53 protein-coding genes and 4 pseudogenes (1 of these 57 running past the window's edge) are annotated in these 56,093 nt (G+C 65.1%); 17 read left to right on the top strand and 40 right to left on the bottom strand.

Going from position 1 to position 56,093, the window contains the following annotated elements:
* The 4 genes in view from ADT71_RS32180 to ADT71_RS32165 are tightly spaced (each overlapping or abutting the next) and all read right to left on the bottom strand, a layout consistent with a single transcriptional unit that may run on beyond the window.
* Positions 1–184: the start of an MBL fold metallo-hydrolase gene (locus tag ADT71_RS32180; protein ID WP_197283034.1), read on the bottom strand. 491 nt of this gene lie to the left of the window's left edge; only the first 184 of its 675 coding nucleotides appear in the window; it begins with the start codon at positions 182–184; its stop codon lies beyond the left edge, outside the window.
* Positions 181–411 carry a hypothetical protein gene (locus ADT71_RS32175; RefSeq protein WP_197283033.1) on the bottom strand — a complete coding sequence of 77 codons (231 nt, stop codon included), beginning with the start codon at positions 409–411 and terminating at the stop codon, positions 181–183. Before ADT71_RS32175 ends, ADT71_RS32180 begins: the two co-directional genes overlap by 4 nt.
* Entirely contained in the window at positions 408–1,031 is a 624-nt protein-coding gene (locus ADT71_RS35770; protein WP_197283032.1) for a sulfotransferase, read from the bottom strand. The genes ADT71_RS32175 and ADT71_RS35770 overlap by 4 nt, the downstream gene beginning before the upstream one ends.
* A complete protein-coding gene (locus tag ADT71_RS32165) occupies positions 950–2,404 on the bottom strand; it encodes an SDR family oxidoreductase (protein ID WP_369818273.1) in 1,455 nt (484 codons plus the stop codon). Before ADT71_RS32165 ends, ADT71_RS35770 begins: the two co-directional genes overlap by 82 nt.
* A 287-nt stretch (positions 2,405–2,691) precedes the next feature.
* Between ADT71_RS32165 and ADT71_RS15050 the strand changes: the two genes are divergently transcribed.
* Positions 2,692–3,426 (top strand): FadR/GntR family transcriptional regulator, encoded by a 735-nt coding sequence (locus ADT71_RS15050; protein ID WP_165913316.1) that lies wholly within the window; start codon positions 2,692–2,694, stop codon positions 3,424–3,426.
* A gap of 23 nt (positions 3,427–3,449) precedes the next feature.
* Here the strand turns inward: ADT71_RS15050 and ADT71_RS15045 are convergent, their stop codons facing one another.
* The 4 genes from ADT71_RS15045 to ADT71_RS15035 form a co-directional block, all read right to left on the bottom strand.
* Positions 3,450–4,709, bottom strand: coding sequence for an MFS transporter (locus ADT71_RS15045; RefSeq protein WP_231635903.1), 1,260 nt, complete (start codon positions 4,707–4,709; stop codon positions 3,450–3,452).
* A 402-nt stretch (positions 4,710–5,111) separates the two neighbouring features.
* Positions 5,112–5,357 (bottom strand): uracil-DNA glycosylase family protein, encoded by a 246-nt coding sequence (locus tag ADT71_RS35765; RefSeq protein WP_369818272.1) that lies wholly within the window; start codon positions 5,355–5,357, stop codon positions 5,112–5,114.
* Positions 5,336–6,541, bottom strand: coding sequence for a TIGR03915 family putative DNA repair protein (locus tag ADT71_RS15040; RefSeq protein WP_369818267.1), 1,206 nt, complete (start codon positions 6,539–6,541; stop codon positions 5,336–5,338). Before ADT71_RS15040 ends, ADT71_RS35765 begins: the two co-directional genes overlap by 22 nt.
* Before the next feature lie 2 nt (positions 6,542–6,543).
* Positions 6,544–7,794 (bottom strand): putative DNA modification/repair radical SAM protein, encoded by a 1,251-nt coding sequence (locus ADT71_RS15035; RefSeq protein ID WP_054438057.1) that lies wholly within the window; start codon positions 7,792–7,794, stop codon positions 6,544–6,546.
* Positions 7,795–8,092: 298 nt separating this feature from the next.
* Here ADT71_RS15035 and ADT71_RS15030 point away from each other — a divergent pair, with 298 nt between their 5' ends.
* The 3 genes from ADT71_RS15030 (at position 8,093) to ADT71_RS15020 (ending at position 13,000) form a co-directional block, all read left to right on the top strand.
* Complete coding sequence (locus ADT71_RS15030) at positions 8,093–10,507, top strand: hypothetical protein (RefSeq protein ID WP_082370365.1); 2,415 nt, start codon at positions 8,093–8,095, stop codon at positions 10,505–10,507.
* 162 nt (positions 10,508–10,669) lie between these two features.
* Complete coding sequence (locus tag ADT71_RS15025) at positions 10,670–11,815, top strand: sulfotransferase (RefSeq protein WP_054438052.1); 1,146 nt, start codon at positions 10,670–10,672, stop codon at positions 11,813–11,815.
* A 132-nt stretch (positions 11,816–11,947) separates the two neighbouring features.
* On the top strand, positions 11,948–13,000 hold the full coding sequence (locus ADT71_RS15020) for an AraC family transcriptional regulator ligand-binding domain-containing protein (protein ID WP_054438050.1): 1,053 nt from the start codon (positions 11,948–11,950) through the stop codon (positions 12,998–13,000).
* Positions 13,001–13,026: 26 nt separating this feature from the next.
* Here ADT71_RS15020 and ybaL read toward each other — a convergent pair whose 3' ends face one another.
* Both ybaL and ADT71_RS15010 read right to left on the bottom strand, forming a co-directional pair.
* Positions 13,027–14,682 (bottom strand): YbaL family putative K(+) efflux transporter, encoded by a 1,656-nt coding sequence (ybaL, locus tag ADT71_RS15015; RefSeq protein WP_054438048.1) that lies wholly within the window; start codon positions 14,680–14,682, stop codon positions 13,027–13,029.
* Positions 14,683–15,072: 390 nt separating this feature from the next.
* Positions 15,073–16,212 (bottom strand): FAD-dependent monooxygenase, encoded by a 1,140-nt coding sequence (locus tag ADT71_RS15010; RefSeq protein ID WP_054438046.1) that lies wholly within the window; start codon positions 16,210–16,212, stop codon positions 15,073–15,075.
* A 136-nt stretch (positions 16,213–16,348) separates the two neighbouring features.
* Here ADT71_RS15010 and ADT71_RS15005 point away from each other — a divergent pair, with 136 nt between their 5' ends.
* From ADT71_RS15005 to ADT71_RS14995, 3 genes are read left to right on the top strand one after another with little or no spacing between them, the layout of a single operon-like run.
* Complete coding sequence (locus tag ADT71_RS15005) at positions 16,349–18,805, top strand: TonB-dependent receptor (protein WP_054438044.1); 2,457 nt, start codon at positions 16,349–16,351, stop codon at positions 18,803–18,805.
* Between the two features lie 51 nt (positions 18,806–18,856).
* Positions 18,857–19,777, top strand: a complete 921-nt coding sequence (locus ADT71_RS15000; protein WP_054438042.1) for an NAD-dependent epimerase/dehydratase family protein — start codon at positions 18,857–18,859, stop codon at positions 19,775–19,777.
* Positions 19,778–19,807: 30 nt separating this feature from the next.
* Positions 19,808–20,812: a LysR family transcriptional regulator gene (locus ADT71_RS14995; protein ID WP_054438143.1), complete on the top strand. Its 1,005-nt coding sequence runs from the start codon at positions 19,808–19,810 to the stop codon at positions 20,810–20,812.
* 38 nt (positions 20,813–20,850) lie between these two features.
* Here ADT71_RS14995 and ADT71_RS14990 read toward each other — a convergent pair.
* From ADT71_RS14990 to ADT71_RS33720, 8 genes and pseudogenes are all read right to left on the bottom strand, one after another.
* Positions 20,851–21,744: pseudogene (locus ADT71_RS14990) on the bottom strand (class III extradiol dioxygenase subunit beta).
* A complete protein-coding gene (ligA, locus tag ADT71_RS14985) occupies positions 21,744–22,154 on the bottom strand; it encodes a protocatechuate 4,5-dioxygenase subunit alpha (RefSeq protein ID WP_054438141.1) in 411 nt (136 codons plus the stop codon). Before ligA ends, ADT71_RS14990 begins: the two are co-directional and overlap by 1 nt.
* 17 nt (positions 22,155–22,171) lie before the next feature.
* Entirely contained in the window at positions 22,172–22,576 is a 405-nt protein-coding gene (locus ADT71_RS14980; protein ID WP_082370364.1) for a dihydroneopterin aldolase, read from the bottom strand.
* Positions 22,569–23,427 (bottom strand): annotated as a pseudogene (locus tag ADT71_RS14975) (bifunctional 5,10-methylenetetrahydrofolate dehydrogenase/5,10-methenyltetrahydrofolate cyclohydrolase). The gene ADT71_RS14980 and the pseudogene ADT71_RS14975 overlap by 8 nt, the downstream one beginning before the upstream one ends.
* Before the next feature lie 4 nt (positions 23,428–23,431).
* On the bottom strand, positions 23,432–24,316 hold the full coding sequence (purU, locus tag ADT71_RS14970; protein ID WP_054438138.1) for a formyltetrahydrofolate deformylase: 885 nt from the start codon (positions 24,314–24,316) through the stop codon (positions 23,432–23,434).
* A 74-nt stretch (positions 24,317–24,390) separates the two neighbouring features.
* Positions 24,391–24,615, bottom strand: coding sequence for a hypothetical protein (locus ADT71_RS33730; protein ID WP_231635902.1), 225 nt, complete (start codon positions 24,613–24,615; stop codon positions 24,391–24,393).
* Positions 24,615–25,118, bottom strand: coding sequence for a methylenetetrahydrofolate reductase (locus ADT71_RS33725; protein WP_231635901.1), 504 nt, complete (start codon positions 25,116–25,118; stop codon positions 24,615–24,617). Before ADT71_RS33725 ends, ADT71_RS33730 begins: the two co-directional genes overlap by 1 nt.
* Positions 25,115–25,258, bottom strand: coding sequence for a hypothetical protein (locus ADT71_RS33720; protein WP_231635900.1), 144 nt, complete (start codon positions 25,256–25,258; stop codon positions 25,115–25,117). Before ADT71_RS33720 ends, ADT71_RS33725 begins: the two co-directional genes overlap by 4 nt.
* A gap of 72 nt (positions 25,259–25,330) precedes the next feature.
* On the opposite strand from ADT71_RS33720, the gene ADT71_RS14960 reads away from it, so the two are divergent.
* Both ADT71_RS14960 and ADT71_RS14955 read left to right on the top strand, forming a co-directional pair.
* Positions 25,331–26,080 (top strand): alpha/beta fold hydrolase, encoded by a 750-nt coding sequence (locus ADT71_RS14960; RefSeq protein WP_054438040.1) that lies wholly within the window; start codon positions 25,331–25,333, stop codon positions 26,078–26,080.
* Between the two features lie 22 nt (positions 26,081–26,102).
* Complete coding sequence (locus ADT71_RS14955; protein WP_054438039.1) at positions 26,103–27,509, top strand: aminomethyltransferase family protein; 1,407 nt, start codon at positions 26,103–26,105, stop codon at positions 27,507–27,509.
* 56 nt (positions 27,510–27,565) lie between these two features.
* Here the strand turns inward: ADT71_RS14955 and ADT71_RS14950 are convergent, their stop codons facing one another.
* The 3 genes from ADT71_RS14950 to ADT71_RS14940 form a co-directional block, all read right to left on the bottom strand.
* Positions 27,566–28,273, bottom strand: a complete 708-nt coding sequence (locus tag ADT71_RS14950; RefSeq protein ID WP_082370371.1) for an IclR family transcriptional regulator — start codon at positions 28,271–28,273, stop codon at positions 27,566–27,568.
* A 64-nt stretch (positions 28,274–28,337) separates the two neighbouring features.
* A complete protein-coding gene (locus ADT71_RS14945) occupies positions 28,338–28,739 on the bottom strand; it encodes a nuclear transport factor 2 family protein (RefSeq protein ID WP_132469758.1) in 402 nt (133 codons plus the stop codon).
* Positions 28,736–29,863 carry a cobalamin-independent methionine synthase II family protein gene (locus tag ADT71_RS14940; protein ID WP_054438035.1) on the bottom strand — a complete coding sequence of 376 codons (1,128 nt, stop codon included), beginning with the start codon at positions 29,861–29,863 and terminating at the stop codon, positions 28,736–28,738. Before ADT71_RS14940 ends, ADT71_RS14945 begins: the two co-directional genes overlap by 4 nt.
* A 127-nt stretch (positions 29,864–29,990) precedes the next feature.
* On the opposite strand from ADT71_RS14940, the gene ADT71_RS14935 reads away from it, so the two are divergent.
* A complete protein-coding gene (locus tag ADT71_RS14935; protein ID WP_054438033.1) occupies positions 29,991–31,109 on the top strand; it encodes an NAD(P)-dependent alcohol dehydrogenase in 1,119 nt (372 codons plus the stop codon).
* A gap of 46 nt (positions 31,110–31,155) precedes the next feature.
* Here ADT71_RS14935 and ADT71_RS14930 read toward each other — a convergent pair whose 3' ends face one another.
* The gene (locus tag ADT71_RS14930) at positions 31,156–32,580 is read right to left on the bottom strand and encodes an aldehyde dehydrogenase family protein (protein WP_054438135.1); all 1,425 of its coding nucleotides are present in this window, start codon (positions 32,578–32,580) and stop codon (positions 31,156–31,158) included.
* A 147-nt stretch (positions 32,581–32,727) separates the two neighbouring features.
* On the opposite strand from ADT71_RS14930, the gene ADT71_RS14925 reads away from it, so the two are divergent.
* Together ADT71_RS14925 and ADT71_RS14920 are read left to right on the top strand one after the other, a co-directional pair.
* Positions 32,728–33,162 carry a MarR family winged helix-turn-helix transcriptional regulator gene (locus ADT71_RS14925; protein ID WP_054438031.1) on the top strand — a complete coding sequence of 145 codons (435 nt, stop codon included), beginning with the start codon at positions 32,728–32,730 and terminating at the stop codon, positions 33,160–33,162.
* Positions 33,163–33,258: 96 nt separating this feature from the next.
* Entirely contained in the window at positions 33,259–35,388 is a 2,130-nt protein-coding gene (locus ADT71_RS14920) for an acetate--CoA ligase family protein (RefSeq protein ID WP_054438029.1), read from the top strand.
* A gap of 64 nt (positions 35,389–35,452) precedes the next feature.
* Here the strand turns inward: ADT71_RS14920 and ADT71_RS30405 are convergent.
* From ADT71_RS30405 to ADT71_RS14900, 4 genes and pseudogenes are all read right to left on the bottom strand, one after another.
* Positions 35,453–35,914: pseudogene (locus ADT71_RS30405) on the bottom strand (enoyl-CoA hydratase-related protein); the annotation flags it as partial.
* A 60-nt stretch (positions 35,915–35,974) separates the two neighbouring features.
* The gene (locus tag ADT71_RS14910) at positions 35,975–37,207 is read right to left on the bottom strand and encodes a multidrug effflux MFS transporter (protein ID WP_054438025.1); all 1,233 of its coding nucleotides are present in this window, start codon (positions 37,205–37,207) and stop codon (positions 35,975–35,977) included.
* 93 nt (positions 37,208–37,300) lie between these two features.
* Positions 37,301–37,849 (bottom strand): MarR family winged helix-turn-helix transcriptional regulator, encoded by a 549-nt coding sequence (locus ADT71_RS14905; RefSeq protein WP_054438023.1) that lies wholly within the window; start codon positions 37,847–37,849, stop codon positions 37,301–37,303.
* A gap of 163 nt (positions 37,850–38,012) precedes the next feature.
* Positions 38,013–38,408, bottom strand: a complete 396-nt coding sequence (locus ADT71_RS14900) for a nuclear transport factor 2 family protein (protein WP_054438022.1) — start codon at positions 38,406–38,408, stop codon at positions 38,013–38,015.
* A 129-nt stretch (positions 38,409–38,537) separates the two neighbouring features.
* Here ADT71_RS14900 and ADT71_RS14895 point away from each other — a divergent pair, with 129 nt between their 5' ends.
* The 3 genes from ADT71_RS14895 to ADT71_RS14885 are packed head-to-tail and all read left to right on the top strand — an operon-like array spanning position 38,538 to position 40,216.
* Entirely contained in the window at positions 38,538–38,930 is a 393-nt protein-coding gene (locus ADT71_RS14895; protein ID WP_054438019.1) for a nuclear transport factor 2 family protein, read from the top strand.
* A 14-nt stretch (positions 38,931–38,944) separates the two neighbouring features.
* Complete coding sequence (locus ADT71_RS14890) at positions 38,945–39,694, top strand: SDR family NAD(P)-dependent oxidoreductase (protein WP_054438133.1); 750 nt, start codon at positions 38,945–38,947, stop codon at positions 39,692–39,694.
* A 15-nt stretch (positions 39,695–39,709) separates the two neighbouring features.
* On the top strand, positions 39,710–40,216 hold the full coding sequence (locus ADT71_RS14885) for a DUF3237 domain-containing protein (RefSeq protein WP_054438018.1): 507 nt from the start codon (positions 39,710–39,712) through the stop codon (positions 40,214–40,216).
* 98 nt (positions 40,217–40,314) lie between these two features.
* Here ADT71_RS14885 and ADT71_RS14880 read toward each other — a convergent pair.
* The 10 genes and pseudogenes from ADT71_RS14880 to ADT71_RS14850 form a co-directional block, all read right to left on the bottom strand.
* Positions 40,315–41,783: pseudogene (locus tag ADT71_RS14880) on the bottom strand (aldehyde dehydrogenase).
* Positions 41,784–41,838: 55 nt separating this feature from the next.
* Positions 41,839–42,291: a hypothetical protein gene (locus ADT71_RS14875; protein ID WP_197283030.1), complete on the bottom strand. Its 453-nt coding sequence runs from the start codon at positions 42,289–42,291 to the stop codon at positions 41,839–41,841.
* A gap of 15 nt (positions 42,292–42,306) precedes the next feature.
* A complete protein-coding gene (locus tag ADT71_RS14870) occupies positions 42,307–44,709 on the bottom strand; it encodes a TonB-dependent receptor (RefSeq protein ID WP_054438017.1) in 2,403 nt (800 codons plus the stop codon).
* 195 nt (positions 44,710–44,904) lie between these two features.
* The gene (locus ADT71_RS35030; RefSeq protein ID WP_255351649.1) at positions 44,905–45,204 is read right to left on the bottom strand and encodes a carotenoid oxygenase family protein; all 300 of its coding nucleotides are present in this window, start codon (positions 45,202–45,204) and stop codon (positions 44,905–44,907) included.
* A complete protein-coding gene (locus ADT71_RS14865; protein ID WP_255351648.1) occupies positions 45,201–46,181 on the bottom strand; it encodes a carotenoid oxygenase family protein in 981 nt (326 codons plus the stop codon). The genes ADT71_RS35030 and ADT71_RS14865 overlap by 4 nt, the downstream gene beginning before the upstream one ends.
* Positions 46,178–46,369 carry a carotenoid oxygenase family protein gene (locus tag ADT71_RS33715; RefSeq protein WP_231635899.1) on the bottom strand — a complete coding sequence of 64 codons (192 nt, stop codon included), beginning with the start codon at positions 46,367–46,369 and terminating at the stop codon, positions 46,178–46,180. Before ADT71_RS33715 ends, ADT71_RS14865 begins: the two co-directional genes overlap by 4 nt.
* Before the next feature lie 32 nt (positions 46,370–46,401).
* Entirely contained in the window at positions 46,402–48,012 is a 1,611-nt protein-coding gene (locus ADT71_RS14860; protein ID WP_054438016.1) for a GMC family oxidoreductase, read from the bottom strand.
* An 11-nt stretch (positions 48,013–48,023) separates the two neighbouring features.
* Complete coding sequence (locus ADT71_RS14855; RefSeq protein ID WP_231635898.1) at positions 48,024–49,694, bottom strand: PQQ-binding-like beta-propeller repeat protein; 1,671 nt, start codon at positions 49,692–49,694, stop codon at positions 48,024–48,026.
* Entirely contained in the window at positions 49,621–50,208 is a 588-nt protein-coding gene (locus ADT71_RS33710; protein WP_231635897.1) for a PQQ-binding-like beta-propeller repeat protein, read from the bottom strand. Before ADT71_RS33710 ends, ADT71_RS14855 begins: the two co-directional genes overlap by 74 nt.
* The gene (locus tag ADT71_RS14850) at positions 50,205–51,119 is read right to left on the bottom strand and encodes an NAD(P)H-binding protein (protein WP_054438014.1); all 915 of its coding nucleotides are present in this window, start codon (positions 51,117–51,119) and stop codon (positions 50,205–50,207) included. Before ADT71_RS14850 ends, ADT71_RS33710 begins: the two co-directional genes overlap by 4 nt.
* A 97-nt stretch (positions 51,120–51,216) precedes the next feature.
* On the opposite strand from ADT71_RS14850, the gene ADT71_RS14845 reads away from it, so the two are divergent.
* A complete protein-coding gene (locus ADT71_RS14845; RefSeq protein ID WP_054438012.1) occupies positions 51,217–51,738 on the top strand; it encodes a nuclear transport factor 2 family protein in 522 nt (173 codons plus the stop codon).
* On the opposite strand, the gene ADT71_RS14840 is transcribed toward ADT71_RS14845, so the two are convergent.
* From ADT71_RS14840 to ADT71_RS14830, 3 genes are all read right to left on the bottom strand, one after another.
* Positions 51,710–52,240, bottom strand: a complete 531-nt coding sequence (locus ADT71_RS14840; RefSeq protein ID WP_054438010.1) for a hypothetical protein — start codon at positions 52,238–52,240, stop codon at positions 51,710–51,712. The two genes, ADT71_RS14845 and ADT71_RS14840, sit on opposite strands and share 29 nt — an antisense overlap.
* A 67-nt stretch (positions 52,241–52,307) precedes the next feature.
* The gene (locus ADT71_RS14835) at positions 52,308–52,643 is read right to left on the bottom strand and encodes a cytochrome c (protein WP_231635896.1); all 336 of its coding nucleotides are present in this window, start codon (positions 52,641–52,643) and stop codon (positions 52,308–52,310) included.
* A complete protein-coding gene (locus tag ADT71_RS14830) occupies positions 52,640–54,193 on the bottom strand; it encodes an FAD-binding oxidoreductase (protein ID WP_054438008.1) in 1,554 nt (517 codons plus the stop codon). The genes ADT71_RS14835 and ADT71_RS14830 overlap by 4 nt, the downstream gene beginning before the upstream one ends.
* A gap of 199 nt (positions 54,194–54,392) precedes the next feature.
* On the opposite strand from ADT71_RS14830, the gene ADT71_RS14825 reads away from it, so the two are divergent.
* On the top strand, positions 54,393–55,013 hold the full coding sequence (locus ADT71_RS14825; RefSeq protein WP_231635895.1) for a HEAT repeat domain-containing protein: 621 nt from the start codon (positions 54,393–54,395) through the stop codon (positions 55,011–55,013).
* 696 nt (positions 55,014–55,709) lie between these two features.
* On the opposite strand, the gene ADT71_RS14820 is transcribed toward ADT71_RS14825, so the two are convergent.
* Positions 55,710–55,916: a hypothetical protein gene (locus tag ADT71_RS14820; protein ID WP_054438007.1), complete on the bottom strand. Its 207-nt coding sequence runs from the start codon at positions 55,914–55,916 to the stop codon at positions 55,710–55,712.
* Positions 55,917–56,093: the final 177 nt, after the last annotated feature.

Below are 56,093 nucleotides of genomic sequence, written 5' to 3'. Positions count from 1 at the left end.
GTCCGATCGTCTCGATTCCGGGGGCGTTGAAGGTGGGCCATCCGCCAATGTGATCTTCATGGCTCTGGGTGAACACGATCTTGCGGATCGGCTGGTCGCTGGCCGCATCGAAGCGGCGCTTGTTCTCGGCGGCGCTGTAGACGATGCCGGTGTTGACAAGGACACTGCCCTCGGCGGTCGTCACCAGGTAGAGGTTCGAGAGTCCCTCGACATGAAGATGCCGTTGCCGAGATCGACGGCATCCTGTCTGCCCGCGCCGTCATTGATGATCTGGGCATTGAGCGGCTGGTTCGCATCGCGGATGATGGGTTTCATGGCTTGGTTTCCTGCCTGAGTGGGCATCGTCAGCAGCGCGATGTACGCGAGCTCGCTGTGCGAATTCGCATCCCACCGGCTGAGCTTGCGGGTCATTTCACTTCCTGTTTTACCGGGAAGCGGTCCGTGTAGAACGCGAAGCGCTGGCGCAGGCTCGGGATATCGAGGTTGAAGTCTCCCGCCAGGTCGTAGACCACCCGGCCGTCCTTTCCGCGCGGGTGGCTGTCCATGTAGCCGCGCATGTCCCCGACGCTTTCGGCGCTGGAAGGCAGCCCGGCGAATTCCAGCACCTTTTGCGCGGTGCCGATATCGTCCGCGATCACGTCTGCGAACAGGATGTCGAGCCGCCGGCCTTCGGGGACCCGGTCCATGTCGCGCAGGTAGGCGCGCAGCATCTGTTCTATGCGGTCCACCCAGTAGGCGACGTGAGCCTGGATTTGCGGGTGCTTCTGGTGGACGAGCACGGACAGCCCCCGCATCGTCAGCACCGATTGCAGCAAGGCCAGCGGATCGCGGTGGATCTGGACGACATAGGCATCCGGATAATTCGCGACGAGTGCGGGGAGTTGCTCGCTATGCTGGTTACCCTTGAGGATCCAGCGCCGGTCGGACGGGAACTGATGCGCGATCGCCTTCAGCATCCGCTTGCCATAGGCATAGTGCTGCGTCTGGTCGTGGCGCAGCAGGTAGTCGCGCCAGGCGGGGACTTCGGCCATCCATTCCCACTGGTATGTGGTGAAGTCGGCATCTGCAGCTCGTTCTCGCCGCAGGCATGGTCGGGTGAGTGTTCATGCATGGCGGCCATGATGGCGTTCTGCTTCATCCGGTCCCAGTGCGCGGCCGAACGGGTCCAGCGCGGGTCCAGCCCATCGGGGCCGGCCGTCTCGCCGGGTGCCAGGACCGCTTCGGAGCCGAGATAGACCGGAAGGTGCCGCAGCCGGCGGTCGGCCGCGATCAGGTTCTCGAGGTGAGTCGTTCCCGAACGCGGCAGGCCGACGATGATGATCGGACGATCGATCACCTCGTCCTCGACGCCCGGATGGCTGTCGAGGAAGGCCTTGTTCTTGAGGCGGTTTGCGGCCTGCTTCACGCAGGCGGCGCGGAACTGCGCCTTGGCGAAGCGCCACAGGTTCCCGTTTGCGGAGACTTCGCCAAGAAGCGCGCCGAGGCGCTCGGTGAAGTCCATCGGGCCGAAGTCGGAAAGGCCGGTCTGCGCGGCGGCTTCTGCCAGTACGCCTTCTACCGTCATGTCGAGAGGTTCGGCTTCGGCCGCTTCGAGTTCTGCGCGGCGTTCGGGCGAAATCTGCGGATCGCGGAACTGCTCTACGCGGAAGACACTGGTCCGCACCGTTTCAGTATCCTTTTTGACGTCGGTGCTCATGCCCTGCGCTCCGCCGAAGTGTTGAGCTTGCCGGCATTGGCCATCCACCGCCCCGTCGACGCGGACAAGGTCGCCGGTGTGATAGCGCGATGCGTCGCTCATGAAGTAGACGCCGATGCCTTCGAAATCGGACGGGTTGCCGAAGCGCGGGATCGGGCAGCGTTCGCGCACCTGGCTGCCCAGCGGTGAGTCCGGCCCCTGATCCTTCACTGTCTCGCTTTCGGTATAGCCGGGGCAGACGGTGTTGGCGCGAATGCCGTACTTGCCCATATCGACCGCGATTCCGCGTGCGAGCGCGGCCATGGCACCCTTCGAGGCGTTGTAGTGCTGCATTCCGATCGAGCCGGTCACGGCGGAAAGGCTGGCGCAGAACAGGATCGAACCGCCCGGGTCGCCGGCTTCGGCGCGGGTGCGCATGTGGCGGGCGGCTTCGCGGGCGAGATAGAACGCGCCGTGCTGGTTGACCGAAAGCAGGTCATGCCAGGCCTCGCCTGTCATGTTGGTGAAGCAGCCCTGGTTCTTCATCAGGCCCGCATTGGCGATGGCGCCGTCCACCCGGCCCATTTGCGCAGTGGCTTCGGCAAAGGCCTCCACCACGCGGGCTTCGTCGGCAACGTCGACTTCCTGGGTGAAGATGCGCCCCCCGAACTCGGCGAGTTCGCGTGCCGCCTCTTCATTCCTGTCCTGGCGGCGGCCCCAGATGACCAGATCGCCGCCCGCTCGCGCGATGCCGCGTGCGAAGCCCAGACCGATGCCGGCGTGCGCCCGATATGACGACGACGCGGCCGCTCATGTCCCAAGGAAGACGTGACATGCCTCTCTCCAAAATGAGTCCTGAATGATTGCCAGATGCCTTTTTGCACCCCGACTCTTATTGCGATAAGTCTTAAATAGGATACTCAAAGGCCGTCAAGCCGCCTATGCTTCCTTGCCATCGCCGCCACGACAGGCTGGACGCGCTCATGGCTTTCGTGTTGTGAGATGGTGGAATGAACATGCGCAAAAGCAGAACGGCACTCGACGCTGCCGCCGACAAGCTCAGGGAGATCGTCCTCGCCCGTGAGCCGGGAGCCTATATCGGGCGCGAAGAGGCGCTGATTTCCGAGCTGGGCTTCGCCCGCGCCACCGTGCGGCAGGCCGCACGGCTGGTGGAGCGCGAAGGGTTTCTGGCCGTGCGCCGGGGCAACAACGGCGGCTATTTCGCGTCCCGGCCCGACGCGACGACGATCGAATCCATCGTTTCGATGTACCTGTCGATGATGGATGTGCCGCCGGAGGATGTCACGGCAATCGCCACTGCGTTATGGGTGGAAGCCATGCGCAAGGCGGCCCGCGCTCCTCACGACAGGATCGCCGCCGGTATCGCGTCGCTGGTCGAACGGGCGCACGCGCTTCGCGACGATGCAAGTTTCGACGACGTGCGCGAACTGGAACGCGAAACCCAGGATGTCGTCTTCGAGCTTGCCGACAGCGCTTATATAAAGCTCGTCTTCGACATCAACGTGGCTTTCTCGCGCAGGACTTATCAAGGCCCGGCAGTCGACGATGTTTCGCCCGAGCATCGCCGTTTCGTGCAAAGCTGGCGAAATGCCCGGCTGATGGAGTTCGGGGCCCTGATGCAGGGTGACGCGGAACTCGCGGGCATCGCCAGCCAGTACAGCCGCAAGGTCTGGGCCCGCCGCATTCGCGCGCGCTTTCAGATGAAGGCGGAAGAAGCGGCTGGCGACTGATCGGGCCGCCGTAAGGTCAGGCTTCAGGCGGGCGCTGCCGTCGCCGCGCGCCATTCGGGATAGGGCCGCAGGCTGAAGACCAGCCCCCCGGAGATGAGCGAGATCGCGACACCGGCGAGCAGCAACGGGGTGTAGCTGCCGTAACGATCGTAGGAGAGGCCCGCAGCGAGCGGCCCGATGGCGGAGGCGAGCGCGATCACGCTGGTCATGAAGCCGAAGATCGTTCCATAGTGCCGCATCCCGGCGTACCGGGCGGTCAGGTAACTGCAGAGCTGGATCTTGGTGCCTGCCGCATAGCCGCTGATCATGATGCCGATGACGATGGTGACAGGCGTTGCGATGCCCTGCATGAGCAAAGGCCATCCCACGGCGGTCGATGCCAGGGTGATGCCGCCCACGGTGCGCGCATGGAACCGGTCGATGAGCGTGCCGGAGACCAGCTTGCCCATCACGCCCGCAACCCCGGAAAGGCTGACGAGCCAGGCTGCCTGCGAGCGGCTCATGCCCGCCTCGACCAGAATGGGGAACTGGTGGACGACGACGGCAATGGTCACGGTCAGGACGAGGAACGTCGCTACGGCGACTTTCCAGAGCGATATGTCGCGCCATGCCTCCCCGATGCCGAGGCCGGGCAGGTCCGGAGCGGCCTCGGGCGGCCCTTTGGCCTGCGACTGCCTGCGCCGCGCCTGATCGCGCACGTCGAAAAGGAACAGGGCGGAGAGAACCAGCGCCAGTCCGCCCCAGCCCAGGCCGAGGGCGATATAGGCGGTGCGCCAGCCGAATGCCTCGATCAGCGCGTTGGAAAGCGGCGGGGCGACGACTTGCGCCAGCGCCGTGCCCGACATCGTTACGCCAAGCGCCAGCCCGCGCCCCACCCTGAACACGCTGGCGATTGCGGCGGACCAGAGGGTGGATTGCACCAGAAGCGCGACAACGCCCCATATCACCCACAGTGCAAGCCATTGGGGGATGGAGCCGTTGACCTGCGAAAACGCCGCGATTGCCAGGCTCGTCAACACAAGGCCGGGCAGCGCAAGGCGGCGCGAGCCGTGCCGGTCTATCAGAATGCCGATGAAGGGAGAGCAGAGGATGGACAGCAGCGAGGCGATCGCCATGCCGGCGGAGAGTTCGGTTCGCCCCCAGTGAAATTCCGCCGCGAGCGGGTCCATGAACACGCCGGCAGCGGCCGTCATGAACGACATGAACGAAAAGCCGATGCAGGCCGCAAGGACCATCGGCCAATGGCGGCGCCACTCCGCGCCTGCCGTTTCAAGCTGTTCCAATCCAGCTCTCCCATTTCATAAGCGCCGCTTGCTGCGACATCTTGTGCAAGGCGTTGTGCGTGATTGCCGCGAATGAGTCTAACGGAAAAAGGGCACTGTTTAATCGCCCTGCCGTTCTCTGCCTAGGGCTAGTGGGTCCCATGATTCTAGCGAGATTTATGGCGGCGTTCGCCGGAATTGCGCGATAATGCTTAGAAATTCAGCGCGGGCTCGATGAGTCTGGAGGAGTTGGTGTGGGGCGCTGCGGCCGTCTGCATCCGAACGCTGTCTCTGAAGAGTGCCCTTATATGCGAAGGCACAAGGCTTATGATACCTCCTGGTCCGTGCGCGCGCGGGTCTGGCCTGGCGGCCGGGCCGTTTCCCCCAGGGTGGCAGCGGACCACGTTTCGATGCCGCGCGGCGTCAGGCTGCCTGGACGAGGCTGCTGGCGGCTTTGCGCAAATCGGCGACGTAGCGGGAGAATTCGGCATCGGCGTCGGCCTCGGGAGGAAGGCGCAGCAGATAGCTGGGGTGGACGGTGATCCAGCAAGGCGTACCGTCCGCCAGCAGCACAGCCCGGCCGCGCTCCTGCCCGATCGTCATCGCCTTGCCGGTGAGCGACCGGGCCGCCGTGGCCCCCATCGCGATCACCAGTCTGGGGCGCACGATGGCGCGTTCCTGATCGATCCACCAGCGGCAGGCGTCGACTTCGCCCGCATGGGGGGCGGGCGTGAAGGCGGCTGTGCGCGCGGCTCGAACTTGAAGTGCTTTACCGCATTGGTGACGTAGGCGCGGGCACGGTCGATCCCCGCCGCCGCCATGGCCCGGTCGAAGACTTCGCCGGCCGGGCCCATGAACGGGCGGCCCACGATATCTTCCCGGTCGCCGGGCTGTTCGCCCACGATCATGATCTCGGCATCGTGCGGTCCTTCGCCGAATACGGTCTGGGTCGCCGGTTGCCAGAGCGGGCAGCGGCGACAGGCGGTCGCCTCCTGCCGCAGCAGCTCGAGCGCATCATCTCCGCCTGCCCCCCTTGATCGTATGGTCGGAGTATCGAGCTGGCGCGGCGGCCCGGCCCGATCCTGCTCGATCATCGCCAGTTCGCGCTTGCGGGCACCGGCGATCAGTTGCGGGACCAGCGCGGTCTCGGGCATGTTTCGCCAGTACTTGCGCGGCATTTCCTTGAGCATGGCGCGCGGCATGACCCGCGCCGGATTGAAGATGGCGCTGTAATAGGCCTTCCAGACCCCTTCCACCGGATCGTCGCCAGGTGCGTCGCCGCGCTGTGCAGGAGGCCCCTCGGTCAGCAGGGCGCCATCCCAGTGGAGCGCACCCCGCGGGGTCAGGATCGACCAGCGCATGTTGGTGAAGCGCTCCACGAAAAAGGCGGCATTGCGACGCAATATGTGGTGCTCGGGCTCGTACCAGGCGACGAACCGCGTGCCGTCTCCATCCGGCAGTTCGCGGAAGCGGAGGAAGGCATGCATCTTGTGGATGTCGCGCCGCACGTTCTGCGCGAGACCTTCCAGGCGGCGCAGGGGCCGGTCGGCCCGGTCCTGCAGCAGGTGCGGCTGGTCCAGCAGGCGCAACAGCAAGGCATAGAGCAGTGCGAAACGCTCGGGCTCGCTGTGAAGCGCCGCATCACGCGCAAGATCGAGGAACGCCCTGGAAACCCGCATCGGCGGCGCCTGCGCGGCGTCCACGGCAATCGGCTCTCCCCCGAACAGGTCCACCGGCCGGTCGCCGATCTGCCAGAGTACCTCGTTCGCGGCTATGCGCTCTGCCGCGAGCATGCGGGCGGCGGCGCGCCAGCCATCGAAGTCATCTTCGGCATCAAGGCGTACCATCCGCATGGTCAGGCCGCGAACAGTTCCAGCTGCGTGGCGGGCGGAGCGACGAGCGCGCGAAGGTCGGCCCTGTCGATCAGCCCGGTGGGCCGCCAGTCTGCCGTGACGATGAACGGCCGCAGCTTCTTCACCGAAACGGTCATGCGCGCCACGTCGTCCAGCCGCAGGGTCCGCCAGCGGCGCGCCGAGACGATGGCATCCACCGCCTTCACCCCGAGGCCGGGGATGCGCAGCAGCAGTTCGCGCGGGGCGCGGTTGACGTCCACCGGAAAACGATCGCGAAAGCGCAGCGCCCAGGCCAGCTTGGGATCGATGTCCAGCGGGAGCATCCCCGTGGCCGGATCGACCGCAGCGCCGACTTCCTGCGGCGTGTACTGGTAGAACCGCATGAGCCAGTCCGACTGGTAGAGCCGGTGTTCGCGCATCAGCGGCGGGCGCTGGAGCGGCAGGACGACGCTGGCGTCCGGGATCGGGCTGAAGGCGGAGTAATAGACGCGCCTGAGATCGAAGCGGTCGTAGAGCGCGGCGGCGCGGGACACGATGTCGCGGTCGGTCGCGGCGTCGGCACCGACGATCATCTGGGTCGATTGTCCGGCGGGCGCAAAGGTGGGGGCGGAGCGGAACCGCCGACTGGCGTCGGCTCCCTCCTCGATCGCCGAGCGCATGGTCCCCATCGCACCTTCGATCCGCGCCTGCGACTTTTCGGGCGCGAGGCGCTGGAGGCCGCCGGCGGTCGGCAGTTCCACGTTGATCGATACCCGATCGGCATGGAGCCCGGCCCGCGCCACGAGTTCGGGATCGGCGTCGGGAATGGTCTTGAGGTGGATGTAGCCGCGAAAATCGTGGTCTTCCCGCAGGGAGCGGGCCACTTCGACGATCTGCTCCATCGTATAGTCGGGCGTGTGGATGATGCCCGAGGACAGGAACAGCCCCTCGATGTAATTGCGGCGGTAGAAGTCGAGCGTGAGGTCCACCACTTCCTTCGCGGTGAAGCGGGCGCGGCGCACGTTGGAGGACTTGCGGTTGATGCAGTAGTGGCAATCGAAGATGCAGCTGTTGGTCAGCAGTATCTTGAGCAGGCTGATGCAGCGCCCGTCCGGCGCATAGGCATGGCAGATGCCGCCGCCTTCCAGCGTGGAGCCGATCCCCTTGCCGCCACGCGAATCCCGCTTCCTGACGCCCGAAGAGGAGCACGACGCATCGTATTTCGCCGCATCCGCGAGGATCGTCAGCTTTTCGGCGATATCGAGCGGGGGCATTGAACCAGACCTTTTCCTCATGCGTTCAGCTAAGCGTAAGTGCAGCTCTTGCAGCCGGAGCCTGTCCCATGCCGAAGGGCTTTTCAAACGAAATGTTCCCTTTATGTTCGTTTTTGCGACGAGGCGATGGGCCTTCGCGTGCTTGGCGGGAGGGCGCTGTTGTGGGAAAGGCGGGGAAGGGCGACGTAATTTGATGCCGGATAACAGGAAAATGCCATTGCCCATTGCCGGGAAGAACCGCGCACGCCCTTCGCGTCTCACTTCATGGGCTCTCAATGCGGGGGCTCTGGCCCTGCCGATGGCCGCGATGCTGGCCTCGTCCACGGCGGTCGCCGCCGATCCCGCGCCGTTCGAACTGAACGGCCCCGGCCTGCGTATCCAGGTGACGCGCGGCAAGGAAACGCTGCCCATTGCGCAAGTGCCCAGCCTTGCCGAGGGGGACATGCTGTCGATCCATGCGGACCTGCCGGAGGATCAGGGCGCGAAATTCCTGATGGTGTCCGCTTTCCTGCGCGGCGCGACCAATCCGCCGCCCAAGGACTGGATCAAGATCGCCGAGACCTGGAGGGACAAGGAAAAGAACAAGGCGCTGGCGCTGACGGTGCCGAAGAATGCGCGCCAGATGGTCATGTTCCTGGTCCCCGATACAGGCGGCGCGGAAGGGACGCTGGTGGATGCCGTGCGCGGCAAGCCGGGCGAATTCGTCCGCGCCACGCAGGACCTCAACCAGGCCTCGCTCGACCATTCCCGCCTCGATGCCTTCATGGCGGCGATCCGGGCGCAGGACAATTATCACCCCGAGTTCCTGCGCAGCGTGGCACCGACGCTGGCGCGCAGCCTGTCGATGAAGCTGAACGAGGAATGCCTCTCGAAAGTGATCGAGCTTCAGGCGTCATGCCTGCTCGAAAACCGGGAAACGCTGGTGTTGGCGGACGTCCACACCAGTTCGGTGGCGGAAACGCTGACCGGCGCACCGACGGACCTTGCCCTGCAGTTGAGCGCCACGCGCGAAGCGGGCTATGGCTATTACAGCGCCTATATCGGGGTGGCGCGGGATATCGCGAAGATATTCGGCGCCTTTTCCAATCCGCAGTTCAGCTACCTGCCGACGCTGAGCGTGCGCAAGGGCGACCGTACAGGCCTGCTGCTGAACACCGCGCCTTCGTTTGAAAAGCCCAAATCGGTCATGGTGATCGCCATGCCGGCCATCGAATCCGGTAGCCCGCCCCGCCTGCGCACGAGCGCCAACGATCCGGTCTGCGCGGTTCAGGCCGGCGGCGCGCAGGGCACGCTGCTGCCGGTGGAAGGGGCGCCGCTGATCTATTCGACCGCTTATGCGCGGGAGATGAAAGTTACCCTCACCGCGCCTTCGGGGCAGACGGTGGACGTCCCCCTCGAAGCACGGGCGGACCGAGGCGGCTATGTCCTTGCGGGCGGGGAACTGCCTGCCGCCTTTACCGGAACCTTGCGCGCCCACGTCTACGGCTACTGGGGCTTCGATCGCTTCGAAGGGCCGGACTTCCTCCTCCAGAAGCCCGATGGCGGCGGCTGGCAGGTGGCGGGCGGCGACAAGAACGCCGAGATGCCCACGCTGGTCGTCGGACGGGATAATCCGCTGGTACTGACGGGCGCCGCGCCGTCCTGCGTGGAATCGGTGACTTTGCGGCAAGGTGGCAGCGCGCAGTCGGTCGAGTGGAAAGTGCAGGGCAAGGACGGTCTGGCGCTCACCCTGCCGCTGGCGGGCCGCAAGCCGGGCGATATGAGCGTGGAAGTGAAGGTGCGCGGCACTGCCCAGCCTTCGACGATCGCGCTGCGGGCCGATGTCCAGGCGAGCCGGGTCGACGGTCTGGTGATCCATGCCGGGGATGACTGGGGCGTGCTGACCGGCCAGCGGCTCGACCAGGTGGACAGCGCCGAACTTGCCGGTCTCACGCTCAAGCCTGACGGCCTGACCCGCGACGGGACGGTAGACCGCCTCAGGCTGGCGAGGTCCGACGGGCAGAAGTTGCCGGAGGGCGCCTCCCAAACCGTGCCCGAGATACCCGGGGATGCGGCCGCGCGCATCAGGCTGCGTGGCGGGCGCACCGTTTCGGTCCCGATTACGCTGGCCGAGGCGCGGCCGCGCGTGAACCTGCTCAGCAAGACCATCGAACCCGGGCCGGTAGCGGCGGGGGGCAGGGTGCTGGGCCTTCCCGGAGAAGACCTGCTGCCGGACAACGGCCGCATGGTGTTCTCGGTTCGCAGCGATGCAGCGCCGCTGACCCCTGCCGACGTGATCGAGGTGGCGCCCGCGAGCGGCGGCGAGCCGGTGCGGCTTTCGGCAGGCAAGGGATTGAAAGTTGCAGGGCCGCAAGTCCTGGTTGCCTCGTTCGACCCCGAAACGCTGCCGCCTTCCACGTTCGGTCCGCTTCGCTTCCGGCTGGTGCGCGGCGGCGATGCCGGCGACTGGCAGCCGCTGGTCACGCTGGCGCGGCTTCCGCATATCGACGGTGTATCGTGCGGCGGGGCGGAGCGGGACGCGAACTGCACCATCAGGGGCAGCGACCTGTTCCTGATCGATGCGGTGGGGCTTTCGCCTGCCCTCGATCCGGCGGTGAACGTGGCGCAGGGCTTCACGGGCTCTGCGCTTCAGGTGCCCGCGGCGCGCGACGGCAAGTTCTACCTGCGTCTGCGCGACGCGCCGGGCGCGCCGGTGGTGCTGCCGGTTTCCTGACGGCGCTTCCTTGCCCCCGCCTCTTCCGGGAGGCGGGGGTATCGCGCCTGCGCGTTCTGGTGCGATGTCCTTATCGGTCAAGAAAAGTGCCGGCTGCTGCGGCTAGACCCGGCCTTCGAACCGCGCGCACGACGCGGCAGAGGAAGGTGAGGGGACAAGCGGGTGAAGGTCGAGGACATCATTGCGGCGGCAAGCGCGGAGACGGGCCTTAACGACTTTGGCGACGAGGCGGTCCTGTCGGGCCTCGCGATCCTGCTGGAGGATTACCAGAACGAGGCTGCGCTTACCGAAGCGGGCCGGCAGCGCTCCATCGGCTCGCTGGTCTCGGCGCTGGCGGGCCGGATGAAAGTGGAAGACTGGCTGGCGCGTCATCCCGAACTGCTGGAGCGTCCGGTCGAAAAGCCGATGTTCGTCTTCGGCCTGCCCCGCACCGGCACGACACTGACCATCAACCTGCTGGCCGCCGACCCGGACCGCCGTTGTTTCCTGCGCTGGGAAGCGTTCGACCCGGTGCCGCCGCCGCGCAGCGACGAACTGTCAGCCGGCCCGCGTTTCGAGCGGATGCAGGCGCAGATGGCGCGCGCGATCGGCGCCGCCCCCCATATCGCCGCGATCCACCATGAAGATTCCGACAGCCCCACCGAGTGTCAGTTCGCCATGGCGCCTTCGTTCTGCGCGCAAGTCTACGAGGCGCAGGCCCATGTTCCCGGCTATCGGCAGTGGTTCCTGCACGAGGCCGACTATCGCCCGGCCTTCCGTTATCACAAGCGTCTGCTGCAATGCCTTCAGGCCGAGGCGCCCGGGCGCTGGACGTTGAAGAATCCCTGGCATCCGCTGTTTCTGGACGAGCTGACCGAAGTCTATCCCGATGCGCAGCTTGTCATGACTCATCGCGATCCGGTGGAAGTGGTGGGCTCGGCATGCAGCCTCATCCACGCGGTGCGGCGAATGTACAGCGACGCGGTAGACGCCCATGCCATCGGCGCGCAGATGGTGGAGATATTCCACCTCATGATCGCCCGGCAGGATGCATACCGCGCGAAACACGGCGCGGACGCGATCTTCGATATCCAGTACGATGCGCAGATGCGCGATCCGGTGGGCCAGATGAAGCGGCTTTACGATCATTTCGGCGAACCGCTGACGGCGCGGGCGGAAGCGGCGATGACCGCTTTCCTCGCCGACAATCCCAAGGGCAGGCACGGCCGGCATGAATATCGGCTGGAGGACTACGGCCTCGATGCCGCCGGGGTGAGGCGGGAATTCGCCGATTACGTGGAGCGGTTCCGCATTCCCACGCGCTCGTGATACGGCGGGGCTGACGCTATCGCCAAGGCGTTGCCCTCCGCGTTGACCCTGCCTTGCAGGCAGGAGCATCTCTTGCAGCCATAAGCGGCGGGGTGCGGCCCTGCGCTGAGTCGGTCGGGAGCGGCGAAGAAGATGCGGGAGCCTTTCGTCGATGGCACGCCGGATGCGGGAACGCAGGTGATCCAGGCGCGGCTGCTGCGCCATTTTCCGCAGGTCGTGCGCGATCTTGGCGGCGATCCGCAGTCCCTCTTGTGCGCGGTCGGGCTGGACGAGGAAGCCTGCGACCGGGCCGGGGCGATAACGTGCGGGCAATGGCTGAAAGTCGTGGGCCGGGCGGCGGACGTGCTGGACCGGCCGGATTTCGGCCTGCGTCTTGCGCAGCGGCAGGGCGGCGTGGATGTGTTCGGGCCGCTCGGTGCAGCCATGCGCAGCGTCCTGCGGTTCGGTGACGCGCTGTCCTATGCCGCCACGCACAATGCCGCGCACAGTCTTGCCGCGCGGGTTTGGATGGGGCGATCCGCCGGTGGGCAGCATGTCTTCATGGGCCACGAACTGCTGGCCGAGGATTTGCCGGCGCGCAGCCAGGCGATCGAGCAGGTGCTATTGGCCGGACACCTGGGCGCCCGCGCGATCACCGGGCAGCGCGTTGGCGCGCGCCGCGTCCACTTTCGCCACCAGGCTTTGTCCCCCGCGAAAGTCTACCGCGAGCATTTCGGCTGCGAAGTGCGTTTCTGCCAGAACGAGGACGGCGTGGTCTTCACGGTGGGCGATCTTGAAAGTCCGGTCGCCGATGCCGACCGGCAGGGCCTGCGCGACGTGACCGAGCATGTTTCCCGCCGGTTCCGGCAACAGCGCCCGCCGGTCCATGCGCAAGTACGCGGCGTGGTGATGCAACTGCTCTGGACCGGTCGCTGCGGGAACGACGATGTCGCCCGCCATCTCAACCTTCATCCGCGCACCCTGCACCGGCGTCTTCACGAAGAAAGCATCAGCTTCCAATCGATCAAGGACGAGGTCCGCCGGGACTTCATGCTCTATTACCTCCAGCAGACCGACCTGCCGCTCAGCCGCATATCGGAGAAGCTGGGCTTCGCCGAGCAGTCGGTCATGTCGCGCTTTGCGCGGAGCAGCCTCGCCGCCTCGCCGCGCGAGATTCGCCAGGCGGCGCGGGAAGCGTTGCCCTGAGCACCGATATCCCGGCGCCCGGTTGTTCAAGCCGGCCGAGGCCTGCGGATCGAGGCCAGCGTCAGCAGGCTTCGGGCGATTTCGCGCTCTCCCATGACGACGTGATCCGCGCCGACCTGCTTGAGATGCTCGACTTCCTCATCCGAATGGGCGCGGGCGAGAATCTCGATCTCGGGATTGATCTGGCGTGCGCGCTGCGCGATCACGCCGCCTTCGAAGCCTTCGGGAATGGCGATGATCAGCTTGCTGGCGTCCCTTATCCCGGCCTGGTCGAGTATGTCTGCGGTTGCCGCGTTGCCGGTGATCAGATCGAGCCCCGTTTCCCGCGCCGCCTTCGCCAGATCGTCCTGCTCCTCGACGATCACCAGTGACCGGTTGCCGGAGCCCATGCCGTCGGCAACCAGTTTTCCGACCCTCCCGTAGCCCACGAGGATAACATGGCCGCGACGCGCCTGGTCGCCGTTGCCGGTGGGGGAAGCCCCGGTGGGCACGGCGGCTTTCACGATGGCGTGACGGCTTGCCAGCAGGCGGAAGATCAGCGGATTGGCCAGGATGGACAGGATGGCCCCGGCGAGGATCAGGTCGCGGCCTTCCTCGGGCAGGAGATCGAGGCGGACGCCGAGGGCTGCCAGCATGAAGGAGAATTCGCCGATCTGCGCCAGGCCCGCAGCCACTGCGAACCCGGTCTGGAGCGGGTGGCCGAATGCGCGCACGATCGCGAGCGCCACGGCCGATTTGCCGATGACGATGATAAGGACGGTCGCGGCCAGGGCGCCGGTGCGTTCGATCAGCACCGCCGGGTCGAACAGCATCCCCACCGAGACGAAGAACAGCACGGCGAAGGCGTCCCGCAGGGGCAGGGTTTCTTCCGCCGCGCGGCGGCTCAACTGCCGCTCGCCCATGACCATGCCGGCGAAGAAGGCGCCCAGCGCGAAGGAAACGTCGAAGACATAGGCCGCGCCGAACGCCACGCCGAGCGCGATGGCGAGAACGGCCAGACGGAAAAGTTCGCGCGATCCGGTATGGGCCGCCCAGTGCAATGCGGCCGGGATCGCCCGCTTGCCGACGATCAGCATCAGGGCAATGAAGCCGCCCACCTTGGCGATGGTGATGCCGACGATCTTCGCGAGATTGGCGGTATCCGCCGCCGCCCCGTTCAGGATGCCGGCGAGCACCGGCAGCAGGACGAGCACCAGCACCATGGCGAGGTCTTCGACGATCAGCCAGCCGATGGCGATCCGCCCCCTTTCCGTATCGACCAGATTTCCGGCCTGCAACGCGCGCAGCAGGACGACCGTGCTCGCCACCGACAATGCCAGTCCGAACACCAGGCCCGCGGCAAGGCTCCACCCGAGATGGACCGCAAGGCCCGCGCCAAGCGCGGTCGCCACGGCGATCTGGAGCACCGCGCCGGGAACGGCGATGGCCTTCACGGACATCAGGTCGCGCAAGGAAAAATGCAGGCCGACGCCGAACATCAGCAGGATGACGCCGATTTCGGCCAGTTCGTTGGCGAGGGCGGAATTGGCGACGAAGCCCGGGGTGAACGGGCCGACGAGGACTCCGGCGAACAGGTATCCTGCTACCGGGGATATCCGCAGCCGGTGTGCCAGCGCCCCCATTGCGAAAGCCGCCACCAGCCCGGCGACGATGGTTCCGATCAAGGGCGTATGATGCGGCAAGCACTGCTCCTCGCTCCGGCGGCGTGGCGGGGTATGGCCGGCTCGCCGCCCACCTACTGGAAGGATGACACGAGAGTTGCCGCAAGTCCCGCTGCCACCATCGAACCGGCGAGCAGCAGGGGCATGAGCCATCTGGGGGCGATGTTGCGCTTGCGAGGCATCCTCTGCTCCTTCCGGTTGATCTCGGGGGCGTTCGGCCGTGGGCAGAGGGTATCAAGATATGGCGGGATTTGCAGCACCTTGGATCGCTGCCGCCGCATCTTTGTTGCAGGCGTGCCTTTCCGCGGCCCCGCGAAGCGCGGGAATTCGCGGCTGCCGGGGGATCGACGCGCTGCCCTGCCGCCGCCGGACACGCGCGAGGCAGCAGTGCAGGGCGTTCCCGATAGATCGTCAGAACGGGGCGTTGAGCCGGGTCAGCGCGCCTTCCAGCAGCGCCTTGTGTTCTTCGGGCGGCCCGTGCTCCAGTTGCAGCCTGCCGATGGCGATGCTGCTTTCGATCACGTCGCGGCACCTGTCGAAGCGGCGCTCCTCATAGGCGGCGAGACCTGCTTCCACCGTGTCGGCATTGGCCAGTTCCTCGGCCAGGACGATGCCGCTTTCCACCGCCATCCCGGCGCCCGAGGCGAGGTGCGGCGTGGTGGCATGAACGGCATCGCCCACCAGCACGATCCGGCCCCGGCTCCAGGGGCGCGGTTGCAGGGCCGCGGCGAGGGGGCGGTAATTGATCCAGTCCTCGCAGGTCATGTTGTCGCGAATCCATCCGGCATTGCCGCCGAAGTCTGCAAGCAGGGCCTTGAGCGCGGCGTGGAGTTCCTCCTCGTCCATGAAGCTCTCGCGCGGTTCGTGCCGGGTCAGCATCCACATGTAGACGTTGTCCGGGCTGCAGGCGGTGATGCCGCAGGGGTTGTCGTGGCCGAGGAAGAATTCGCCGGCGTCGAGTCCGGGCGGCTTGCGGATGGAGATGCGCCAGCAGCCCTGCCCGGTCGGCTGGGCGGGGCCCATGTGCGGGAAGGCGAGTTCGCGCACGGTCGAATAGACACTGTCGGCCCCCGCCACGAGGTCGTAGCGGCCGTTCGTGCCATCGGAAAACGTCACGTCGACACCGCTGGCGTCGCTTGCCAGATGGTTGACCGTCAGGCCCAGACGGACGGGAATCTCCAGTTCGCGTACCCGTGCCTGCATGATCCGGTGGAGCACGGGGCGCATGATCCCGCCGGTTGCGGGCAGGCCTTCCTCGATCACCGGTTCGTCGAGATCGTGCAGGTGGGTTCCGTCATGGCGGAACAGCCGCGTCCGGTTGGTGATGGCGCCTGCCTTCTTGATCTGCTCTAGCAGGCCGAGCCGCCGATAGGCGCGCAAGGTCGGCCCGGTTATCGTGATGCCGGCGCCATAGACCCGCCATTCCGGATCGAGGTCGATCAGGTCCACCCGAACGCCCCGTTCCGCAAGGCTGATGGCCGTGGCCATGCCGCCGATTCCCCCGCCCACGACAAGTGCCGTGGCGATGCTGCTGATGCTCTCCCGTGTCATGCCACGAGAGGTAGCGAGGCCGCGTCGTCACACAAATCCGAACTGTGGATGCCTGCCCATCGATACAATCGGTGTGACCAACGCCGGCCGCTTGGCTAGCCCCGACGGCAAGAACAAACACATCGGGAGGAGCGCCATGCGCAATCGACTTTTCCATTCCTCGAGTCTGGCCGTGATGATGCTCGCCGTCTTCGGCGGCGCCATGCCCGCGCTCGCGCAGGAAGCTGCACCGGCGCAGGACAGTTCCGGCCTTGGCGACATCATCGTCACCGCCCAGCGCCGCGCCGAAACGCTCCAGGATGCGGGCATCGCCATCGATGCCGTGGGCGGAGATCGATTGCTGCAGCAGGGCATCACCCAGGCGGACGCGCTGAACAAGGCGGTGCCTGCGCTTACGGTGACCAACGGCGGCGGTTCGAACACCTCGATATTCCTGCGCGGCGTCGGCAACATCACCAATTCGAGCTACAACGATCCGGCCGTCACGCCCAGTTATGACGGCGTTGTGCTGGGCCGCGCGGCGGGGGCGTTCGGTTCGGCATTCTACGACCTTGCCCGCGTGGAGGTGCTGAAGGGGCCGCAGGGCATCCTCTATGGCCGCAATGCCACCGGCGGTGCGGTGAACATCATACCCAACCGGCCCGAACTCGGCCGCAGTTCCGGCGGCTTCACCCTGACGGTGGGTAATTACGACGCCGTCGGCGCCGAGGGTTTCGCCAATCTCGCGCTGGGTGAAAATGCCGCGCTGCGCGTGGCGGCGACGCATCAGTACCATGACGGCTACAACCGCGACGGCAGCGACGATCTCGATCGCAGCGGCCTGCGCGCGCAATTCCTGTTCGAACCGACGGACCGGTTCAGCATCCGTCTTGGCGGCGATTACACGCATGTGGGCGGCGTGGGCGCGGGATCGAGCTATATCGGTTCGTTCACGCCGGGGGCGACCGGATTCACCTTCACGCCTGCCGGGTTCGACAGTTCGGAAGGGCTGAACACCGATGCCGCCAATGCCTACCGGCAGACCCAGCTCGGCGCTCCGGGCTTCGGGTTCCTCACGGCGATGAACCGCCAGCAGATGAACGACGCGACCTATTGGGGCCTCAACGCCGAAGTCACGCTGGACACCGGCATCGGAACGCTCACCGTCCTGCCTGCGTACCGCAACACCAAGGCTGAGAGCTTCTTCTACGGTCCCGCATTCAACACCGCCTACACGAATGAGAAGGACCGCCAGTTCAGCCTCGAAACGCGGCTGGCGGGCACGGTCGGCATGTTCGATTACGTGGTCGGCGGCTTCTTCTTCGATGAGAAGATCCGCAATACCGGAGAATACAACCAGGAATTCGTGCTGCCGATCCAGCACTACACGCACAAGACCCGGAGCCTGGCGGGCTTCGGCCAGCTTACCGCCAACCTGACCGACAGTTTCCGCCTGATCGGCGGCCTGCGCTATACGCGCGATCACAAGTCGATCGACGGGATCATCAACAATTTCATCGCCTTCTGCGGCGGCATTCCGGCAGTGACGCCGCCCGATTCCTTCGGGCAGGGTTGCGCGGTGCCGGGCAATATCCCGAACTTCCCGAATTTCACCTCTACCGGCGATACCGTGAACTGGCTGATCGCGAACGGCTATATCGCGCCGGGCAGCACCGATGCGGCGAGCGATCAGGTCTATCCGCTGCTCAGCGGCGCGGGCCTGATCCTCAAGACCTACTATCCGGTGGTCGATTCCGGCAACTTCAGCCGCGTGACGTGGAAGGTGGGAGCCGAGTTCGACCTGGCGAAGGATTCGCTGCTCTATGGTTCGGTCGAAACCGGCTACCGCGCGGGCGGCTTCCAGCTTTCCGAAGGCAATCCGACCTACAACCCGGAATTCATCACCGCCTATACCATCGGTTCGAAGAACCGTTTCCTCAACGACCACGTCCAGCTCAACGTCGAAGCCTTCTACTGGAAGTACAAGGACCAGCAGATCAACTACTTCACGGTCTCGCCGGATTCCGTGCTGATCAACACCATCGACAATGCCGGGCGCGCCGACATCAAGGGCTTCGACGTGGACCTGATGGTCAAGCCGATGCGCAACACCACGCTTTCGGCCAAGGTCCAGTATCTCGATACCGAATACAAGGAGCTGACGCTTACCACCGCCTCGCCGCGCAACAACATCAACTGTCCTTCTTCCGCCACCGGGGATTACCTGAGCGACGGGGTAACGCCGATCCTGGCGTTCAACTGTTCGGGCCGCCCGCTGCTGTTCTCGCCCAAGTGGACGGTCAACCTCGGCGCCGAACAGGTCGTGCCGCTGGGCGACGATTACGAACTGGTCGGCAGCGTCAACACTTCGTGGCGGTCCTCGCAATACGGCGCATTCGAGTATCTCGATTTCGAGAAGATCCGCGGTTACTGGCTGACCGACGCCAACCTGACGCTGCGCCTGTCGGACGGCGGGCTTTCGATCGGCGCCTTCGTCCAGAACATCGAGAACAAGCGCCGCGTCGCCACGCCGCAGTCCTCGCCCATCGGCTTCGCGGTGGCGCGCTACACCGCTCCGCGCACTTATGGCCTGCGCCTTTCGGGAACGTTCTGAGGCCGGGATGCTGCGCGGGGCCTGTGCTTGCCGTTACTCAAGGAGAATGCAGTGAAAGTCGTCGTCACCGGGGCAGGCGGGTTCGTGGGCCGGGAACTTGCCCGCCGCCTGCTGGAGGCCGGGCACGAGGTCTCCGGAATAGACAGCCACGCCGGCGGCATCCCGCCGGGCGTCCGGCCGGTGGAAGGCGACCTTGGCGATGCCGGGGTCCGCGCCGAAGCGCTGGGGCGGGGCTGCGACGCGCTCGTCCATCTGGCAACGGTGCCGGGCGGCGCGGCCGAGGCGGACCCGGGCGCCTCCCGCCGGATCAATATCGACGCGATGTACGACCTGCTGCAGGAAGCGGCGGCGCTCTCGCCGGGGCTGCGGGTGGTCTATGCCAGTTCCATCGCGGTGCTGGGCGATCCGCTGCCTGCCCATGTGGACGATGCCACGCCCTTGTCGCCGAAGATGATCTATGGCGGGCACAAGGCGATGATGGAACATGCGGCGGCCATGTTCTCCAACCGCGGCCTGATCGATGCGGTGACAGTGCGCCTGCCCGGCATCCTCGCGCGGCCCAAGGGGCCGTCAGGCATGAAATCGGCGTTCATGTCCAACCTGTTCCATGCGCTGAAGGCGGGTGAGGCCTTCGTTTGCCCGGTCTCGGCCCAGGGCACGATCTGGGCGCAGTCGGTCGCGCGTTGTGCGGACAATTTCGTCCACGCCCTGACGCTGGACAGCGCGCTGCTGCCGCCGACCCGCGCCGTGACCCTGCCGGCGCTGCGCCTGACTATGGGCGCGCTTGCCGAAGAAGCGGCGCGCCAGTGCGGGGTTTCGCCCGATCTCGTGACTTATGCACCCGATGCGGCGCTGGAGGCGGCCTTCGCCGCGCAGCCAAGGCTGGCGACGCCGGCAGCGGAACATGCGGGTTTTGCGCATGATGGCGATCCTGCTAGACTGGTCGCCAGTGCCCTCGCGACTTTGGAATAACCACAAGCGAAGAGGGTGCGGGAGATGGCGATGCGTTTTGGAAGACTTGACCTCAACCTGCTGGTCGCGCTCGACGCGCTGCTGACCGAGAAGAGCGTATCGCTTGCTGCGGACCGGCTCTGCCTCTCGCAGTCGGCGACGTCCAGCGCGCTGGGCCGCCTGCGCGAATACTTCGCCGACGACCTGCTCGTGGTCAAGGGGCGAAACATGATCCTCACCACCCGTGCCGAGGAACTGATCGAACCGGTCCGCGCCGTGTTGGAGCAGATCCGCACCACCATTTCGGTGGCCCCGGCCTTCGATCCCTCCACCGCCGACCGGCAGGTGCGGATCATGGCCTCAGACTATTCCACGCAGGTCCTGTTGACCGAGGCGCTGGCGGAACTGGAACGCGATGCGCCGCAGATGCGCTTCGAGATCCAGCCGATGAACGATTTCCCGATCGAGGCGCTGGAACGCGGCTACATCGACCTGCTGCTGACGATCGATTACGCGATCTCGGCCGATCACCCCAGCCTGATCCTGTTCGAGGACGACTATGTCGTGGTCGGCTGGGACGGCAATCCGGCGATGCAGGGGGCGATGACGAAGGAGACCTATTTCGAGCTGGGCCATGTCACCGCCCGCTTCGGCAAGGCTCGCGTCCCCGCTTTCGACGACTGGTTCGTGCGCCGCCAGAAGCAGCAGCGGCGGGTCGAGGTGGTGGCGCCGACGTTCCTGTCGCTCCCCGGCCTCGTGGTGAACACCAACCGCATCGCCACGATGCACCGCCGCCTCGCCGAACAGGTGGTGCAGAACATGCCGCTCATCATGCGCGAGATCCCGTTCGACTTTCCGCCGATCCGCGAGGCGCTGCAATGGCACCTCTCGAACAGCAACGACCGCGCGCTGCGCTGGATCGTCGAGCGGCTGCAACTGATCGCGACGCGCAAGGTGGAGGAGCCGGGCAACGTGGTTCCGCTCACCGGCCCCCGGATCGACCGGGACGCGCTGGAAGTCGAGTACCGGATGAACCACCCGCAGCCGCCCCGCTAGGCGGCGTCCACGCCGCCTAGCGGGGCCCCCGGGCCGGTTCAGCCGGTGAGGGCGCCCTCTGCCTCGGGTGCTTCGGCGGCGACATCGGCACGGCGCGGTTCCAGCACGATATGGCCGAGCGCGGTGTTGCTGACCGGAACGTGGTAGTGCCGGTGCAGCACGCCGGTGCCCCGGCCGAGCGCGCCGCGCATGATGAGCCACATGACCATCTCGATCCCCTCGCTGCCGGTCTCGCGCAAGTATTCGATGTGGGGAACATGCCGCAGGTGCTGGCTTTCGCCCACCAGCCCGTCGAGGAACATGTTGTCCCATTCGCGGTTGATGAGCCCCGCGCGCGGCCCCTGAAGCTGATGGCTCATGCCGCCGGTGCCCCAGACCTGTACGTCGAGATCCTCCGGGAAGCTCGCCACGGCGCGCGCGATCGCCTCGCCCAGCGCCCAGCAGCGGTTGCCCGAGGGCGGCGGATAAGTGACGACGTTGACCGCCAGCGGGATGACCTTGCAGGGCCACTTGTCCACTGCGCCGAACATCATCGTCAGCGGTACGGTGAGGCCGTGGTCCACGTCCATCTCGTTGATGATGGTCATGTCGAATTCGTCGAGGATCAGGCTCTGGGCGATGTGCCAGGCAAGGTCCGGGTGCCCTTCCACCACCGGCACCGGCCGCGGGCCGAAGCCTTCGTCGGCCGGCTGGTAGCTTTCGCCGCAGCCGATCGCGAACGTCGGGATCACCTTCATGTCGAAGGCGGAGGCATGATCGTTGTAGACCAGGATCACCACATCGGGCCGGGCCTCCTCGCGCATCCAGCGGCGCGTCTAGTCGAAGCCGTCGAAGGCGGGCTTGAAGATCGCATCGGCGGTGCGGCCGTGATCGTGCGCGAAGCCGAGCACGGGAATATGGCTGCAACCGATGCCGGCAGTAATGCGGGCCATCATGTGTTCTCCCTGATCGAGCGGACGCCGAGCGGCGAACGGCCGCCCGCCAGCATCATCGCCTGGTAATCCTCCACGCTCATCCCGGTCATCGTGCTGACCGCCTGGACGAAGCTCAGCCCGTCGGTCGAGAAGACCTTGGCGAGGAAATAAACGTTGCCGCCAAGGTCCAGCAGGCGGTTGTAGTCACGGTCGAGCACGCCCTGTTTCTGGGCCTCGGTCATCGGCCATTCGTCCAGATAGGCGCGCTCGTCTGCCTTGAAGCGTTCCCGGTTTCCCGGCTTCATCAGGCTCATCGCGAACTGGTTGAGATGATAGCCCCGCCGCGCGCGGCTGGCGGTGAAGACCCGGGTGCCGGGAATGTCGTCGAACTGCGCCAGATAGGCGTTGACGTCGGTAATCGCGGGCATGGTTTCCTCTCCTGCGTTCATGGGGCGCGGCGCACGGTCACTTCCACCCCGGCGAGACCGCGCGTGAGGGCGAAGGGCTTGTCGATGCTCACCCGCGCCTCGCGCACCGGCGCCCAGCCCAGGCACTGCTCGCCCAGGCGGCGGGCGAACGTCTCGATCAGCGGAATGTGCACTTCGGCCAGCGTTTCGGCGGCGGCGGCGATGCGGCGATAGTCCACCGTCTCGCCGATGCCGTCCACCGCGCCCGCGTCCAGCGCGAGTTCGACGGTGATGACCAGCGGCTGGCGGCGGCCGACCTCGTCGGGATTGATGCCCACGTCCGCCAGCAGCGGCAGATCGCGCACGCGCACGGTGGTGAGCACTGCCGTTTCGGTGGTGGCGGTTCGGGCGGAAACACGGTCGATCGTGGCAATGTCATCCATGGAGTGTGTCCCTTGCGGCCTTGACGGTATTGGCGAGCAGGCAGGCGATGGTCATCGGCCCGACCCCGCCCGGCACCGGGGTGACGGCGCGGGCGTGTTCCAGTTCGTGGGTGGCGCAGTCCCCGACGATGCGGGTCTGGCCGTCGTGATCGGTGACGCGGGTAATGCCCACGTCGATCACCACCGCGCCCTCCTTCACCCAGTATCCGCGCACGAGGTGCGGGGCTCCGGCCGCAGCGACGATGATGTCCGCCTTGCGTGCCACATCGGGCAGGTTGCGCGTCTCGATATGGGTGACGGTGACGGTCGCCTCGCGTTCGAGCAGCAGCATGGCCACGGGTTTGCCGACAATGTTGGACTTGCCGATCACCACCGCTTCCAGCCCGCGATAGTCGTCTATCAGGCCGTCCAGCAGCTTCATGATCCCCAGCGGCGTACAGGGCACCAGCCCCCCGGTGCCGCTGGACAGGCGGCCGACGTTGACCGGGTGGAAGCCGTCCACATCCTTGCCCGGCGCAACCCGGTCCAGCACCAGCGAAGCGTCAATCCCGCGCGGCAGGGGAAGCTGGATCAGCACGCCGTGCACGGCCGGGTCGGCGTTGAGGCGGTCGATCAGGGCCAGCAGTTCCGCCTGCCCGGTCTCGGCGGGCAGGCGTGCTCCAGCGAGCGGATTCCGGCGCGGGCACACTGGGCCACCTTGCGGCCGACATAGACCTCGCTGGCCGGATCGCTGCGACCAGCACCACCGCAAGGGCAGGCGCCACGCCCCGTGCCTTGAGCTGTTCGACCGCCTGCGCCGTTTCGTCCAGCATGGCCCGCGCCATGGCGCGGCCGTCGATGCGCTCGGCCATCGGCCTATCCCCGGAACACGACGGTGCGCGCGCCGTTGGCGAAGACGCGGTCGTCGAGGTGGAGCCGCACCGCTTCGGCCAGCACGCGGCGCTCGATATCGCGGCCCTTGCGCACCAGTTCCTCCGGCATGTCGGCGTGGGTCACGGTTTCCACGTCCTGATGGATGATCGGCCCTTCGTCGAGATCGGCGGTGACGTAGTGCGCGGTGGCCCCGATCATCTTCACGCCGCGGTCGAAAGCCTGGTGATAGGGCTTGGCGCCCTTGAAGCCGGGCAGGAACGAGTGGTGGATATTGATGCAGCGGCCGGACAGGAACGCGGCCAGATCGTCCGACAGGATCTGCATGTAGCGCGCAAGCACGATCAGTTCGGCGCCGGTCTCGTCCACCACCTGCTTGATGCGGGCTTCCTGCTCGGCCTTGGTGTTTTTGGTGATCGGGAAGTGATGGTAGGGCAGCCCGTTGATGAGCGAGGTGTGCAGCAGTTCGCGGGGATGGTTGGAAACGATGCCGACCACCTCCATGCTCAGTTCGCCGATGCGGTTGCGGTAGAGCAGGTCGCCCAGGCAATGGTCCCATTTCGAAACCAGCAGCAGCACCTTCTTCGGCGCGGCCTTGTCCCGCAGCGACCAGGTCATGCGGGCCTCGGCGGCGATCGGTGCGAATTCGGCCCGCAGTTCTTCGAGCGAGCGCCCGGCCCCGCGCTGGAATTCCACGCGCATGAAGAAGCCGCCGGAAAGCTGGTCGTGGAATTGCTGGGCATCGACGATATTGCAGCCGCGCGTCGCCAGGAATACCGCGACCTGGGCCACCAGCCCGGCCTTGTCTTCGCATTGCAGGCGCAGCGTGCAGATTTCGGAGGCATCCCCGCTTACGGGGCCGCGAAGCACTTCGGACAGGGTATCGGCCAGTAGGTCGGACACGGGGCAGGCTCCTCTCTCGTTCTTGTTTCGCCCGTTCCCGCTCAGTGGCGCCGGGCGTATTCGTTGATCCAGTCGACGGTCTTCTCCATGCCGCCGAAGGGATAGAAGTGCAGGCGGACCTTGCCGTGGGCCGGTGCCAGTCCGCGCTCCAGGGCATCGACGAGCTTGTCCGGTCCGGCCGATCCGATCAGTCTGGTGATCGAGATGCCGTATTTGGTCAGCACCGAAGCCGAGGCGCCCACGCCGCAGCGCGCGGCGAAGCGCATCAGTGTCTTGATCCCGGCGGGACCGGGCACGCCGAGCCGCACGGGCGCGTCATGCCGCGCGCGCGCAGCCGGGTGAGCCAGTCGAGCACGGGCGCTGCATCGAAGGCGAACTGGGTGACGATGAGGGGCGCCATGCCGCGGGATTCGATTTCCGCGCATTTGCCGGAAAGCACCTGCCAGCACTCCTCCTCGGTCATGTTGGGATGCCCCTCCGGGTGCCCGCCGATGCCGATGGCGGTGATGCCGTTGCGTTCGAAAGCGCCGGTGGCGATCAGGGCGGAACTGTCGGTGAAGGGGCCTTCCGGCTCTGACGGGTCTCCGGCGATCACGAAGCAGCGTTTGACGCCGGCTTCCCGCGTCACCGCGGCCAGATAGCGTTCGAATTCCTCGGCCGAAGCGATCCGGCGGGCGGAGAAATGCGGCATCGGCTCGAAGCCGAGTTCGCGCACCAGCCGCGCGGCGGCAATGCGGGATTCAAATTCCTCGCCGGGCAGGAACGTCACCGCGATCGGCGTTTCGGGCGCAATCGCGGCGGCAGCCCGCGCAGGGCCTCCACGTCCTTGGCGGTCATCTCCAGCGAGTACCCGTCGACCATGTTGAGTGCCGGCCGGGCCCAGTTCGGATGAATGATCGGGGTGGTCATTTTCGTTCTCCCCACTTCCTCTCGTTGGATTCGCTCTAGCGCGCCCAGATCATTTCGTATAGATGAAAATTCATGGATGCGAATTCATTATCCGAATCCGAAAAGACGCCGCTGGTGATCCTGCCGGGGCTGCTCTGCGATGGCCGCATGTTCGGCGGCCAGCTTTCCGCCTTTCCTGCCAGCATGACCGTGAACGGATTCTACGGCGGGGCAGACAGCATCGAGGCGATGGCGGATTACGCCCTTGCCCGCATGCCCGGCCGCTGCGCGCTGCTCGGCCATTCGATGGGCGCGCGGGTTGCGCTGGAGGTCTGCCGCAAGGCGCCCGAGCGGGTCACGCGACTGGCGCTAGCGGATACGGGAATCCACCCGGTGCGGCCCGGCGAAAAGGAGAAGCGATACGCCCTGCGAGACCTTGGACGGCGGGAAGGCTTCGGGGCGCTCGTCGATGCGTGGCTGCCGCCGATGATCGGCCCTTCGCGGCGCGGTGATCTCGGTTTCTATGCGTCTCTGCGTGCGATGTGCATGGGTTCTGGTCAGCTTGTGTTCGAGGCGCAGATCGAGGCGCTGCTCCATCGGCCGGAAGTGGGGGCCGTTCTGGCGGCACTGGAATGCCCGGTTTCGCTGATGGTCGGGGACAGCGACGCGTGGTCCCCGGTCGATCAGCACCGCGAGATCGCCGAGGCACTCGGCGGTGCTCCGCTGACGATCGTGGCCGATGCCGGACACATGGCCCCGGCGGAACGGCCCGATGCCTTCAACGCCGCACTGCGCGGATGGCTGGCTCTCCAGCCGGCGTTAACAATTCAACACAAAGCATAAACTACCTGAAAGGCATGATGGAATGACCGAAAAATCGCTCCAGCAACTGATCGACGAAAAGGGAGACATCGTCGATTTCCTGCGCAACCAGCAGACCGGACCCAACGTCTATCCCGGCGTTCCGGGCGAATACTCGAACTGGCGGGACGAACAACGTGCCTGGGCCGAAACGGCGATCCTGTTCAACCAGAGCTTCCACATGGTCGACCTCTTGGTCACCGGCCCACAGGCCTTTGAAATGCTGTCCTATCTGGCCCCGAACAGCTTCAAGGGCTTCGTGCCCAACCGCGCCAAGCAGTTCGCGCCGGTGACCCCGGAAGGCTATGTGATCGGCGACGTGATCCTGTTCTATCTCGCTGAAGAAACCTTCGAACTGGTGGGCCGCGCACCCACGATCGAGTGGGTGGAATTCCACGCCGCCTCCGGCAAATGGGACGTGAAGGTCGAACGGGATGACCGCACCGCCGCCCGTCCGCTCGATCAGCAGGGCTACCGCCGCAACTACCGTTTCCAGCTTCAGGGGCCTAACGCCATGAAGGTGCTGGAACGCGCGATGGGGATCACGCCGCCCGATCTCAAGTTCTTCCATATGGCGCCGATCACGATCGCCGGCGCCGAAGTGCGCGCCTTGCGTCACGGCATGGCGGGCCAGCCCGGTTACGAGCTGTTCGGTCCGTGGAAAGACTATGACACCGTCCGGAATGCCCTGCTGGAAGCGGGCAAGGATTTCGGCCTGCTCCCCTCGGGCGGGCGGACCTACAGTTCCAACACGCTGGAATCAGGCTGGATTCCCTCGCCGCTGCCCGCCGTCTACAGCGGGGAATCGCTGCGCGAATATCGGGAATGGCTCTCGGCGAGATCCTATGAAGGGATGACCTCGATCGGCGGCAGCTTCGTGTCCGACAAGATCGAGGACTACTACCTCAACCCCTGGGAACTGGGTTACGGCATCATGGTCAAGTTCGACCATGACTTCATCGGCCGTGAAGCGCTGGAGAAGATGAAGGACGCGCCCAAGCGCCGCAAGGTGACGCTGGCCCTCAACAACGAGGATGTGATGCGCGTACAGAGCTCGATGCTGACCAAGGGCGGCGACCGTGCCAAGTACATGGACTATCCGAGCGCGGTCTACGCCATGCATCCCTATGACGCGGTGCTGGTAGACGGCAAGCAGGTCGGCCTGTCGACCTGGATCGGCTACACCCAGAACGAGGGGCGTTTCCTCTCGCTGGCGATGGTGGACGAATCCGTGGCGGAGCCGGGCACCGAAGTCGTCCTGGTCTGGGGGGAACCTGATGGCGGAACGCGCAAACCCACGGTGGAACGCCACGTCCAGACCGAAATCCGTGCGACGGTAGCATCCGTGCCCTATTCGGAAGTGGCCCGGGATTCCTATGCCGAAGGCTGGCGCACCAAGGCTGTTGCCTGATCCGGGATTCCGCGAAAAGTCGAAGGGCCGCCGGGAAACCGGCGGCCCTTTTCGCTTCAGCGGCTGAAACCGGAAACGATCGCCTCCAGCAGCGCGCAGGCTGCCGCCTCCACCCGGGCATCGTAGCGAACGGTGGGGATGGCAACCGAGAGCGAGCCGACCGGCTCCCCGTCCAGCATCAGGATCTTCCCGATGCCGCAGATGCCAGGGGTATATTCCTCGCGGGTGATGGCGATGCCGGATTCGCGCGCCTGGTCCAGCTCGCGGCGAAGCGCGCTTTCGTCCACCACGGTGCTTTCGGTGTAGCGCTCGCGCGGGGCCTCCTCGAAATAGCGATCCAGCGCGGCGGGGCCGAGGGCGGCGAGCATGGCCTTCCCCGAGGCCAGGCAGTGCATCGGCGTGCGGGTTCCGACGCCGATCGAGTAGCGCAGGGTGTGCTCGGCGGTTTCGGTGATGACCGCTTCCATCTGCCAGTCGCGCTGGACGAAGTAGGACGAAGTCTCGTTGGAGCGCACGCGCAGGGAACGGACCAGTGGCCGCACCCTTTCGATAAGCGGCAGGCGCTGCGGCGCGGCGCGCAGCCGATCCAGCCCGGCGCCCGGCTGATAGAGGCGCCCCGATCGCGAGAGGTAATCGCGTTCGACCAGGGTGGCGAGGAGGTAGGACAGGCTGCTGACGGGAATGGCGAGGGCCTGCGCGATATCCTGCGCGACGACGCCTTCGGAATGCGCGACGACATATTCGATGATGTCCAGCGTACGCATGGCGGACTTCACCGTCGATGCCGTGCCGCCGCTTCCCGATGTTGCCCCTGTCGCCATAATTCCCTCAGAACGTGAGCAATCCGCGTCGTTCCGCGAATCGCCAGCCTTCTTCCGTGCGCACGAACCTGTCGAGGAACGAGCCGACTTTCGGCGGACCGTCACCGGTGAAGAGCAGCATTGCGCTCTCGCCCAGCGCCGTGTTTCCGTCAACCACCGTGATTTCGACGTTCGAGCAGACATGGCGGGTGGTGCGCGCCGGGCGGGCGCGGAATGCGGCGAGTATGGCCTCGCGCCCGGCGGTCCAGTCGTTGGGCGCGGTGGGACGGGCCATGCGGCCATCGGGTGCATAGAGCGCGGCTACGGCTTCCCAGTCGGCGGCATCGTTGCGATTGGCATAGCGGGCGACCAGGCGCGCGCAATCGTGCTCGATGGCGCGAATGGCGCCGGGCGAAAGCGCATGGTTCACAGGCGCGCTTCCGCGAGATCGGCACCTGCGCGCAGGGCGCGCAGCTTCTTCCAGGTCACGCCGGGGTCGATCTTGCCGTAACCTGCAAAAGTGCCAAAGCCGCAGTCCGTGCTCGCGATCACGCGGTCCTTGCCCAGGAAAGCGGCAAAGCGCTCTATCCTCTGGGCGATCAGTTCCGGATGCTCGACATAATTGGAGCAGGTATCGATCAGGCCTGGCGCGAGGATCTTGGTGTCGGGCAGCCGGGCATCGCGCCATACCGTCCATTCGTGTTCATGCCGGGGGTTCGCGGCTTCGAAAAGCACGGTGGCAGGGCGGGCCGCGATCACCGTGTCGATCACCTTTTCCAGCGCGATATCGTGGTCGTGCGGGCCTTCGTAATTGCCCCAGCAGACGTGCATGCGCATCCGCTCCGGCGCGATGTTCGCAGTGGCGGCGTTGAGCGCTTCGACATTGGCGGCGGCGGTGCGCAGGAAGGTCGCCTCATCCTGATCCTGATAACCGGTATGGCGCGACATCGCGAGGTCGGGGCAATCGAGCTGGAGATCGAACCCGGCGGCGACGATTGCCTCGTACTCGGGGCGCATCGCATCGACGAGGTCGGCAAGATAGGCCTCGTGGCTGGGGTAATGCCGATTGACCTGAAAAGCGGTGATGAGGCCCGGCGAGGCCGCGTTGAGAAAACCGCGCGCACCGTTCCCGTGGAGGTCCAGTGCGTGACGGAACCGGCGGATATCCGCGTGCAACGGCTTGAGTGTCCGCAGCCGTACCGGACCGATGCAGGAGGCGCGGGTGAATTCCTGGCTGCCCATCATCGCCGAGAGCTTGCGCGCGAGATCGGGGTGTTCGGCAAGGTCGGCGGCGGCCCTGCGCTCGATATGACCGCCGAACCCTTCGAGGCGCTCGATCATGTAGGTGGAATAGCCCACCTTGCCCAGTTCGCCGTCGCTGACGATGGAAACGCCGCTGTCGACCTGGCGGCGCACCGCATCGTTCACGGCAGCCTGCACGAGCCGGTCGAATTCGGCTGCATCGTAAGGCTCACCCTTGTCGCGGGAGAGTAGCAGCGGCGTCAACTCGTCACCGCGGGGCAGGCTTCCTACGTGTGTTGTCTCGATGGTCATGCGGCACATCCTCCCATGCGGCAAAGCGTGGCATGATTTCATGAATGTGTATAGATTCGCATTCGTGAAATTAAGATATGTGCTAACCCCGGCTTCCGGGGCCTGAAGGCAAGGAGATGGAACGATCATGACGACTGGAGCCCGCGCGGCGATCTGCCGCGGCAACACCGCGCCTTTCACGATCGAGGATGTGGAACTGGACGCGTTGCGGGATGACGAACTGCGCGTGCGTGTCGTCGCTTGCGGGGTGTGCCATACTGACATGGCCGTGCGCGACGCACAGCTCCCCGTGCCGCTGCCGGTGGTGCTGGGGCACGAGGGGGCAGGCGTGGTCGAAGCGGTAGGCAGCGGGGTGACGGTGGCCAGACCGGGCGACCGTGTCATCATGAGCTTCAACAGCTGCGGCCATTGCCCGAGCTGTGCCATCGATGCGCCGACCTACTGCTACGAATTCTTTCCTTACAACTGGTCCGGCGCCCGCCCGGATGGCAGCGCCACCGTGTTTCTGGGCGGAGAGCGGATGAATGCCAATTTCTTCGGTCAGTCCGCCTTCGCGACCCATGCCATCGCGCATGAACGCAACGTGGTGAAAGTGCCGGAGACGATGGACGGCGTGGGGCTGGACGTACTTGCACCGCTTGGCTGCGGGCTGATGACCGGCGCAGGGGCGGTGCTGCGAGCGATGAAGGTTCGTGCAGGACTGCCGATTGCGGTCTGGGGTGCCGGTACGGTCGGCATGGCCGCGATCATGGCGGCGAAGATTGCCGGGGCCGATCCGATCATCGCCGTGGACCTTCATGACCAGCGCCTTGGCATGGCCCGCGAGCTTGGGGCCACCCACGTCATCAATGGTCGGGATGACGTGGCCGCGCGCATTCGCGAACTCTGTCCGAGCGGGCTGGGCTATGCTTTCGATACGACGGGCGTGAACAGGCTGATCCAGCTGGCATTTTCATTGCTTGCGCCGAAAGGTGTGGTCGGTGTCGTCGGCGCTTCGGACCCGGCGGACGAGGTGGTGTTCAATGAGGCCGCGTTGATGGGCGGAGGACGCACCGTGATGGGGATACTCGGCGGCGACAGCGATCTCACCGGTTTCCTGCCGGAACTGATGGAATACTACCGGGAAGGTCGCTTCCCGTTCGACAGGCTCATCGGCCATTTCGATTTCGAGCAGATCAACGAAGCAATCGAGGCCAGCGAGAGCGGCCGCGTGATCAAGCCGGTGCTGCGGATTTCGCCGGAGTAGTCTTGCAAGGGAGGGGCGCCTGCAGCGGGGCGCCCCTCCCGCCGGTTCAGGCCTGTTCGAGTTCCAGCGGCACCGCGCTTACGATGTGCGCCTGCGTATATTCCATGAGCCCGGCCAGCCCGTGTTCCGTGCCGAGCCCGGACTGCTTGGCGCCCCGGAATGGAATGTTCGGGTCGATCGCAAGGTGCTGGTTTACCCAGACGGTGCCCGCGTCGATCCGGCGCGCCACGTCCATCGCGCGAAGCTGGTCGGCGCCCCAGACGGTGCCGCCCAGGCCATAGGGGGAATCGTTGGCGCGGGCGATCACGTCCTCGATATCGTCGTACTTCAGAACCGGCAGCACCGGGCCGAACTGCTCTTCGCGCACCAGCGGTGCATCGTCGTCGAGATCGGCGATCACCGTGGGAGGGATGAAGAAGCCCTTCCGGTCCGGCACGTCGCCGCCCGCAACGACCCGGCCGCGCTGCTTGGCATCCTCGATCAGGTCGCGCACTTTCTCGAACTGCATCCGGTTCTGGATCGGTCCGATGGTAGAGCCTTGCTTGGCGCCGTCGTCGAGCACGGCCTGATCGGCGAGCTTGGCGATTTCGTCGCAGAATTCCTCGTACATTGCGCTGGGCACATAGGCGCGCTTGATGGCGACGCAGATCTGGCCGGCGTTGGCCATGGCGCCTGCATAGACTTTCTGTGCGGCGATCCGGGCCGGCACGTCGTCCAGCACGATGGCAGCGTCGTTGCCGCCCAGTTCCAGCGTCACGCGCTTCACGTTTTGCGCCGCGGAGGCCATGACTTTCTTCCCGGTCGCGGTCGATCCGGTGAAGGCCACCTTGGCGATGTCGGGATGTGCGGTGATCAGCGGGCCGAGCTCATTCTGGTCGCAGATCACGTTGAATACGCCGGCAGGCAGGATGTCCGCCGCGAGTTCGGCCAGCAGAAGCGTGGTGAGCGGCGTTGTCGGCGCCGGTTTGGAAACCATCGTGTTCCCCATGACAAGGCAGGGGCCAAGCTTGTTCGCCAGCAGGATCACCGGGAAATTCCACGGCGTGATCGAGGCGCAGACCCCCAGCGGCGTGCGATGCTCCACCACGGTACTGCCGTTTTCATTGCGAAGGGTCTGTTCGGGAAGGCGCATCGCCGCAAAGGCGCGCAGCGTGTAGATGCTTCCGCCGATCTCGTAAGTGGCCTGATCCAGCGGCTTGCCCTGTTCCGCCGTGAGCAGGCGGGCAAAGTCCTCGATGCGGGCCTCCATCGCGTCTGCCAGGCGGTTGATATAGCCGGCGCGTTCATCGGCGGAGAGAGCGGACCATCCCGGAAGCGCAGCCTTGGCGGCGGATACGGCCCGGTTCAGGATAGCCTCGTCAGCGCCCGGGCACTGGGCGAAGACGTCCTCGGTAGCCGGATTGACGACGTCGAATGTGGAAACGCCGTCGATCAGTTCACCGTTGACCAGCAGCTTGAAATCGGTTTTCACGATCACTCTCCTTGGTTGGCATCCGTCCCGGCGGGCTTCTTGTCCCTCGCTGGCGGAGTCGATGCGCGCCTTGCAATGGCACGCATGAGTTTGTACGCTTGGGATACATAGAAAACAAGGCATCGAGCCAGCGGCTGAGGAGAGGTCATGAACGAGGGGGAAGAGCTTTCCGGGCAGATCGGATTCCAGATCCAGATGCTGCAATCCGTCGCTCACGAATCCGCAAGGCAGGCGCTTGAACCGCTGGATATCACGCCGGCGCGCGCCTCGGCCCTGCTGCTGGTCCGCGCCAATCCGGGATGCACCCAGACCGCGCTGGGAGAGGCGCTTAACGTGAACCGGTCGAGCGCGATGAAGATTGTCGATATCCTGGAAGGTCGAGGGGCCGTGCGCCGCGCGCCCAGCGCCGATCCGCGTGCACATTCCCTTGAACTGACAGAAGTAGGCCGAACTCTCGCGACCGAGATCGACCTTGTGTTCGAAAGGCATGAGCGGAAATTCTTCGGACCGCTCAGTGTCGCCGAGCGGAACATGCTGCTGTCGCTGCTGCAGCGCCTGCGCCAACAGGAACGGGTAGCCTGACGAACCACGCGACTTGCGCATATTGTATGCCTGAGATACAAACCGCGCAAGTCCGGCGATGACCGGATCGAGGATCGTCAGGCCGGGAGATCAAGGATGTCTGCGCAAGGTACCGCTGTGCTCGAACCGCTCGAACGGGCGGCCATGGAACGGCTTCTCAATCCACGCAGCGTTGCCATCGTCGGTGCGTCCGACCGGCCCGGAGCGCTGGGTGCTTCCGTTCTGAAGAACCTCGTCGACAGGGGGTTCTCGGGGGAGATCCACCTCGTCAATCCCAAGCGGGAGGAAATAGGCGGAAGGCGCTGCGTGCCGGATGTCGCCGCGTTGCCGGAAGACGTGGACGTGGCTGTTCTGGCAATCCCCCAGGCTGCCGTCCTCGATGCCGTGCGCGAACTGGCGCAGCGGCGATGTGGAGCAGCCGTGATCTTTTCGGCGGGGTTTGCCGAAGGCGGGCCTGAAGGACTTGCCCGGCAGGAGGAACTGGCTCGGATCGCCCGCGATTCAGGGATGGTGATCGAGGGGCCGAACTGTCTCGGCCTCGTCAATTTCGATGCCAATGTCGCGCTGACTTTCGTAGAATTGCCGGAGGCACGGGCGAGAGGGGACCGCAAGGTCGGCATCGTTTCGCAGTCTGGCGCCATGGCCGCGGTGCTCGCCACGACCATGATCGCCCGGGAGGTGCCGCTTTCCTGCTACATCTCTACCGGCAACGAAGCGGCGAGCGGGGTAGAGGACTACGTCGCGCATCTCGCCGAAGATCCGGCCATCGGCGTTATCGCCATGATCGTCGAGCAATTCCGCAAACCTGCCGCGTTTCTGGCGGCGGCGCGGGCAGCGCGGGAGCGGGGCAAGCTTGTCGTGCTTCTTCATCCGGGCTCCAGCGAAGCCGGGCGGGAAAGCGCGGCGACGCACACTGGCGCGATGGCGGGCGATCATGCAGTGATGCGGACCCTGGTCGAGCATGCGGGCGTGATCCTGGTCGATGGGCTGGAAGTGCTTGGAGACGTGACCGAGATTGCGATTCGCTGTCCGTCGCTACCTTCGGGAAGCGTGGGCATCATTTCTGAATCCGGCGCCTTGAAAGCGATGATGCTGGATGGCGCCGAGGCGCTCGGACTGGAACTGCCCAAGCTTACCGACGCCGACAGCCCCGCTTTGCGCGAGGCTTTGCCTTCCTTCGTCCCGGTGAGCAATCCGCTCGACATCACGGCGCAGGGCCTGGTCGATCCCACGCTTTACAACCGGACGATTGCCGCCCTGGGCGAGGAGCGGCGGATCGAAACCATCCTCGTTCCGTTGATCCAGACCGACACGCATACCTCGCACGTCAAATTCTCCGCAGTGGCGAAAGCGATTGCGGAGCTCGGCGGGCGCAAGCCGCTGATCGTTGCCGGTGTGGATGAAGGCGGCGGTGTTCTGGGCGACGATGTGGCTGCCATTCGGGCGCTTGGCTCACCCTATTTCCCTACGCCCGAGCGCGCGCTCAAGGCGCTGGCCTGCCTCGCGTGGTATGGCGCGCACTCTTCGGGCCTGACTGACAGGACGGCGATTTCGATCGCCGGGCCGGCGGCGGGAGAAACCATTCCCGAATATCGTGCGAAGCAATTGCTGGCACCGCACGGCTTGACCTTTTCGAGAGGCGCGCTGGCAGGTTCCCTTGAAGCCGCGCAGGAGATTGCCGCCGGCATCGGATATCCGGTCGTTCTCAAGGCGCAGGCCGCAGCGCTCAGCCACAAGAGCGATGCGGGCGGCGTTGCGATCGGGATCGCCGATTCGGCGGCACTGGCGGCCGCATGGGGCAAGATGGAGGCCGACGTGCAGGCAGCGAGGCCCGGCCTTGTCCTTGATGGCATTCTGGTTGAAGCCATGGCGCCGCGCGGCGTGGAAATGATTGTCGGTGCTCGCCGCGATCCGGACTGGGGCGCCGTGATCCTCGTTGGGTTCGGCGGCGTTGCTGCCGAATTGCTTCATGACGCCGTGCTGCTGCCGCCTGACCTTTCGCGCGCCGAGATCAAGACCCGGATTCTTTCCCTGCGGATGGCGCCGTTGCTCCAGGGTTTTCGCGGCGCGCCCATAGCCGATGTCGATGCGCTGGCGGGTATGGTGGAAACGCTTGCCGTGCTGGTTCGCGGTACGCCCGGGATCGGGGAACTCGATCTCAATCCCGTTTTGGTTCTGCCGGAAGGAAAGGGTGTGATCGCGCTGGATGCGCTGATCTCTGGCTGAGATGAAGTTCTTCCATTGAACAAGAGGGGCGCCGCAAAATGGCAATGTTCCTCTTGTTCAAGTTTCAGGCATTTTCGCCGGTCCTCGACTTGTCATAGGCGGGCAAGGCCGGGCTTGTAGCTCTTTCCGTCGATGAACTGGCGGATGCCGTCCTTGCGGCCTTGGCTGGTATCGTGAAAACTGCAGGCCTCCTGCATGCGCATAAGGTAGTCTTCCGCTTCATCGTAAGTGAGAGTGCCCACACGGCGCACCGCGCCCTTGGCGAACTTGAGCGCCGCCGGGTTCTTGCCGAGCAACATCTTCGCCACTTCCGCGCATATCGCCAGGTCGCAGCCGAAAAGCGGGAAGAAGCCACCGCCGAAGCTCTATCCGTTGACCATGGGGATCGTCGGCTTCTGGTACCAGCGCAGACGCCGGAACCAGCGCAGCTTTCGCGCTGCGACTTGCGCACGCTGCGAAGGCCGTCCGCTTCGGTTTCGCGGAAGTATTCCTTGAGGTCCATCCCGGTGGACCGGGAGCTGCCCTCCCTCCTCGCGGTGAGCCATTTTGCCTCAACCCTCGATGGTGCCGTTTATGAGTTTACGATCTAGGCGGCGCTGGATTCTTCCTCCGGCCGCAAGCGGCCGAGCAAGGCAACGATCACGATCATCGCAGTGAATCCCGTTGCCAGCACCAAGGTCAGCGGAAGCAGGGAAACGGGAGGCCACAACGTGACAGCGGCGCTCGCAAGGGCTGTTACCGCGAGCTGGATGGTGCCGAGCAGCCCGGCTGCGGCACCGATGCCGCTCCGCACGGAATCGAGGGCGCTGGTCGCCGCCGGGGTCAGGATCAGACCGGCAACCATGAACAGCAATATCGAATAAGCCTGAAACAGCGGTAGCGGGATGCCGTCGGATCCGGTGATGGCCACCAGTGCCGTTGCGCTAAGTGCTATGGCGCCAGCGCTTCCGGCCAGGCGAACGGCGCCGAACCGTTTGAGCAAGTGCGGCGCGGCTTGTGTCGCGATGATCGACATGCAGGCATTGAGTGCGAGCAGAATGCTGAACCACATGGGATCGAGTTCGTAGATCCCTGAATAGATGAACGGCGCGGCGGTCACGAAGGCAAAGGGGATCGTGGTCGCGAGCCCTGCGACGATGGCCCAGCCGACGAAGCGCGGGGTCCACAGCAGGCGGGCATGGACATGGGGCAAGGCGCGCCAGTCCGTCGTACGCAGGGCCGGCGGCAAGGTTTCGGGGAGGAAGAGCATGACGCAGCCTGCGGCAATCATGCCGGCGGCGGCAAGCACGCCGAACAGTCCTCGCCATGAAACGAGATGGAGCAATGTGCTGCCCAGCAATGGAGCGAGCATCGGCGAAATACCGATGATAAGGAACGTGAAGGCCATCAGCCGGGCGGCATGGTGTCCGCGATGGAGGTCGCGAATGATGGCGCGCGCGCTGGACGTACCGGCGCAGGCTCCCATGCCCTGAAGAAAGCGCAACAGGACCAGTTGTTCGAGCGTGGCGGCGAAGGCGCAGGCGACCGAGGCGGCGACGAAGATACAGAGTCCGCCCATCAGCGGCGCGCGCCGTCCGAACCGATCGCCGAGCGAGCCGATCGGTATCTGCGCCACTGCCAGGCCGAGGAAGAATGCCGAGAGCGTTCGTTGCACCCCGGAATCGCTTGCGCTGAGGGCGCCTGCCATTGCGGGCATGGCGGGAAGATAGAGGTCTATCGCAAAAGGGCCGAGCGCGGAGAGGAAGCCGAGGGCAATCCCGAAACCCAGACTTGGCCCTCGCGCTTCTTCATGCGCGGATGTCGCGGAAGTTGAGTTCATGCGCGGGAACCGCGCGGTTCAAGACCGATGGCGTGACTCATAGTAACGAGTGTTATTATGAGTCACGCCATCAGGCAAGTCCGTCCACAAAGCCTAGGCTTCAGCGTCGTCGGGCCTCGTGCGTTCGAGGAACAGCGAGCGGCCTTCTTCGTCCGTGGCTTCAAGCGTATCGATCAAGGTGGTGAGAATATGATCGAACATGGCGACTTCGTGCGGGTGAAGCGCCGATAACAGGTAGTCCGCCACTCTTTCGGTCTGCGGGCGCATGATCCGGTAGAGACGTTCGCCCTCCGGGGTAAGGGTCAGCCGTTTGCGGCGCCGGTTTTCCTCGTCGCGAACGACGAGAACGCGGCCGTGGCGCTCCAGCGCCGAAACCGCGCGGGATACGCTCATCGCATTGACGCCTGTCATTTCCGCCAGTTCATGGCTCGCCGATTGGGGGAAACGGCCGATCAGCATCAGCAGGCGAAACTCGTTCAGGCTGATCTTGTACTGGTGTTCCAGATTGACCGAGAACGGCGCCATGAGCCGGTTCGAGAGCTTGAGAAGCCGGTGGAGGGTTTCCGAACGCGTGCTCACCGGCATCGCCGCCGTGGTTTCGGACTCGTTGTCGATCTCGTTCGATTGTCTGGTTTCGCGCATTGACGGGATTTAGCGCAAGGGGTGCGATATCTGTCAAGATAATCACGTTTGTTACTGGGGAAGAGGGCGCCTACAGCCTCGCCGTTCGCCTCCTTGAAACGGTCTTTGCCCGGCAATCGGCTGACCGCGCGACAATTGCCGTGTTCGTGGCACGTGACGGGCATCAGGGAATCAGCGCGCATTGCACCCTCGTGAAATGGCCCTGGTCGACATGGTAATGGATGAACTGCCGCAGTTCCTGGACTTCGCCGGCACGGATCGGGAAGAACTGGAGCAACCCGTTCGCCTTCAGCGTTTCGGCATCGAGATCCCGGTGCGCCGCGATGCGGATCACGCCTTCGAGGGCGACGAGGTCTTCGCTCGCGGCAAAGCGCTCTATCGTAAGGGTCTCGTCGACATAACCGTGCAGGAAATCGTAGAAGCGCTTGAACGCCTCGCGCGATGAAAGTTCGACTCCGAAGAAGGCGAGCCGGGCACCGGGCGCGTAGAAATCATAGACTGCATCGTAATCCCTCGCGTTGAAGGCGGCCGCATATCTCTCGTAGTCGTCGCGGGTCATTGATCTCTCCACAAATGCGGACATCGTCTCGCATCTGCTTGCACAAGTAAATAACGATCGTTACGGTGCGGCGTGGCGCGCGCTGAAGCGGGCGGCTAACGGGGGAGTGGGCATGGCGGAGGCTGCGGCATGAACGTCAGATCGGCCGGGGAGGAAGCGAACCTGCGTCATGTCGCGGCCCTGTTCGACGAAGTGCTCAACGCGCTTGACGCCGATGCCGTCGATCGCTTCATCGCCCTTGACTATATCCAGCACAATCAGGGCGCTGGGCAGGGGCGCGAACCGCTGAAGGCGCTGCTGCGCGATATTCGCGCCCGGACACCCGCAGCCGTACACGACGTGAAGCGCATGTTCGCAGATGGGGATCACGTGATCGTCCACTATCACGTCCGGCGCTGGCCGGAGGATCGCGGATGGGCCGTGATCGACATTTTCCGCCTCGCGGGCGGAATGATAGTCGAACATTGGGATGTCGTTCAGGACGTGCCCGAAACGAGCCCCAATCCGATCGGACCTTTTTGACGATGGAGAGAGCGATGCGGTTCGCGGGCAGCAGGGTTGTCGTCCTGGGTGGCAACAGCGGCATCGGCCTGGCCTGCGCCCAAGCTTTCGCAAGGGAGGGCGGCGCGGTTCGCCTCACCGGCCGGGACCGGGCAACGATAGAGGCCGCCGCCTCCGGGATCCCGGGCGCGCGTGGCAGCAGCGTCGATATTTCCGATCTGGCGGCGATGGAGCGGTTTTACGAGGAAATCGCCGCGGCAGACGAGAGGATCGACGTGCTTGTCGTCAACGCGGGCGTGGGCGGTTTCGCGCTTATCGAAGAACTCTCGCACGAGTATTGGGATCAGGTCCATGCCATCAACTTGCGCGGTTGCGTCTTCGCCATGCAGAAGGCGGTTCGGCTGATGGGCGATGGCGGGGCGATCGTCGTCACCGGGTCGATCGGCGGCCATGCCTTCGTGCCCGGCAATGTCACATATGGAGCGGCGAAGGCCGGCTTGGCGCTCGCCATGCGTCAATTTGCCGGGGAGTATGTTTCGCGCGGCATTCGCGTCAACATGGTCAGCCCGGGCCCGGTGGAAACCCCGCTGCTTCACCGCAATCCCCGCATGAGCGCAGAGGCGGTGGACGTCCTGCGCGAGCAGATGATCGCGGCCGTGCCGATGAAGCGAATGGGCCGGCCCGAGGAAGTGGCCGCCGCTGTCCTCTTCCTGGCTTCCCGGGAAGCGAGTTTCATAACCGCCGCCAATCTCTTCGTGGATGGCGGCGCCCTGGAAATCGGATGAAAGGAAGAGTCCAAGATGAGCGAAGGCCCGTTTTCCACCATCGACAACCCGCGCCTCGAATTCGCGATGGAAGTGCGCCTCACGTTCCCGCGCGTGCAGATGATCGCCAATACGCCGATGGGCGGAAACCGAAGCGCTGTCTATGTCGACGGCGGAACGTTCGAAGGACCGCTCCTGAAGGGCAAGGCGGTGCCGGGATCGGGCGGTGACTATGCCTATTTCAGGCCCGATGACGTGGCCGTATTCGATGCGCGCTACATGTTGGAGGAAGATGACGGCACCTTGATCCTTCTCAACAACCGCGGATTCCTGTGGGGCCGCAAGCCCGGCACAATGCAACGGCTGAGGGACTGGGCCTTCGAGGGCGGGCAGCCGGTCGAACAGCAGGAATACTATCTTCGCGGCAACCCTTCGTTCGAATGCCCGATCGGCAAGCACGACTGGCTGACCAGGCATGTGTTCATCGGCGTGGGCGAGCGCCGGGCCGACGGCAATCTTCTGCGCTACTATGCGCTGACCTGAAGGTCCTTTCGCGGTTCAGCGTGCGGCGCGTTCGGTCGATATAAGGAGCTCGGTTCCAAGCCGATGGTAGCGCTCGCCGCGAGCAGCGCCCCGGCTTTTCAAAGCCGCGACGGCATCCCGTCGAGCAGGATCGTCTTGGTTTCGAGGAATGAGTGGAGGCCTTCCGCACCACCTTCGCGGCCGATGCCTGACTGCTTGAAGCCGCCGAACGCAGTCCGAATTCCAGCCTCATGCCGTTCTGACCGAACCCGCCCGCGCGGATCCTGCGGCCGATCCGATAGGCAGCATCCACATCGCCGGTGAGAACCGAGCCATTGAGGCCGAAGCTGCTGTCATTGGCCAATTGAATGGCGTGTTCCTCGTCTTCGGCGGGGATCAGGCACAGCACCGGTCCAAAGATTTCCTCCTGCGCGATCCGGCTGGTGTTATCTACATTGGCGAAAAGCGTGGGCTCGAAGAAATAGCCCTTGTTCATCGACGTGGGGCGCTGCCCGCCCGTGACGAGATCCGCGCCTTCGCGGCCGAGTTCGACATAGCTTTCGACACGTTCGAGCTGGCGTTTCATCGCGAGCGGGCCGAGCTGTGTATCGGGCGCATCGCTGCCGCCGATCTTCACGCCCTGCATGACACGGGCGATGGCCTCCGCCAGTTCGTCATGGCGGTGGCGGGGAACGATGGCGCGGCTGAGCATGGCGCAGACCTGCCCGCTCATCACCGTGATCGTGTTGCCCAGGATTGCGGCGGCGGCCTCTATGGGAAAATCGTCGCGCACGATGGCGGCCGATTTTCCGCCCAGTTCCAGCGTGCAGCGAGCGACACGACCCGCACAGACTTCGCCGATGCGCCTGCCTGCAACGGTCGAACCGGTGAAGCTAACCTTGTCGACGCCGGGATTGTTCACGAGATGGTCCGATGCTTCCCGGTCGCCGCAGACCAGATTTATCACGCCGGCCGGAATGCCGGCGGCTTCGGCGGCTTCGGCCATGATATAGGCCTCAAGCGGCGTTTCGGGGGAGGGCTTCATCACCACCGTGCATCCGGCAACGAGCGCGTAGGCGACCTTGCTTGAAAGGATGCCGTATGGCGCGTTCCACGGCGCGATGGCCACGGCCACGCCAACCGGTTCCTGCGCCACGATCGCGGTATCGACCTGCATGCTGGGGCGCCGCGTGACGAACTCGAAACTTTCACCAAGCGAGGCGATGAACCTGACGGTTGCCGTCGCGCCGCCGTGCATGATCGGGGCGAAGCTGGAAAGTCCGCCGACTTGCGCCGTCCATGCGCGGCAGAGTTCGGGTTCGCGCTTCGCCAGTTCGTCGGCCCAGCGGGCGACCATCCGGCCGCGCTCGGCCGGGGAAAGCTGCGGCCAGGGGCCGTTGTCGAACGCATCGCGGGCCGCGGCTACGGCGCGGTCCATGTCGGCCGCTACCGCCTCGGCCACCACGGCGACGACGTCCTCGCTGTTCGGCGAGACGATCTCGATCTGTCCCCCGGTGGAAGGCTCGACCCAGGAGCCGCCGATATAGAGCTTGTCGGGATGCCGCAGTTGCACGCCTTCGGGTGTCATTCTTCCGATCCTCTTCCGTGGCGCGCATCGTTTCGCATGGCGCCGTTTGATCTGGTTAGACGTTAACGGATGTTATCGTGTCAATCCCGGGCGGTGCCAGGCTCGCGCCGAAATCCCGCCTGCCGCGCCAGGCCGTTATCGCGGGCAGGTAATAGACCCGGTACGGCCAGAGCAGGACAGCGTTGAACACCACGGTCAGGGTGCCGAAGATCGCCTCGATCGCGCCCCATTCCAGCGCGAAGTTCCAGTAGGCGATCACCGCCGTCAGCGGCACGGCTGCCACGGCGACCAGCGGCATCATCCGGTCCGCCAGAACGAGAACGGCGATAGCGATCTCGATCACCTTGATCCAGGCAAAGAGCCCGCTGTGGATCAGGGCCAGCGTGAACTCCTGCCCCAGCGGCGTATTGCCGAGCGGTTGGAGGTCAAACGGCGTGAAGTATTCGGCGCCGGAAAACAGGTACCAGAGTCCGAAGATCCAGCGGCTTGCATGGTAGATTATCCGCATCACCCGGCCTCGACGTCAGAACGTGCGGCGCAGCGAGAGAAACCACTCGCGCGGGCGGCCGACGGCGCCGGAATTGACCCCGTAGTTCGAGACGTTCTCGCTCTTTCCGGTGTAGTAGAACCTGTCGAACAGGTTGGTGATACCGGTGGCGAGCTGCCAGCCCCTGTCCGGAGATTCGTAAGTCAGCCTCAGGTTGAACAGGCTGCGGGCCGCCACCAGGTTGTAGGCATTGTTGACCGAGTTGAAGTAGAACGAAGACTGGTAGTTCCAGTCGAGCCTTGGGGTCAGCGAGCCGATCCCGAGGGCGGCCTCGTACTGGATGCCCGCGCTGGCCTGCCACGAAGGGTTGAACGGCGCCTTGAAGTCCTTCTCGACCAGCGTGGTGGCATCGACGCGGGTGTACCGGAAATGGAGGTAGCCTACCGAACCGTCGATGGTCAGTCCGTCCACCGGCTGGGCGAAAAGTTCGGCTTCCACGCCCCAGACCCTGGCATCTCCCGCATTGGCCGGTTGCGAGCAGGTGGTGCTGACGCTTTCCGGACAGACGAAGCGGTTGATCTGGATGTCCTTGTAGTCATTGTAGAATGCGGTTCCGTTGAAGCGGATACGGCGGCCGAGGAGGTCAGACTTGAAGCCGGCTTCGTAGGCGGTAAGGGTTTCTGGCTTGAAGGAGACGATCTGGTCCGGCGTATAGGGGCGCGGATTGATGCCGCCGCCCTTGTAGCCGGTCGCGACCTGCGCATAGGCCATCAGCGCCGGGCCGAAGCGGTAGTTCACGCCGAGGCGGTAATCGATCCGGTTCCCCTTGAACGAACCGACCTTGCCGTCGAGGCCGACCAGCAGGAAGTTCTCTGTCAGGAACGCGCCGCTTGGAAGCGACCCGTCGATGTTGCTGCGGTGGAATTCGTATGTCTTCCTGTCATCGGTGTAGCGAATGCCGCCGATCACGTTGAGATCGGGTGTCAGGTGGAACTCGCTATGCGCGAAGGCCGATATGCTGCGGTTGGTCACCGGGTCGTTTTCCAGGAAATTGAACAGGACGCTGGGGATCAGCACGCGGCCCGAGATCCGGTCGTCGGCATCGTAGTAGTACCCGCCGACAGTGAAATCGACGAGTGAGCCGACGCGGCCCGACAGGCGCAGTTCCTGCGTGAACTGGCGGTGCTCGTAGTCGAACTCCTGCACGAGGATCGATAGCGGCGACCCGTCGAGGTCGATGCCGGTCTGGCCGGTGGCCTTGCGGTATGCGGTGATCGACTTGAGGCTGAGATCGTCGGAAAGCTGCCAGTCGAGAGTTCCGGCGATACCCCAGCTCCTGGCGGAACTGTCGGGGCTGGTGTCGAAGCTGCCGGGTTCTACCTGGTAACTGGTGCCGAATGCGGTGGTGTAGTTGCCGCCTGCAGCGTAATTGGCATAACTCGAATAGGAATGGGCGCCGGTCAGGAACCGGCTGTCGAACGGGATACCGCCGGCCGGATCGTCGGCCACGTAACTGCGCACCCCCGGATTGTTTGCATAAAGCAGCTTGGTGGCCACCTGCTCGGACTTGTTGAGGGCATAGTCTCCCACCAGGTTCACTTCGATCGGCGAACCTTCCGGCGCGTAGCGCAGGGCGAGCCGAGTGCCCTGCACGTCGATCCCGCCTTCGGTGCCGGTCTTGCAATTGCCGCCCGAACTGGTTGCGGGGATTCCGGAGTTCGGAAAGACGCAGCCATAGTCGAGCAGGTCCAGATATCCGTCGGTGTGCCGCGATACGCCGGAGATACGCGCATAGAAGCCGTCGGCGATGGTGAAGCCGGCACTGCCGCGAAGGTCTATGCGCCCGAAGCTGCCGGTCGTGGCTTCCACGAAACCGCCGCCCTGTTCATCCGGCTTGCGGCTGAACAGCTTGACCGAGCCGCCGATCGAATTCTTGCCCGAGAGGGTGCCTTGCGGGCCGCGCAGCACTTCCACCCGGTCCAGATCGTTGAGGTCCAGGATCGCGCCGAAAGTCGTGCCGTAATAGACATCGTCGATATAGATGCCGACGCCGGGCTCCAGCGCGAAACTGGAATCGCTTTGGCCGATGCCCCGGATGAAAGCCTGAACCGCGCTGCCGTTTAGCCCGGTTGCCGCTGAAAGGTTGACGTTGGGTGCAACCGCCGTGAGGTCGGTGACGCTTGCCACGTTCTTGGCGGCGAGTTCTGCCCCGGTCGTTGCCGTGATCGCGATCGGGGTGTCCTGAAGACGCTGCGCGCGGAACTGGGCGGTGACGATGATCTCGGGCGTTGATACCACGGCCGCGTCGCTGCCGGCCGGCCCTGTTCTTGCCGTCTGTGCGTGGGCGAGGGGCGGGATCGCAGCGGTGGCGACCAGGCCTGCGGCAAGTGCGGCCCAGGTCGTCCCGCACCTGTAAGAACCGGTACTGGCGCGTGGCATAGTTCCATTCTCCCCTCTCGCCCTCGGGATGGACGCCAGACTGCGGCGCGCCGCGTCCCCTTGGCCGCAGCCCGGCTTCTCCCGATCGGGCTTTGTTTTCGTTGTCGGCCGCTTTGGTGGGCCGTTCAGATGCGGCAGATTCGCCGGTATCGAGCGGTGCTGCCAGTCAAAATAGTAACGATCGTTATAAACATGTCAACTCGGTTTGCCTTGGGCCAGTTGCTCGGCCGAAACCCAGGCGCCATGGACCTGAGCCCGCATCGGCACCGGCATGGGCACGCGGGCAACCGGGCCTTTCGCGATGTCTGCGCCATCGACGATCCAGAGTTCGGAGGCGAAGCTGTCCGGCCCGGTCCGGCGGTCCACCACGGTCAGCAGCCAGCCGTCCTTGCCGGGGGCGCTCGCAGGAACGTGCACCGGTTCGTTTATCGCCATTTCGGGGCCGAGCGGCATCGCATCGACCCTGCCGTTGCCGGGCTCTATCCGCAGCATCATGGTGAAGGCGACCGCCGACCGCCCGCCCGGCAGCGCGGCCCGCCTTGCGGATTGACGGTCAGGTACCAGGCCGAGCGATAGGGGCGTCCCTGATCGGCATCCCGCAAGCGGGGCATGTCTCCGGGAGGGCCGATCACGCGGGATTCGAACGTGTCTCCGGGCTTTGTCAGGTCGAAGGTCCAGCGGGTGAGTCCGCCCTGGATTTCGTGCTGGGCGCGGTGCACGCCGCCCGCCTCGCGCATGAAGGCGAAGGCATTGGTATCGGTCAGGCAGATGTCGAGATGGACCAGATCGCCATCGTCGAAAGCGTTCACGAGGTGGAATGCGGAAACGCCCCTGGGGCCCTTGAACCACCGCATTTCGTCCACCTTGCCGTAGCGCGGCATGATGGCGACCCAGCTTTCCAGATCCTGCCGGTGCGCCCAGTGCGGGCCTCCGGCCCTGAGGCGATCGAGGTCGGCGGTGGTCGGGAAGATAGGGAACACCGCATGGCGCTCGGTTATGGCGAAGTCGTGGATGGTGGAGCAGTAGGGCTGCTGGAACCATTGCTCGGAAACGAGTTTGCCGTCCCGATCGGCGATGCAATAGGCGACATCGGTGCTGCACAGGCCGCCGGCTTCGTAGCCGAAGAAGAACAGTTCGCCGGTTTCGGGATCGAGGCGGGGGTGCGCGGTGAAGGTTTCGGACTTCAGCGCGCCATAATAGTCCCAGCGTCCACGGGTTTCGAGGGTTTCGGGATCGACCTCGTAAGCGAGGCCGTCCTCCTTGGTCATGAACAGACGGCCCGCGTGCCAGACCGGCGTGGTATTGGCGACGGTGCGGTCGATACCGGCTGCCTCGGGCGTATCGGTGAAGGGATTGCGGTACTGGCCGAAGAGCGCACGGCGCGCGGCCTTTTCGGCCTTGTAGCGGGCAGTTTCGACATAGCGTATCGCATAATCGACCTTGCCGTCCCGGATGGCGAATTTCCCGATCATGCCGTCGCCCGAAAGCGCGATGTCATCGCCGAACAACGGCGCATGGGCGGGTCCGGCACGGCGCGGAAGAAGGCGCCATCGATGTCAGCGGGAATTTCGCCGATCACGTCGAGATTGCGGGCCGACCACTCGATGCCGATGGGCTTGTTGAGCCCGGTGAAATGAATGGTATCCGGGAATTGGGCCATGGTTCGATCCTCTCCGGTTGTCAGGTCTTCGGTCATGCGCTGCGTTTCAGCGCGGCGAGGATATGGTCCGCGCCCTTGTCCCCCACCATGATCGCGGTGGCATTGGTGTTGCCCGCCGGCAGCGTCGGAAATACCGAGGCATCGGCCACCCAGAGCCCGTCCACGCCGCGCACCGCCAGATCCGGGTCGACAACGGCCATCGCATCGCCGGCCGCGCCGATCCGGGCTGTGCCCACGGGGTGATAGAGCGGGATAGAGGCGAGCTTTACATAGTCCCGCAGCGCCTCGGCACTATCGAGCGCGGCTCCGGGCCGGACCTCGCCGGTGATGGATCCGGCTATTGGCGATGCGGCCATGATCCGGCGTGCGATGCCGATGCCTTCCACGATCTGGTCGATGTCGTCCTCGCTGCCGAGTTGGCGATGTTCTATCGCCGGAGGGGCAAGCGGATCGTTGGACCGCAGGGATATGCGCCCGCGATGCGAGGGCCGCATCAGGCCGACAAGGGTCGAGACGGCGGCATCCTTGCGCAGCATCAGCCGTCCGCTTTTGTCGAAATCGAAGGCGAAGGCGGCAAAGGAGATTTGGAGGTTCGGCGCGGGCAAGCCTACCCGGCTGCGGACGAACGCCTGTGCATGGCCGATCGGGGTGGTGAGCGCGCCCCGGCGTGCCAGCACATAGCGGAGCACCTGCCAGGCGCCACGCAGGCCCTGCGCATCGGTGTTGAGCGTGCGTGCCGAGACCGTGTTGACGAGGTGCGTGCCGACATGGTCCTGCAAGTTGCGGCCCACGCCCGGCAGATCCTGCTTCACCGGCAGGCCCATGTCGCGCAAATGCTCCTGCGGGCCGAGGCCGGAAAGCATGAGCAGGCGCGGCGTGTTCATCGATCCCGCGCTGAGCACCACGCCGCCGCGCGCGTGGAGGGTGAAGTCCTGGCCGTCCCGCCGGATCTTCACGCCGACCGCACGGCCGTTTTCCACCAGCACGCGCAGGACCTGGCACCGGGTTTCCACGCGAAGCCTGCCGCCGTGATTTCGCCCTTCGAGATAGCCGCGCGCGGCCGAGCAGCGCTGGCCGCCACGCTGCGACACCTGTACGCGGTCCACGCCTTCGGCATCTTCGCCGTTGAGGTCGCGCGAACGCGGGATGCCGGCTTCCCCTGCCGCCTCGATCCACCGTTCGGTGATTGGATAGCGCGCCCGCACTTCGCTGACGCCGATCGGCCCGCCAGTGCCGCGCCATGCATCGGCACCGCGTTCGTTGTCCTCCAGCCTGCGGAAATAGGGCAGGACGCTGGCATAGTCCCAGCCGCTAGCGCCGCATTCGGCCCAGTGGTCGTAATCCCAGCGGTGCCCGCGTATGAACATCATGCCGTTCAGCGCGCTGCCGCCGCCGAGCATCTTTCCCGCCGGCCACACGTCCACGCGCCCGCCCAGCGAAGGGTCCGGCTCCACCTTGTAGCACCAGTCGAAATCGGGGTTCTGCACCAGCGAACTGGTAAGCGCGGGCACGCGCGACTTGAGGATGCGGTCGCTGCCGCCCGCTTCCACGAGCACGGTACGAATGCCGGCTTCGGCAAGCCGCCCGGCCATCGCCGCCCCGGCAGAACCGCCGCCCACGACGATGATGTCTGTCTCGTCCATCGCGCGGTTCCTCAATAGTTGGACAGGACGGTGAGGCTGGGCGCATCGAGCGGCTTGCCTTCCGCCCTGAGGTTCAGTTCGCGGCTGCGGACCTTGCCCTGTTCGTCGATCAGGTAGGCGTGGATGGCCTTGGCATCCTCCTTCGAGATCACGTCGTCCCAGCGGGGCATCCCGGCCGGAACGAACAGCCCTTCGAGCACGATACGGTCGAAGGCCGCGTGCGTTTCAGGCGCCATCCGGCGCAAGTCCGGCACGGGCGCGCGGAGCTGGTTGGAATGGCACATCGAACAGTTTCCGAAGAACACCGCCTGCCCGCGAGCGATCACTGCCGGGGTCACGCCGGGCGCCTGGGGTGGCGGCGGCGGAGCCACTTCCAGGGCCGGCAGCGGATCGGGTCTGGTCACCGCGCCGCCGTCCAGCCTGAACACCAGCAGCCGGTTCGCGTTTCCATACCTGTAGGCGGCCGAATAGCGCGGCACATAGCTCCAGCCCCCGCCGCCGAAGCCGGTCGCCACGGCAACATACTGCACGCCCTTGACCCGGTAGGTCATCGGTGCGGCCATGATCGAGCTGCCGGTGTCGATGGACTTGAGCACTTTGCCGCTGTCTGCATCCCGGGCCACGAACCGCCCACCTATGGAGCCGTGGAAGACCAGCCCGGCGGTGGTCGCCAACATGCCGGGGCGGTCCTGCCAACCTTCGGTGTCCACGGTCCAGCGGGCCTTCCCGGTCAGCGGATCGATGGCGCGGATCTGCGCGCTGTAGGGCTGCTTCTCCACCCACTTCCACTCGGGAAGGGCGCGAACCTGATCCTGCATCGGCTTGGGGAGCGTGGGCAGCAATGCCTTGAGATCGGCGGTGAACAGCAGCGCGGTTTCGACGTTGAGCGCTTTGGGCCGCCGTGCGTCGCCCTTGTCCAGCGGCGGTGTCGCGAACATCAGGTTGCCCATGTCCAGCACCGAGGCGAAGTAGAGCCCGCGCCCGGGATCGTAAGCGGCAGGATACCAGTTGCGCGCGCCCGGAGAGGCGGGGAAGACGATCTTCGGACCCTGCCAGTAGGCGGAGCCTTCCGGCGTCTTGTCAGGCCGGCCGGTCTTGAGGTCGTAGCCCTTGGCCCAGCTCGTGCGGACCAGGGCGTTGACGGCGAGCGGCTTGCCGGTTTCCCGGTCGATCACGAAGAGGAAGCCGTTCTTCGGCGAATGGATCACGACCGGGTGCCGCCTGCCGTCGATGTCCAGATCGGTGAACAGCATCGGCTGGGTGGCAGTGAAGTCCCAGGCGTCGCCCGGTGTCTCCTGATAGTGCCATTTCACCCGTCCGGTCTTGCGGTCGAGCGCGACGAGCGAGGACAAGTAGAGGTTGTCGCCCCCGCCGGGGGACCGCCGCATGATATTGTAGGGCCCGCCGTTGCCCACGCCGAAGATGACAGTGTCGAACCGCGCATCATAGTTGATGGCATCCCACACGGAGCCGCCGCCGCCGATGTCCCAGCGGCTGTCCGGCGACCATGTCTTTGCGGCCTTGTCCAGCGCGGCATTCTCCTGTGGGCCGAGCCGGGGATCGTGGGGCACGGTGAAGAAGCGCCAGGCCTGTTTGCCGGTTGCGAGATCATAGGCGGTAACGTAGCCGCGCACGTCGTACTCGGCACCGGCATTGCCGATGATCACGAGGTTGCCCGCCACTTCCGGCGCGCGGTAATGGTATAGCCGCGCGAGCGTCGGTGATCGTGTCGACTTTCCATGCGACTTTGCCGGTCTTCGCGTCGAGCGCGTAGAGCCAGCCGTCCAGCGTGCCGACCATGACCTTGCCGCCGGCCACCGCGACACCGCGATTGGCCTGGTCGCAGCAGGCGGACCGGTTGGCCTGCATGTCCACCTCGGGTTCGAAGGACCAGAGCGGCGTTCCGTTCGCCGCGTCCAGTGCATAGACGCGGCCCAGGTTGCCGCTGGTGTACATGATCCCGTCGATCACCACCGGCGTCGCTTCCTGCACGCGGTTTGTGCCGAGATCGTGGGACCACGCCAGGCCCAGGCGCGAGACGTTGCCCTTGTCGATCTCGGTAAGAGCGGAGAAGTGCGTGGCCTCGGCATTGCCCTTGGGGGAAGGCCAGTCGTCCCCCGTGCCGGCGGCGGGTTTGGCGCCGGAACAGGCTGCGAGCAGCGTGGCGGGAACCAGTACAAGTGAAAGGCGGATCATTGCGGCCATGCTCCCCGGTGCTGCAGCATCACGTCGCGGAGCGAGCGGGGCGGACGGCCTGAGAGACGCTCGACGTGATCGGTGCAGCGCGCGAAGAACCCTTCACGGATCGCGGTGCCGAACGTCACCATGTCGTCGCTGGACCATGGGATCGGGCCATCGGGAACGATATCGGAGGCATGGCGCGGCACGCCCAGGAAATCGAAGTAGGCGAACATAGCCTCGTCATCGACGTGCTCGACTGTGATGGGCTTGCCGGCGATCCCGCTTGCCATCGCGAGCGCTTCGGGGATGGAGAGCAGCTCGGGACCGGTGAGGGTATAGGCGCGGTTCCCGTGCCCGTCCTGCGTCAGCACGCCGACGGCGGATGCCACGCAATCGTCCCGGCTCACGAAGCCGACCTTTCCATCGGCACAGTTGTCCGGCTTGTGGCCGGCCGCGAGCGCGGGAATGACCATGGCGAGGGCGATGGCCTCGGAATACTGGCTGTCTCGCAGATGGGTCCACTGCGCGCCGGACGCCTCGACGATCTCTTCCGTGGCACGGTGATCGTGCCGGACGATGGCGGGATTGTCAGGCGCGTCGGCAGAAATCAGCGAGGTGTAGACGATGTGACGCACCCCGGCCTGCACTGCCGCTTCCACCGCATGGCGATGCTGGCCCACGCGCGTGCCGACGCGCGCGGTGCTGATGAGCAGCATCCTCTCGCCGTCCGCCATGGCGCCGGGCAGGGAGGTGGGATCGTCGAAGTCCGCCGCGCGGACCTGCGCACCTGCCTCGGCAAGGGACTTGAGCTTCTCCGGCGTCCTGGTCAGGAATATGAGGTCTTCCGGCGCGCAGCGTTCGAGCAGCAGCCCGGCCGCGGCCTTGCCGAAGGCGCCCGAAGCGCCGGTAACGATGATCTTGCCCACGTGTCCCTCTCGCTCGCGCCCCGATTCCCGCGAGGTCGCTTGCGAACAATAGTAACGAGTGTTACGGTGTGGTCAAGGCGCACAAATCAGGGAGAGAATGACATTGCCGCTGCTGCCGATTGAAGACCGACTGGCGCTTCAGGACCTGATCGCCGATTATAGCTGGGCGCTCGACACAGGCGACGTCGAGGCGCTGGTTTCCTGCTTCACGCCGGATGCCCGGATGGTGGAGGAGGTCTTCGAGGACCCCGATATCTGGGAAGGACACGAAGGCATTCGCGGGATTGCGGAGCATTACCGCAACGCGCCGGGGTTTCCGGGGCGGCAGCATCACGTCACCCAGATCCAGTACCGCCCCCAGGAAGACGGTTCCGTGAAGATGCGCGCCTTTGCCTTCGTGACCGAGTGCGAAGGCGAGCCGCCCTATGTCCTGCGCTTCACCGGCTGGTATGACGATCATGCGGTGCGCTGCGAGGACGGGCGCTGGCGCTTTCATCGGCGCACGGTGCGGCTGTGGGATGGGGAAGTGCTGCGCAACTTCCCGGGGCGCGGCGAATGGGTTGCCCGCAAGCGGCCGGAATCCCTTGTTATCAGGCCGTTGGCCGCAAAACCCAGCTGAAGGCGGGCTCCGGGCGGGGTACAGGCCGGAGCGGTGATGGCCCTGACGCTGTGCCCAGCGCCAGCTCCGCGAAGGCTTCGGGCCAGCAGGGCCCGGCGGCGCGGGCGAGCGAGGCCAGCGTTTCTGCCGCCACGGAACAGCGCGTTCTTGGCCGGCGAGCTTCCCGATGCTGGATCGAGGCCAGTTCCTCGTATCCCGCCTCGCCTGCCACTTCGGCAAACAGCAGGTGGTCCGCATGGCGGGTCAGGCCGAATATTCGTGCGGGGCGCCGGGCCAGCAACTGGCGGACGAGGCGCACCCGTTCGCCATGCAGCGCCACCGAATGGGTGCCCAGCGCCGCGGCATGGGCGGCGAAGCGGCGGCCGCTCGCCATCGTGTCGTCGTGAACCAGCAGCACGGCGCCTTCTGCGGGCCGTCCCGCCAGCGCGGTGCCGAGCACCGCCAGCGGCGCTGCCGCGGCTGCACCGCCGATCAGGCGGCGGCGGGTAATCCCGGCCGTCACTGCGCTTTCCCCCCATTTGCATCACCCTTGGCGAGGTAGCCTGCGATCAGCCCCATCTGCTCGTCGCTCACTTCGCGCGCGGGATCGCCGGCATGTTGCCGATGCCGATGCGCGCGGCCTGCACCACGAAATCTGCGCTGAGATCCTTGCGCTTTTCCAGAGCCGGTTCGTCCACCCGCCGCGCGAGCAGCCCGGTGCCCATGCCGACCGGGCCGTGGCACATCGCGCATTTCTCGATGAAGAGCCGCTCGCCCGGGCCGGCATCCGGCCGCGATGCCAGCGTTACCGGCGGGGGCATGGGCGGCGGTCCCTTGACGGCAGGCCCGGCGGAGGCGCCGTCCTTCGTGCCGCCGCAACCGGCGAGCAGGGAGAGCGCGAGCAGGGGGGGCAGTGCCTTCCTCATGCCGCTGCCTCCGCCGCTTTCGCGGGCCGGATGCCGCTCTTGCCCGGCGCGATGATGCCCATGGGATCGAGCGGCGTCTTCACGCGCTCGTTCAGCCGCAGCAGCGCGTGGTCGTTGAAATCGTAGGTTCCGGCAACAAGGTCCATATAGTCCAGATGCGTGCGATATTCGCCGTAACCCTGCGCTCTCGCGTCGGCGATGAGCTGGCGCAGGAAGGGATCGACCTTGCGCATCATCGCCTCGTCGTCCTTGTTCAGGAGCACGGCGTTGACGTTGATGAGGTGGCGTTCTCCGAAGGCGAAGCTGGCCTGATAGTCCATGCCGTGTTCGCGGTAGCGCGCGTAAGTCCGCTTGAACTGCGCCATGGCGGCGCTGCCCGATTGTGGCAGCACCGGGGAGAAGCCCAGATGCCCGCCCCGGCCGCCGTGCCAGTTGGCGTTCTGCATCGGGAAAGTGACCGGCGTGCCCGTCCAGCCCGAGGCTTCCAGCGGTGCCCCGCGCTTCCATTCGGCAGGCCGCAGGCTCATCGGCCTGAGGCGCTGCATCTCCTGCTCCAGCACGGCATAGGCGGCCTTGTTCACGCTTTCGCGGCCATAGAGCCGTAGGCTCACGCCCCACCAGCCGACCTTGTACTTGTCGCGGATCGCCTGGATCACGCTGTCGCTGATCGCGCCGGGGTCCTTCGTCCACTGGTCGCGCGTGGTCAGTACGGCGGCGGCGCGCAGCCAGTTGCCGATGGTGGGCGATTGCTGGAGCAGCCCCTCGCGCCGCAGCGGGGCGATCGCGTCGATCAGCGGGCCTAGGTCTTCCGGGCGGTCGAACTCCACGTCCATGCCCATCAGCGATTCCGGCTCCGGCATCAGCCAGAGCCCCATCTTGGTGACGACGCCGAAGTTGGACTGGACGAAGAGCTGGTCCCAGGCCGGGCCGAAGCCGTAGCGATAGAGCTGCCATGTCGGCGAACCGTCCATCGCGCCCATGCCGGTGCGCAGCAGGGTGCCGTCCGCCAGCACCACTTCCATGCCGCAGATCTTGCTCGTGTTCTCGCCATATGGCGTATAGCCGACCCCGCGGTCGAGCGCGTTGCCGACCACCGAACCCCACGAATTTCCGGGCGTGGACAGCCAGTGCTTCATGCCGCGCGCCTGAAGGAAATCGTAGAGATCGTAGAAGCCTACGCCCGGTTCCAGCAGGACGGTTCCGTTGGCCTCGTCGTATTCGATCCTCTTCATGCGGGAGAGATCGAGGATCACCGACCCGGCAAGCACCGGCGCGCTGCCGCCATAGCCCAGGTTCTTGCCCCGGCTGATCGGCCAGAGCGGGATGCGGTGCTCGCGGGCGATCCGCATCACCGCCTGTATCTCCTCGACCGTGGCGGGGGCTACCGCACCTGCAGGATGGTGCAAGGCGTCGTCTACCGCGAACTTGTCCTGATAGGCCGCGATGTCGGTTTCATCGAAGTAGACGTGAGCGGCACCTAGAGCGGACTGAAAGGCACCTAGCGCCTGCCTGGCACGCGCGGGATCGAGCGCGGGAAGGGGCAGGCTCATGGCAGCCTCGCCCACCGCGAAACACTGTCGCGAACCCCGCAGCCACCCTTCCCGTAGCCGCCGTTCATACGGGCACGCGGCGCGCGCACGCTCTCTTCGCCCTTCGAATCCATCTCGCTCCACCGCCCTTTGCAGGCTTGTAATTCATAACGATCGTTATCGTTTCAGATGGAGTCGCGCTTGTCAACGCAGGGATGGAATGCCATTCGCGCAGGGCTCCGTGTCCAGGCGGCATGGACAGGTTTCAGAAGGTTGCCTTTTCAGTCGCTCGATCGAAAGCCGCACTTACGGACACGCCAACGTTCCAGGCATTATTGCTGCCTCGCGCTGGTCATGGCATGTCGTCATGATGATCGAGCGCTATGAACCTCCCTCGGAATTTCTGAAATCGGTCATAGCTGAGCAAGTGCCGCTGGCCGATGGACCGTTTGCTGCTGCGAACCTTGAGAGGCTCATAGAACTCACTCGTGACCCTGATCGCGCAAATCGCGATTGGGCCGTCTTGCTTCTAAGCCAAGAGGGCAGAGGCACATCCGCCGTGCGAGATGCGTTATTTCTTGCCGCATCAGACCCGGACGATTGCGTCAGAGGCGAAGCGATATTGGGGCTTGCCGGTCTTGATCCCATTACCGCGCTCCCATTCTTACAAGCGGAACTCAGAAGGGAATCAATTACGATCCCTGCGCTGGCAGCAGCCAGCATTTGTGCGGACCCTTCATTGATCCCTGATCTGAAAGTATGGGCGGAGCCTTCCGACCAGCCTTACGCAGACAAGCTGGCTGCGGAAGCGCTGGCAGCCTGTGAGCGGGCCGTTCGCTAGCCCGCAATTTTGGTCATTCCGGTCGTGTGCTGGCCTTCCCGAACCGGAACGACCGGATTTCACGATTTTAATCTGAAACTTGCCGTTCGGCGAACGCTGACATTGCGGTCGATGGGGCGAACTGTATTTTCAAACCATGAGAATGATCACAGGCTTCTGGGCAGCATCTCTCACAGCATGCGTGGGGTTGGCAGCATGGTATCAAATTGATCGAACAACCTTGTTGAAATCGGCCTGCGAGGTAGGCTTTCCCAATTTTTCGCGCCCTGCCGATGTCGCGCAATCTGATCTTGGTTGCGCTATACTAGGTCCCAAAAGCGTTTATTCTGGAGTTATCGTCACTGGCTTCGAGACTTCGAGGTTTTCAAGTCCCGATTTCACCGCTGGAATCGCTTCGTCAAAACAAGCTGACGATCGATCATGGTTCCATTGCCCGAAGGACGGATGTGGTAAGGATCTGACAGGCGAACTCAGCCGAGAATATGTTTGTATTGGAGCAGGTTTAGCCAGCATTACCGTTGAAGGTCGACCTACGGTTTCGAAGGGAGCGTTTGGTCACCTTGGAGCCTACCCTCGCGAATTCTTTGCCACGCGCATAATAACGGTGTCGCCCGCACCAGACGAGATGGTCCGAGATTGGGTCACTGCTTTTCGCGTACGGGGTCTTTGCAGATGACCGCTTCCCACCACCTGCGGTCATAGAGGTTCGATGCGGATGTCTTCAAGATCGGAGTAATGGATCAGTCCCGCTTGATCATCCCTGACAAGAATACCCGTCCCAAGAACATCCGCCCATTCGTCCGCAGGATACTCTGCGTCAAACTGACGGTCGGAAAGGATGCCGATCACGGTCGCTGGATACCCGTCGATAAGATACCGGCCGCCAACGCGAATCTTTGTCATTGATTGATCCAACCTCTAGCGGCCCAGTGTAGTCAGCTTCGCGACTACCGCCAATGAGAAGCTGCCCTTCCGCTAACCCCGGTGGGTTCAACGGGTGGTGGCAACACTTTAATCTTTTGAGGAAGATGGAGTGTCGCGATGAAGCAGCGTCGTCGGATATATTACACGGCCAGCCAG

The organism is Novosphingobium sp. ST904 (assembly GCF_001298105.1).
Taxonomy (GTDB): domain Bacteria; phylum Pseudomonadota; class Alphaproteobacteria; order Sphingomonadales; family Sphingomonadaceae; genus Novosphingobium.
The sequence above is the reverse complement of the archived record's forward strand: the minus strand, read 5'-3'. Positions and strand labels throughout refer to the sequence as shown.

Bases quoted from the DNA above. Each gene is read 5' to 3' on its own strand.
- ADT71_RS14995 (WP_054438143.1), top strand. From the start codon at position 19,808: ATGCGTTTTGGAAGACTTGACCTCAACCTGCTGGTCGCGCTCGACGCG.
- ADT71_RS14845 (WP_054438012.1), top strand. From the start codon at position 51,217: ATGACATTGCCGCTGCTGCCGATTGAAGACCGACTGGCGCTTCAGGAC.
- ADT71_RS14900 (WP_054438022.1), bottom strand. From the start codon at position 38,408: ATGACCCGCGACGACTACGAGAGATATGCGGCCGCCTTCAACGCGAGG.
- ADT71_RS15030 (WP_082370365.1), top strand. From the start codon at position 8,093: ATGGCCGCGATGCTGGCCTCGTCCACGGCGGTCGCCGCCGATCCCGCG.
- ADT71_RS14980 (WP_082370364.1), bottom strand. From the start codon at position 22,576: ATGGATGACATTGCCACGATCGACCGTGTTTCCGCCCGAACCGCCACC.
- ADT71_RS33730 (WP_231635902.1), bottom strand. From the start codon at position 24,615: ATGCGCTTCGCCGCGCGCTGCGGCGTGGGCGCCTCGGCTTCGGTGCTG.
- ADT71_RS14950 (WP_082370371.1), bottom strand. From the start codon at position 28,273: ATGCGTACGCTGGACATCATCGAATATGTCGTCGCGCATTCCGAAGGC.
- ADT71_RS14920 (WP_054438029.1), top strand. From the start codon at position 33,259: ATGTCTGCGCAAGGTACCGCTGTGCTCGAACCGCTCGAACGGGCGGCC.
- ADT71_RS14860 (WP_054438016.1), bottom strand. From the start codon at position 48,012: ATGGACGAGACAGACATCATCGTCGTGGGCGGCGGTTCTGCCGGGGCG.
- ADT71_RS15005 (WP_054438044.1), top strand. From the start codon at position 16,349: ATGCGCAATCGACTTTTCCATTCCTCGAGTCTGGCCGTGATGATGCTC.
- ADT71_RS14910 (WP_054438025.1), bottom strand. From the start codon at position 37,207: ATGAACTCAACTTCCGCGACATCCGCGCATGAAGAAGCGCGAGGGCCA.
- ADT71_RS14830 (WP_054438008.1), bottom strand. From the start codon at position 54,193: ATGAGCCTGCCCCTTCCCGCGCTCGATCCCGCGCGTGCCAGGCAGGCG.
- ADT71_RS33715 (WP_231635899.1), bottom strand. From the start codon at position 46,369: ATGGCCCAATTCCCGGATACCATTCATTTCACCGGGCTCAACAAGCCC.
- ADT71_RS14825 (WP_231635895.1), top strand. From the start codon at position 54,393: ATGCCATTCGCGCAGGGCTCCGTGTCCAGGCGGCATGGACAGGTTTCA.
- ADT71_RS15040 (WP_369818267.1), bottom strand. From the start codon at position 6,541: ATGCGGATGGTACGCCTTGATGCCGAAGATGACTTCGATGGCTGGCGC.
- ADT71_RS14940 (WP_054438035.1), bottom strand. From the start codon at position 29,863: ATGACCATCGAGACAACACACGTAGGAAGCCTGCCCCGCGGTGACGAG.
- ligA (WP_054438141.1), bottom strand. From the start codon at position 22,154: ATGCCCGCGATTACCGACGTCAACGCCTATCTGGCGCAGTTCGACGAC.
- ADT71_RS33710 (WP_231635897.1), bottom strand. From the start codon at position 50,208: ATGATCCGCCTTTCACTTGTACTGGTTCCCGCCACGCTGCTCGCAGCC.
- ADT71_RS14925 (WP_054438031.1), top strand. From the start codon at position 32,728: ATGAACGAGGGGGAAGAGCTTTCCGGGCAGATCGGATTCCAGATCCAG.
- ADT71_RS33720 (WP_231635900.1), bottom strand. From the start codon at position 25,258: ATGACCACCCCGATCATTCATCCGAACTGGGCCCGGCCGGCACTCAAC.
- ADT71_RS14870 (WP_054438017.1), bottom strand. From the start codon at position 44,709: ATGCCACGCGCCAGTACCGGTTCTTACAGGTGCGGGACGACCTGGGCC.
- ADT71_RS14820 (WP_054438007.1), bottom strand. From the start codon at position 55,916: ATGACAAAGATTCGCGTTGGCGGCCGGTATCTTATCGACGGGTATCCA.
- ADT71_RS15020 (WP_054438050.1), top strand. From the start codon at position 11,948: ATGCGGGAGCCTTTCGTCGATGGCACGCCGGATGCGGGAACGCAGGTG.
- ADT71_RS14960 (WP_054438040.1), top strand. From the start codon at position 25,331: ATGGATGCGAATTCATTATCCGAATCCGAAAAGACGCCGCTGGTGATC.
- ADT71_RS14865 (WP_255351648.1), bottom strand. From the start codon at position 46,181: ATGATCGGGAAATTCGCCATCCGGGACGGCAAGGTCGATTATGCGATA.
- ADT71_RS14905 (WP_054438023.1), bottom strand. From the start codon at position 37,849: ATGCGCGAAACCAGACAATCGAACGAGATCGACAACGAGTCCGAAACC.
- ADT71_RS14895 (WP_054438019.1), top strand. From the start codon at position 38,538: ATGAACGTCAGATCGGCCGGGGAGGAAGCGAACCTGCGTCATGTCGCG.
- ADT71_RS14885 (WP_054438018.1), top strand. From the start codon at position 39,710: ATGAGCGAAGGCCCGTTTTCCACCATCGACAACCCGCGCCTCGAATTC.
- ADT71_RS15050 (WP_165913316.1), top strand. From the start codon at position 2,692: ATGCGCAAAAGCAGAACGGCACTCGACGCTGCCGCCGACAAGCTCAGG.
- ADT71_RS14890 (WP_054438133.1), top strand. From the start codon at position 38,945: ATGCGGTTCGCGGGCAGCAGGGTTGTCGTCCTGGGTGGCAACAGCGGC.
- ADT71_RS15035 (WP_054438057.1), bottom strand. From the start codon at position 7,794: ATGCCCCCGCTCGATATCGCCGAAAAGCTGACGATCCTCGCGGATGCG.
- ADT71_RS14935 (WP_054438033.1), top strand. From the start codon at position 29,991: ATGACGACTGGAGCCCGCGCGGCGATCTGCCGCGGCAACACCGCGCCT.
- ADT71_RS35770 (WP_197283032.1), bottom strand. From the start codon at position 1,031: ATGGCCGAAGTCCCCGCCTGGCGCGACTACCTGCTGCGCCACGACCAG.
- ADT71_RS32175 (WP_197283033.1), bottom strand. From the start codon at position 411: ATGACCCGCAAGCTCAGCCGGTGGGATGCGAATTCGCACAGCGAGCTC.
- ADT71_RS14875 (WP_197283030.1), bottom strand. From the start codon at position 42,291: ATGCGGATAATCTACCATGCAAGCCGCTGGATCTTCGGACTCTGGTAC.
- ADT71_RS15010 (WP_054438046.1), bottom strand. From the start codon at position 16,212: ATGACACGGGAGAGCATCAGCAGCATCGCCACGGCACTTGTCGTGGGC.
- ADT71_RS14955 (WP_054438039.1), top strand. From the start codon at position 26,103: ATGACCGAAAAATCGCTCCAGCAACTGATCGACGAAAAGGGAGACATC.
- ADT71_RS14835 (WP_231635896.1), bottom strand. From the start codon at position 52,643: ATGAGGAAGGCACTGCCCCCCCTGCTCGCGCTCTCCCTGCTCGCCGGT.
- ADT71_RS35030 (WP_255351649.1), bottom strand. From the start codon at position 45,204: ATGATGCTGCGGATAGAGCCCGGCAACGGCAGGGTCGATGCGATGCCG.